Source organism: Chitinophaga sp. RAB17, assembly GCF_052114225.1.
GTDB lineage: Bacteria > Bacteroidota > Bacteroidia > Chitinophagales > Chitinophagaceae > Chitinophaga.
The window spans coordinates 692,059-749,729 of sequence record NZ_JBFREI010000001.1 but is presented as its reverse complement, the minus strand read 5'-3'; the positions used below and the strand labels follow the sequence as shown (position 1 = coordinate 749,729).

General features: G+C 44.9%; 53 protein-coding genes and 3 tRNA genes (2 of these 56 only partly in view). 29 read left to right on the top strand and 27 right to left on the bottom strand.

Features of this window, described 5'->3' with window-relative positions; genetic code table 11:
* The 3 genes in view from AB4Z08_RS02735 to AB4Z08_RS02725 are tightly spaced (at most 38 nt apart) and all read left to right on the top strand, a layout consistent with a single transcriptional unit that may run on beyond the window.
* Nucleotides 1-104, top strand: the end of a protein-coding gene (locus AB4Z08_RS02735; protein WP_441572238.1) for a hypothetical protein. Its footprint begins 1,270 nt before the window's first position; 104 of the gene's 1,374 nt are visible here — the last part of the coding sequence; its start codon lies beyond the left edge, outside the window; its stop codon occupies nucleotides 102-104.
* Nucleotides 105-142: 38 nt separating this feature from the next.
* Entirely contained in the window at nucleotides 143-4,492 is a 4,350-nt protein-coding gene (locus AB4Z08_RS02730) for a DUF6531 domain-containing protein (RefSeq protein WP_441572237.1), read from the top strand.
* An 11-nt stretch (nucleotides 4,493-4,503) separates the two neighbouring features.
* Complete coding sequence (locus tag AB4Z08_RS02725; RefSeq protein WP_441572236.1) at nucleotides 4,504-4,764, top strand: hypothetical protein; 261 nt, start codon at nucleotides 4,504-4,506, stop codon at nucleotides 4,762-4,764.
* Nucleotides 4,765-4,934: 170 nt separating this feature from the next.
* On the opposite strand, the gene AB4Z08_RS02720 is transcribed toward AB4Z08_RS02725, so the two are convergent.
* Nucleotides 4,935-5,825, bottom strand: coding sequence for a 3-hydroxyacyl-CoA dehydrogenase family protein (locus AB4Z08_RS02720; RefSeq protein WP_441572235.1), 891 nt, complete (start codon nucleotides 5,823-5,825; stop codon nucleotides 4,935-4,937).
* 59 nt (nucleotides 5,826-5,884) lie between these two features.
* Complete coding sequence (locus tag AB4Z08_RS02715) at nucleotides 5,885-6,550, bottom strand: carboxypeptidase-like regulatory domain-containing protein (RefSeq protein WP_441572234.1); 666 nt, start codon at nucleotides 6,548-6,550, stop codon at nucleotides 5,885-5,887.
* Nucleotides 6,551-6,676: 126 nt separating this feature from the next.
* Here AB4Z08_RS02715 and AB4Z08_RS02710 point away from each other — a divergent pair, with 126 nt between their 5' ends.
* The 3 genes from AB4Z08_RS02710 to pyrF all read left to right on the top strand — a co-directional run bounded on the left by AB4Z08_RS02710 (nucleotide 6,677) and on the right by pyrF (nucleotide 9,517).
* Nucleotides 6,677-7,774 carry an Mrp/NBP35 family ATP-binding protein gene (locus AB4Z08_RS02710; protein ID WP_441572233.1) on the top strand — a complete coding sequence of 366 codons (1,098 nt, stop codon included), beginning with the start codon at nucleotides 6,677-6,679 and terminating at the stop codon, nucleotides 7,772-7,774.
* 91 nt (nucleotides 7,775-7,865) lie between these two features.
* Nucleotides 7,866-8,492, top strand: coding sequence for an FMN-binding negative transcriptional regulator (locus AB4Z08_RS02705; RefSeq protein WP_441572232.1), 627 nt, complete (start codon nucleotides 7,866-7,868; stop codon nucleotides 8,490-8,492).
* Between the two features lie 203 nt (nucleotides 8,493-8,695).
* On the top strand, nucleotides 8,696-9,517 hold the full coding sequence (pyrF, locus tag AB4Z08_RS02700; protein WP_441572231.1) for an orotidine-5'-phosphate decarboxylase: 822 nt from the start codon (nucleotides 8,696-8,698) through the stop codon (nucleotides 9,515-9,517).
* A gap of 117 nt (nucleotides 9,518-9,634) precedes the next feature.
* Here the strand turns inward: pyrF and AB4Z08_RS02695 are convergent, their stop codons facing one another.
* Nucleotides 9,635-10,072 (bottom strand): YciI family protein, encoded by a 438-nt coding sequence (locus AB4Z08_RS02695; protein ID WP_441572230.1) that lies wholly within the window; start codon nucleotides 10,070-10,072, stop codon nucleotides 9,635-9,637.
* A 191-nt stretch (nucleotides 10,073-10,263) separates the two neighbouring features.
* On the opposite strand from AB4Z08_RS02695, the gene AB4Z08_RS02690 reads away from it, so the two are divergent.
* A complete protein-coding gene (locus AB4Z08_RS02690) occupies nucleotides 10,264-11,442 on the top strand; it encodes an acyl-CoA dehydrogenase family protein (protein ID WP_441572229.1) in 1,179 nt (392 codons plus the stop codon).
* A 129-nt stretch (nucleotides 11,443-11,571) separates the two neighbouring features.
* Nucleotides 11,572-12,588, top strand: coding sequence for an FAD:protein FMN transferase (locus tag AB4Z08_RS02685; protein ID WP_441572228.1), 1,017 nt, complete (start codon nucleotides 11,572-11,574; stop codon nucleotides 12,586-12,588).
* Nucleotides 12,589-12,668: 80 nt separating this feature from the next.
* Here AB4Z08_RS02685 and AB4Z08_RS02680 read toward each other — a convergent pair whose 3' ends face one another.
* From AB4Z08_RS02680 to AB4Z08_RS02655, 6 genes are all read right to left on the bottom strand, one after another.
* The gene (locus AB4Z08_RS02680) at nucleotides 12,669-13,289 is read right to left on the bottom strand and encodes an outer membrane beta-barrel protein (protein WP_441572227.1); all 621 of its coding nucleotides are present in this window, start codon (nucleotides 13,287-13,289) and stop codon (nucleotides 12,669-12,671) included.
* 31 nt (nucleotides 13,290-13,320) lie between these two features.
* The gene (locus AB4Z08_RS02675; protein WP_441572226.1) at nucleotides 13,321-13,959 is read right to left on the bottom strand and encodes a DUF4136 domain-containing protein; all 639 of its coding nucleotides are present in this window, start codon (nucleotides 13,957-13,959) and stop codon (nucleotides 13,321-13,323) included.
* A 210-nt stretch (nucleotides 13,960-14,169) separates the two neighbouring features.
* Nucleotides 14,170-14,787, bottom strand: a complete 618-nt coding sequence (locus AB4Z08_RS02670) for an HAD family hydrolase (RefSeq protein ID WP_441572225.1) — start codon at nucleotides 14,785-14,787, stop codon at nucleotides 14,170-14,172.
* A 28-nt stretch (nucleotides 14,788-14,815) separates the two neighbouring features.
* On the bottom strand, nucleotides 14,816-16,108 hold the full coding sequence (locus tag AB4Z08_RS02665; protein ID WP_441572224.1) for a DUF2130 domain-containing protein: 1,293 nt from the start codon (nucleotides 16,106-16,108) through the stop codon (nucleotides 14,816-14,818).
* Nucleotides 16,109-16,370: 262 nt separating this feature from the next.
* Nucleotides 16,371-16,454, bottom strand: a tRNA-Leu gene (locus AB4Z08_RS02660).
* Nucleotides 16,455-16,535: 81 nt separating this feature from the next.
* The gene (locus AB4Z08_RS02655) at nucleotides 16,536-17,684 is read right to left on the bottom strand and encodes a sensor histidine kinase (RefSeq protein WP_441572223.1); all 1,149 of its coding nucleotides are present in this window, start codon (nucleotides 17,682-17,684) and stop codon (nucleotides 16,536-16,538) included.
* A gap of 117 nt (nucleotides 17,685-17,801) precedes the next feature.
* On the opposite strand from AB4Z08_RS02655, the gene AB4Z08_RS02650 reads away from it, so the two are divergent.
* The 5 genes from AB4Z08_RS02650 (at nucleotide 17,802) to AB4Z08_RS02630 (ending at nucleotide 20,958) form a co-directional block, all read left to right on the top strand.
* On the top strand, nucleotides 17,802-18,821 hold the full coding sequence (locus AB4Z08_RS02650) for a glycosyltransferase family 2 protein (RefSeq protein WP_441572222.1): 1,020 nt from the start codon (nucleotides 17,802-17,804) through the stop codon (nucleotides 18,819-18,821).
* A gap of 82 nt (nucleotides 18,822-18,903) precedes the next feature.
* Nucleotides 18,904-19,104: a hypothetical protein gene (locus tag AB4Z08_RS02645; protein WP_441572221.1), complete on the top strand. Its 201-nt coding sequence runs from the start codon at nucleotides 18,904-18,906 to the stop codon at nucleotides 19,102-19,104.
* Between the two features lie 172 nt (nucleotides 19,105-19,276).
* A complete protein-coding gene (locus AB4Z08_RS02640; RefSeq protein WP_441572220.1) occupies nucleotides 19,277-20,503 on the top strand; it encodes a PepSY-associated TM helix domain-containing protein in 1,227 nt (408 codons plus the stop codon).
* Nucleotides 20,504-20,731: 228 nt separating this feature from the next.
* Nucleotides 20,732-20,807, top strand: a tRNA-Gly gene (locus AB4Z08_RS02635).
* A gap of 78 nt (nucleotides 20,808-20,885) precedes the next feature.
* Nucleotides 20,886-20,958 (top strand) — tRNA-Gly (locus AB4Z08_RS02630).
* A 577-nt stretch (nucleotides 20,959-21,535) separates the two neighbouring features.
* Here AB4Z08_RS02630 and AB4Z08_RS02625 read toward each other — a convergent pair.
* Together AB4Z08_RS02625 and AB4Z08_RS02620 are read right to left on the bottom strand one after the other, a co-directional pair.
* Nucleotides 21,536-22,705: a hypothetical protein gene (locus AB4Z08_RS02625; protein WP_441572219.1), complete on the bottom strand. Its 1,170-nt coding sequence runs from the start codon at nucleotides 22,703-22,705 to the stop codon at nucleotides 21,536-21,538.
* Nucleotides 22,692-23,672, bottom strand: a complete 981-nt coding sequence (locus AB4Z08_RS02620; protein ID WP_441572218.1) for a DUF2157 domain-containing protein — start codon at nucleotides 23,670-23,672, stop codon at nucleotides 22,692-22,694. The genes AB4Z08_RS02625 and AB4Z08_RS02620 overlap by 14 nt, the downstream gene beginning before the upstream one ends.
* 116 nt (nucleotides 23,673-23,788) lie before the next feature.
* Here AB4Z08_RS02620 and AB4Z08_RS02615 point away from each other — a divergent pair, with 116 nt between their 5' ends.
* Together AB4Z08_RS02615 and AB4Z08_RS02610 are read left to right on the top strand one after the other, a co-directional pair.
* A complete protein-coding gene (locus AB4Z08_RS02615) occupies nucleotides 23,789-24,661 on the top strand; it encodes an SMP-30/gluconolactonase/LRE family protein (RefSeq protein ID WP_441572217.1) in 873 nt (290 codons plus the stop codon).
* A gap of 185 nt (nucleotides 24,662-24,846) precedes the next feature.
* Nucleotides 24,847-25,140, top strand: a complete 294-nt coding sequence (locus AB4Z08_RS02610; protein WP_159454320.1) for a GNAT family N-acetyltransferase — start codon at nucleotides 24,847-24,849, stop codon at nucleotides 25,138-25,140.
* Between the two features lie 137 nt (nucleotides 25,141-25,277).
* Here AB4Z08_RS02610 and AB4Z08_RS02605 read toward each other — a convergent pair whose 3' ends face one another.
* Nucleotides 25,278-25,778, bottom strand: a complete 501-nt coding sequence (locus AB4Z08_RS02605; RefSeq protein ID WP_441572216.1) for an OmpH family outer membrane protein — start codon at nucleotides 25,776-25,778, stop codon at nucleotides 25,278-25,280.
* 416 nt (nucleotides 25,779-26,194) lie between these two features.
* On the opposite strand from AB4Z08_RS02605, the gene AB4Z08_RS02600 reads away from it, so the two are divergent.
* The 4 genes from AB4Z08_RS02600 (at nucleotide 26,195) to AB4Z08_RS02585 (ending at nucleotide 30,792) form a co-directional block, all read left to right on the top strand.
* Entirely contained in the window at nucleotides 26,195-26,767 is a 573-nt protein-coding gene (locus AB4Z08_RS02600; RefSeq protein WP_441572215.1) for an RNA polymerase sigma-70 factor, read from the top strand.
* A gap of 10 nt (nucleotides 26,768-26,777) precedes the next feature.
* Complete coding sequence (locus tag AB4Z08_RS02595; protein ID WP_441572214.1) at nucleotides 26,778-27,758, top strand: FecR family protein; 981 nt, start codon at nucleotides 26,778-26,780, stop codon at nucleotides 27,756-27,758.
* A 15-nt stretch (nucleotides 27,759-27,773) separates the two neighbouring features.
* Nucleotides 27,774-29,588 (top strand): LA_2272 family surface repeat-containing protein, encoded by a 1,815-nt coding sequence (locus tag AB4Z08_RS02590; RefSeq protein WP_441572213.1) that lies wholly within the window; start codon nucleotides 27,774-27,776, stop codon nucleotides 29,586-29,588.
* A 70-nt stretch (nucleotides 29,589-29,658) separates the two neighbouring features.
* Entirely contained in the window at nucleotides 29,659-30,792 is a 1,134-nt protein-coding gene (locus AB4Z08_RS02585; RefSeq protein ID WP_441572212.1) for a hypothetical protein, read from the top strand.
* Nucleotides 30,793-30,999: 207 nt separating this feature from the next.
* On the opposite strand, the gene AB4Z08_RS02580 is transcribed toward AB4Z08_RS02585, so the two are convergent.
* Both AB4Z08_RS02580 and AB4Z08_RS02575 read right to left on the bottom strand, forming a co-directional pair.
* Complete coding sequence (locus AB4Z08_RS02580) at nucleotides 31,000-31,878, bottom strand: hypothetical protein (protein WP_441572211.1); 879 nt, start codon at nucleotides 31,876-31,878, stop codon at nucleotides 31,000-31,002.
* A 61-nt stretch (nucleotides 31,879-31,939) separates the two neighbouring features.
* A complete protein-coding gene (locus AB4Z08_RS02575) occupies nucleotides 31,940-32,821 on the bottom strand; it encodes a helix-turn-helix transcriptional regulator (protein WP_441572210.1) in 882 nt (293 codons plus the stop codon).
* A 76-nt stretch (nucleotides 32,822-32,897) separates the two neighbouring features.
* On the opposite strand from AB4Z08_RS02575, the gene AB4Z08_RS02570 reads away from it, so the two are divergent.
* The 5 genes from AB4Z08_RS02570 (at nucleotide 32,898) to AB4Z08_RS02550 (ending at nucleotide 38,546) form a co-directional block, all read left to right on the top strand.
* Entirely contained in the window at nucleotides 32,898-33,320 is a 423-nt protein-coding gene (locus AB4Z08_RS02570; protein WP_441572209.1) for a hypothetical protein, read from the top strand.
* 185 nt (nucleotides 33,321-33,505) lie between these two features.
* Entirely contained in the window at nucleotides 33,506-36,046 is a 2,541-nt protein-coding gene (locus AB4Z08_RS02565; RefSeq protein WP_441572208.1) for a phosphocholine-specific phospholipase C, read from the top strand.
* A gap of 194 nt (nucleotides 36,047-36,240) precedes the next feature.
* A complete protein-coding gene (locus tag AB4Z08_RS02560) occupies nucleotides 36,241-36,813 on the top strand; it encodes a hypothetical protein (protein ID WP_441572207.1) in 573 nt (190 codons plus the stop codon).
* 18 nt (nucleotides 36,814-36,831) lie between these two features.
* Nucleotides 36,832-36,981, top strand: a complete 150-nt coding sequence (locus AB4Z08_RS02555) for a hypothetical protein (RefSeq protein ID WP_441572206.1) — start codon at nucleotides 36,832-36,834, stop codon at nucleotides 36,979-36,981.
* Nucleotides 36,978-38,546, top strand: coding sequence for a L,D-transpeptidase family protein (locus AB4Z08_RS02550; RefSeq protein WP_441572205.1), 1,569 nt, complete (start codon nucleotides 36,978-36,980; stop codon nucleotides 38,544-38,546). Before AB4Z08_RS02555 ends, AB4Z08_RS02550 begins: the two co-directional genes overlap by 4 nt.
* 1 nt (nucleotide 38,547) lies before the next feature.
* On the opposite strand, the gene AB4Z08_RS02545 is transcribed toward AB4Z08_RS02550, so the two are convergent.
* Complete coding sequence (locus AB4Z08_RS02545; protein ID WP_441572204.1) at nucleotides 38,548-39,300, bottom strand: murein L,D-transpeptidase catalytic domain family protein; 753 nt, start codon at nucleotides 39,298-39,300, stop codon at nucleotides 38,548-38,550.
* Between the two features lie 327 nt (nucleotides 39,301-39,627).
* Between AB4Z08_RS02545 and AB4Z08_RS02540 the strand changes: the two genes are divergently transcribed.
* Nucleotides 39,628-40,407, top strand: coding sequence for a DNA-formamidopyrimidine glycosylase family protein (locus AB4Z08_RS02540; RefSeq protein ID WP_441572203.1), 780 nt, complete (start codon nucleotides 39,628-39,630; stop codon nucleotides 40,405-40,407).
* Between the two features lie 78 nt (nucleotides 40,408-40,485).
* Here the strand turns inward: AB4Z08_RS02540 and AB4Z08_RS02535 are convergent, their stop codons facing one another.
* The 7 genes from AB4Z08_RS02535 to AB4Z08_RS02505 all read right to left on the bottom strand — a co-directional run bounded on the left by AB4Z08_RS02535 (nucleotide 40,486) and on the right by AB4Z08_RS02505 (nucleotide 48,150).
* Complete coding sequence (locus AB4Z08_RS02535) at nucleotides 40,486-41,298, bottom strand: SDR family NAD(P)-dependent oxidoreductase (RefSeq protein WP_441572202.1); 813 nt, start codon at nucleotides 41,296-41,298, stop codon at nucleotides 40,486-40,488.
* An 11-nt stretch (nucleotides 41,299-41,309) separates the two neighbouring features.
* A complete protein-coding gene (locus AB4Z08_RS02530; RefSeq protein WP_441572201.1) occupies nucleotides 41,310-42,203 on the bottom strand; it encodes a phytanoyl-CoA dioxygenase family protein in 894 nt (297 codons plus the stop codon).
* Between the two features lie 368 nt (nucleotides 42,204-42,571).
* Nucleotides 42,572-43,165 carry a nucleotidyltransferase family protein gene (locus AB4Z08_RS02525; RefSeq protein ID WP_441572200.1) on the bottom strand — a complete coding sequence of 198 codons (594 nt, stop codon included), beginning with the start codon at nucleotides 43,163-43,165 and terminating at the stop codon, nucleotides 42,572-42,574.
* Nucleotides 43,165-44,319 (bottom strand): XdhC family protein, encoded by a 1,155-nt coding sequence (locus tag AB4Z08_RS02520; RefSeq protein WP_441572199.1) that lies wholly within the window; start codon nucleotides 44,317-44,319, stop codon nucleotides 43,165-43,167. The genes AB4Z08_RS02525 and AB4Z08_RS02520 overlap by 1 nt, the downstream gene beginning before the upstream one ends.
* Before the next feature lie 17 nt (nucleotides 44,320-44,336).
* Nucleotides 44,337-46,544 (bottom strand): xanthine dehydrogenase family protein molybdopterin-binding subunit, encoded by a 2,208-nt coding sequence (locus AB4Z08_RS02515; protein WP_441572198.1) that lies wholly within the window; start codon nucleotides 46,542-46,544, stop codon nucleotides 44,337-44,339.
* Complete coding sequence (locus AB4Z08_RS02510; protein WP_441572197.1) at nucleotides 46,541-47,518, bottom strand: FAD binding domain-containing protein; 978 nt, start codon at nucleotides 47,516-47,518, stop codon at nucleotides 46,541-46,543. Before AB4Z08_RS02510 ends, AB4Z08_RS02515 begins: the two co-directional genes overlap by 4 nt.
* Nucleotides 47,515-48,150, bottom strand: coding sequence for a (2Fe-2S)-binding protein (locus AB4Z08_RS02505; protein ID WP_441572196.1), 636 nt, complete (start codon nucleotides 48,148-48,150; stop codon nucleotides 47,515-47,517). The genes AB4Z08_RS02510 and AB4Z08_RS02505 overlap by 4 nt, the downstream gene beginning before the upstream one ends.
* A 151-nt stretch (nucleotides 48,151-48,301) precedes the next feature.
* Between AB4Z08_RS02505 and AB4Z08_RS02500 the strand changes: the two genes are divergently transcribed.
* A complete protein-coding gene (locus tag AB4Z08_RS02500) occupies nucleotides 48,302-48,970 on the top strand; it encodes an ankyrin repeat domain-containing protein (protein ID WP_441572195.1) in 669 nt (222 codons plus the stop codon).
* A 12-nt stretch (nucleotides 48,971-48,982) separates the two neighbouring features.
* On the opposite strand, the gene AB4Z08_RS02495 is transcribed toward AB4Z08_RS02500, so the two are convergent.
* The 3 genes from AB4Z08_RS02495 to AB4Z08_RS02485 all read right to left on the bottom strand — a co-directional run bounded on the left by AB4Z08_RS02495 (nucleotide 48,983) and on the right by AB4Z08_RS02485 (nucleotide 51,947).
* A complete protein-coding gene (locus tag AB4Z08_RS02495) occupies nucleotides 48,983-49,549 on the bottom strand; it encodes an SMI1/KNR4 family protein (RefSeq protein WP_441572194.1) in 567 nt (188 codons plus the stop codon).
* Nucleotides 49,539-50,756: a tetratricopeptide repeat protein gene (locus tag AB4Z08_RS02490; RefSeq protein WP_441572193.1), complete on the bottom strand. Its 1,218-nt coding sequence runs from the start codon at nucleotides 50,754-50,756 to the stop codon at nucleotides 49,539-49,541. Before AB4Z08_RS02490 ends, AB4Z08_RS02495 begins: the two co-directional genes overlap by 11 nt.
* Nucleotides 50,757-50,969: 213 nt before the next feature.
* Nucleotides 50,970-51,947, bottom strand: a complete 978-nt coding sequence (locus AB4Z08_RS02485; RefSeq protein ID WP_441572192.1) for a sugar phosphate isomerase/epimerase family protein — start codon at nucleotides 51,945-51,947, stop codon at nucleotides 50,970-50,972.
* A gap of 334 nt (nucleotides 51,948-52,281) precedes the next feature.
* Between AB4Z08_RS02485 and lepB the strand changes: the two genes are divergently transcribed.
* A complete protein-coding gene (gene lepB / locus AB4Z08_RS02480) occupies nucleotides 52,282-53,469 on the top strand; it encodes a signal peptidase I (RefSeq protein ID WP_441572191.1) in 1,188 nt (395 codons plus the stop codon).
* Between the two features lie 211 nt (nucleotides 53,470-53,680).
* On the opposite strand, the gene AB4Z08_RS02475 is transcribed toward lepB, so the two are convergent.
* A complete protein-coding gene (locus AB4Z08_RS02475) occupies nucleotides 53,681-55,105 on the bottom strand; it encodes an amidohydrolase family protein (RefSeq protein WP_441572190.1) in 1,425 nt (474 codons plus the stop codon).
* Between the two features lie 63 nt (nucleotides 55,106-55,168).
* Nucleotides 55,169-55,990, bottom strand: coding sequence for a helix-turn-helix domain-containing protein (locus AB4Z08_RS02470; RefSeq protein ID WP_441572189.1), 822 nt, complete (start codon nucleotides 55,988-55,990; stop codon nucleotides 55,169-55,171).
* A gap of 103 nt (nucleotides 55,991-56,093) precedes the next feature.
* Here AB4Z08_RS02470 and AB4Z08_RS02465 point away from each other — a divergent pair, with 103 nt between their 5' ends.
* Nucleotides 56,094-56,999 (top strand): YheT family hydrolase, encoded by a 906-nt coding sequence (locus AB4Z08_RS02465; RefSeq protein WP_441572188.1) that lies wholly within the window; start codon nucleotides 56,094-56,096, stop codon nucleotides 56,997-56,999.
* Nucleotides 57,000-57,100: 101 nt separating this feature from the next.
* Nucleotides 57,101-57,671: the 5' portion of an RNA polymerase sigma factor gene (locus tag AB4Z08_RS02460; RefSeq protein ID WP_441572187.1), read on the top strand. It continues 20 nt past the right edge of the window; 571 of the gene's 591 nt are visible here — the first part of the coding sequence; it begins with the start codon at nucleotides 57,101-57,103; its stop codon lies beyond the right edge, outside the window.

Here is a 57,671-nt window from a genome sequence, read left to right as displayed (position 1 = left end):
AGTTACAGGAATTACTAGGTGACGACTGGGCCACCCTGCTTCAGTCTGAAGGCATGGATAAGGCCACTGTAAGACGTAAGTCCTCTCTTTTTGAATTTAACTAAATAGCCCACTCCCGACAGGGATCAAAGTAATTATAACCATGGCTGCAGAAAATAAAGGCTTCGGTGCATTGTTTGCAGAAAAGAAAAACTCGCTGGACCATATACAAAAAGGAATGGCGAGCATTTTACCTTCCTTCCCGGGCATGCCTGCCGCGAAGTATTTCGACCTGGGCATAGGTATTGATTTTCATGATTCCGTATTTCCTCCTTCTCCCTTGTTGCCGGTACCTCACATAGGAATGGTATTCGATATTATGGGCGCTATTATGGCGGCCATAGCCAGTGTGGTGCCACCACCACCCGAACCACCGGAACCGGAGGAAGGGAAAGAACCGGCGCCACAGCCGTTTTCCCTGGCGGCTACCGCGCAAATGCTGGTACATGCTTTAAGTCCTTCTGTAAAGGTGCATAACCAATGGATCGCCAACGCCGGTACTACCATTTTTCATTTGCCTGCATTCATTGCGCATCTGCCTTTTCCTATCATAAAGCCTAAAGCGGCATCGGAAATGTGGATGGGTAGTTCTACTGTACTGGCAGATGGTGGTCCTTTTTCCACGCAGTTTCATCCGGCGCTTTCCTGTAACCTGGTGGGACTACCATCACCACCCCGTATTAATAAAAAGAGCTCCGCCTTTGCATTGATGGCGCCCACTTCTGTGTTGCTGATTATGACTTCCGCCGGCAAACCTGTGCTGGTAGGCGGCCCCCCAACGATAGACCTGTTTCAGCTGATGTTTAAACTTGGCTTGAAAGGCTTGTCAAAAGCAGCAGGCAAGATATTGCAAAAAGTGATTGATAAGATAGAAAGCCGCTTTCCACGGCTGGCAGCCATTCTGCAGGACTTCAAATGCAAACATTTTGGAGAGCCGGTAGATGCAGCCAGCGGAAGAGTATTTTCTTCCAACATAGATTTTGAATTGCCCGGACCCATTCCACTGGTATGGGAACGTACCTATTATAGTGATGCAGCAGTAAAAGGCTCATTGGGTTATAACTGGCATCACAACTATAACATGCATGTGTATGACCTTCAAAACGGCTATTTCAGCATACGACTGCGGGATGGCCGTGAAACCGTGATGCCGGTATTGGCAGCGGGAGGTAGTTATTATAACAGAGGGGAAAAGTTATGGTGGCATCGTGACAACAGTGGCTATTACCTGGAGGACATTGCAAAGCAAACTTACAGATTTGCATCCAAACCTGCACCGGACGGAAGTTACCAGCTTTCTGAAGTAAGGAGCGTAGCCGGATTTTGTATCCTGTTCCGTTATAACGGTAACGGCTATCTGCAACAGATCATTGACAGCAGTAACCGGGTGTTGCAGGTAACTACAGATGAGCAGGGGCGAATTGAAAGAATTCATACCAGCAATGGCGCAGAGATCATCAACCTCGTACGCTATACGTATGATGAAGATGGTAATTTAAGCAGTACTACCAATGCGCTGGATGTAAGTAAATACTTTTTTTACAAGGGACACTTATTAGTACAATTAACCAATCAGAGCGGCCTGAATTTTTATTGGGAATATGATGGCACAGGCGAAGATGCCCGCTGCATACATACCTGGGGAGATGGTGGTGTGTTGGAGTATCATACATCTTATGAAGTAGGTAAAACCACTGCTACCAATAGCCTCGGGCATAGTACGGAATATTATTTTGATGAACAGCATCTTATCTATAAAATCATTGATGGCAACGGTGGCGTCACCATGCAGCAGTATAACAGCTACCAGGAACTGGAAGTAATAGTGGATCCGGTGGGGAATACTACGAAGAATAGCTATGATGAATTTGGCTATCTCATGGAGCAGGTGAACGGTAACGGAGAGGCGACTTTATTTTCGTATGATGAAAAACAGCGCCTGATTGCAGTCAAAAGTCCAGGTGGCCGCCGGTTGAAATGGAGCTACAACGAACAGGGATTACTGGAGAAGAAAACCTTTGTGAATGGCAATTCATTGCGATATGAATACAGTGGGGCCGAAATAGTGAGGGTGGTACACAACAGCGGCCGCGCGTTTGAACTGGCATATGATGCACAACATAATCTTTCAATACTTACTATACCGGAAGGTCTGAAACTGCATTGGATCTACGATGAGCTGGGACGACTGGTAAGAGAAATCAACGCTACCGGTTACTGGTATACTTATCAATATGATGCTGCGGGAAACGCGCTACGGATGGAGGAAGCTGATGGTACTATTAATAACTTCACCTATGATGCGGCGGATAATCTGATCAGCGCTAAGGATGGACAACGGGAAGTGAACTTTACATATGGTCCGTTAGGTACATTAACAGGGAGAAGTCAGCATGGAGTGAATGTTCGATTTACTTATGACCAGGAATTACAGTTACGGAGTATTGCCAATGAAGGAGGAGAGATATACCGGCTGGAGCCGGATGCAATTGGAAATATTATTCATGAATCAGGATTTGATGGTGTCCAGCGCCGTTATGAGCGGGATGGTGCAGGAAGGGTGAAAAAAGTATGGCGTCCCGGAAATCGTTGGACGGTATATGATTATGACGGTGTAGGTAAAGTCGTGCGGGAAGAACATCATGATGGCAGCACAGCGGCATACGGCTATAGTAAAGACGGTCAGCTGACGGGCGCATTCAATGAAGATGGTGTCGTGACAATACAGCGGGATGAATGTGGTCGGATCATCAAAGAGGTGCAGGGAGCATACGAGGTGACACGGGAGTATAATGATTTTGGTGATAATAGTTTTATTGGTAGCAGTCTTGGTGCTGCCATTACGCTGCAATATGATGCGGTTGGTTTCGTAGAAAAAATGCAGGCTTCCAATGGTATATCAGCAAACTGGGAAGCAGCATGGGAGCGTAACTATAAAGGGCTGGAGCTGCAAAGAATACTCCCGGGTGGTGTGAATGTTCAAACTCTGCGGGACAAAACAGGCCGGGTTATAAATCAGTCTATTGGTGTACATAAAGTAGAACAGCACCGTACACGTTATGAATGGGGGCGCCTATCGCAATTGCGCCGTATTATTCATGAATTGTCTGATACGCAGACGCAATTTGCCTATGACGAGTTTGACAACCTGATAAGTGCCACTTATGCTCAATCTGGTGGCTCGGCCATCACCACCATTTACCGGATACCGGATAAATTGGGTAATCTGTTTCGTACTACGGGACGGAAAGATCGTATATATGGTAAAGGTGGCCGCTTGCTGGAGTGTCCGGATTACTATTATCATTATGATGGAGAAGGAAATCTGGTGTTTAAGGAATTTAAGCTCAATAACCAGGCTACTGCAGAAGATAAGCAGGACTACCTTCAGAGGTATAGAATAGCACCAAAAGGAAGTCGCAGAGGTTGGTGTTATGAGTGGAAGGGAAATGGCTTACTTCATAAAGTTGTAACACCAGGTGGTGGTGAAATTGTATACAGTTATGATCCTTTAGGACGTCGCATTGCCCTGGTGAATAAACGCAAGCAGCTGGTAACACGCTGGTTGTGGAAGGGGGATACCCCCTTGCACGAATGGCGGTATATGGGGGACTTTCCTCCGCATCTTCGTGCAGCCGCGGATGGTGATTTACAACCGCAGTCTGAACCTGTGGAAAACCTGGTTACCTGGGTATTTGAAGGCGATTCGCTGATTCCTTGTGCCAAACTTGTACCGGAAAATTCTTACAGTATTATTTCAGATCACCTGGGTACCCCCACACACGCTTATGACACATCTGGAAATAAAGTATGGGAGCGGGAGTTGGACTGTTATGGTAAAGTGAGACGGCTATATGGAGATAAAACATTTTGTAATTATCTTTATTTAGGTCAATATGAGGACGACGAAACAGGATTGGCGTATAACCGGTTCCGTTACTATTCACCCGATGGAGGCATGTACCTGAGTCAGGATCCGATCAGACTGTCTGGGGGAATGAGATTATATGGATATGTGAAAGATCCGAATGGATGGGTGGACGTTTTTGGACTGGCAGGAGATGGAGGATATTTATTCAGGGGGGATGATGGATATACTGGTGGTAACGTTGGTACGCCGCTGGGACAGGAAGCTGATATTGAAACACCCTGGGAGCACGTAAGAAGAGAAAGCAGAGGAGAAACAAGTAAATACACGTCTTTTACGGAGAAACAAGGCATTGCGAAGGATTTTGGAAAAGTAAGAAAAGTATCAAAAGCGGATTTAGAAGCAATGGAAGCAGAAGGCACCATAAAAATACATACGCCTGAATCTGTTGCTGAAATGATGAAAAATAGCGGAAACAAAAAATTAGCGCGGGACGCCAATAACGTAAAACAGATCATGGAAAAGAATAAGGAAATTTTGATCGAAGGAGAAATTGATGGAAGCAAAATTAAAAGCAGTCACTAATACTATATATTATGAAACTGGCAGAAGCAATGAATACCTACAATGTAGCGTTGTTTATGATTACTCAGAAAGGGTATAAAGTAACGGCTACGTTGAGCGATGATAAAGAAGACGTGATTGGTTGGAGAGCGAAAAAGGATGAGCATGAAATTTCTGCTTTTACCCCGCTTTCTCTATTGTCGCTGGTGGCTATAGCGGAAGAATACGGCGAAGGATGGAGGGCAGTTGATCACGGAAATTTATATGATAAAATACTGGACGAAATTGATTAAACGTCTGAAGTAATATTGATCATGTGATGTTATCAGGAAGCTTCTTTGCATTAAATGGAATAACGAATTAACCGGTTATTACAAGGGCATCTGTAGTATAACGAAGACGAATAAACTATTAGCGGGTAGTATATGTAGCTAAATCAGCTGCATATACTACCCGTTGTTTATTATCTGCTAAATCTTTCACTTACCACGAGGTCTTTGCTACCCGCAGTATATTTATAAAATCCTTCTCCGCTTTTCACGCCTAAATAGCCTGCAGTTACCATGTTCACAAGCAGCGGGCAGGGGGCGTATTTAGGATTACCGAAGCCATCATGGAGCACCTGCAGGATGGAAAGACAAACATCCAGTCCTATGAAATCGGCCAGTTGCAATGGTCCCATTGGGTGAGCCATCCCTAGTTTCATGACGGTATCAATTTCTGCTACTTCAGCTACGCCTTCAAACAGGGAGCAGATCGCTTCGTTGATCATGGGCATCAGAATGCGGTTAGCAATAAAGCCTGGATAATCATTTACCACGCAGGGAACTTTATCCAGTTTTTCAGAGAGTGCCACAATGGTATTGGTCACGTCTTTATCAGTAGCATAGCCATTGATGATTTCTACCAGTTTCATGACTGGCACAGGATTCATAAAGTGCATGCCTATTACTTTAGCAGGGCGTTTGGTGGCTGCTGCAATTTTTGTAATAGAAATAGAGGACGTGTTGGTGGCCAGGATCGCGTCGGCAGGAGCATGTTGATCCAGTTCCTGGAATATTTTCAGCTTCAGCGAAATATTTTCGGTAGCAGCTTCCACTACCAGGGAAACGTCTTTTACGCCGGTAGCGAGATCTGTTTGCAGGGAGATGTTGGCAATCGTTTGAGTTTTAACGGCTTCTGTAATAGTTCCCTTGGTCACCTGCCTGTCGAGGTTCCGGGTAATGGTTTGTAGTGCCTTATCAAGTGCCGGGGCAGAAACATCTATTAAAGTAACGGCATAGCCGTGTTGAGCAAAGACATGCGCAATACCATTTCCCATGGTACCAGCGCCGATTACCGCAATTTTTTGCATGGTGTAGTGATTTGTCAGAATTGAATAAGCCACTAATTTAAAGAATTACCCGTTACAAACTAGTTGCTGTAACTATCGTCTTTCCTTTTAAAGTCACCGCGCTTCCAGGCCTGAATAAACTGGGCCCATGCCAGCGGGTTAAAGATATTCTGTGGTGGTGGCTGACCTGCGTAGTAGAGGCTCTGTGCCTGTTTGTTGAGGTATTGGTTTACGCCTTCACGTCCATCGACAGGGGTGTAGCGGGCCATGGCACGGAGCCTGGCGTTATTGGTATTTTTTCTGGCCACCTCATAGGCATCATCGGGGATGTCCATATTAGCGAAGGCACGTTCAAATTCTTCTTTTGAGAGATAGGGCTTGATGATGGTGACCGGCAGATAGGTGGTATCTTCTACCATCAGCTGTATCAGGGAGAAACTGTTTCCTTTGATATCTGGCGGTACCCGGTAGTTTTTATGTTTAAAGCCTACTGCACTGAATGACAGGGTATCACCTTTAAACACTACGATGGAGAATATACCGGATCTGTTGGAGATGGTACCTCTGCCCTGACCTCTTACCAGTACGCTTACTGCAGGGATGGCCCGGAGGCTGTCTGCCGTCATGGTAATACCTGAAATCTGAATGACGCTGTCTCTGAATTCCGCAATCTGTGCTTTCAATAGGAAAGGAGACAAAAGGAAAACAATTATGAGTGACAGTATGTAGGATCTTTTCTGATGCATGCCGGCCCTAAGATATAAAAATTTAATTACGTGTTTCTATGCAGTTGATCAGCTGCCCAGAGAAATTGTAAATTAAATCCCAATTGGGTTAACTTTGCTGTCTGGATTCAAAATTAACAACAATTTATGATCACGAAAGAGCAGGTTTTAAAGGCCCTGAGCAACGTAGAGGAGCCAGATCTGGGGAAAGATCTCGTTACGCTGAACATGGTAAAAGATATAGAGATTGACGGCAACAAAGTAAAATTTACAGTCATACTTACCACGCCGGCATGTCCGTTAAAGGACCTGATCCGGAATGCCTGTGTGAATGCTATTCACATGATAGTGAGCAGGGATGCGGAAGTGGAAGTAGTGATGACCGCCAATGTGAGTACCAAAAGAACAAGTGGACAAGGTGTACTGTCTAATGTGAAGAATATTATAGTGGTGGCTTCCGGTAAAGGAGGTGTAGGTAAATCCACTGTGGCGGCGAATCTGGCCCTGGCATTGGGTAGAGATGGTGCCAAAGTAGGGTTGATGGACGCTGATATTTATGGTCCTTCCGTTCCTATCATGTTCGGTGTACGTGGAGAAAGGCCACTGATGGTGAATGTAGACGGTAAAGGCATGATTCAGCCGATTGAGAAATTCGGTATCAAGGTAATGTCTATTGGTTTGCTGATCGATGAAAGACAAGCAGTTGTGTGGCGTGGGCCTATGGCTAGCAGTGCATTAAAACAGTTTATTACCGATGTATACTGGGATGAACTGGATTACCTGGTAATCGATATGCCTCCCGGTACCGGTGATATTCACCTGACCCTGGTACAAACCGTACCTGTTACCGGTGCGGTGATTGTTACCACTCCACAGGATGTAGCGCTGGCAGATGCTAAAAAAGGAATTTCCATGTTCCAGGGATCACAGATTAATGTGCCAATCATTGGTTTAGTGGAAAATATGGCCTATTTCACACCAGCAGAGTTGCCGGATAACAAATATTATATTTTTGGTAAAGAAGGTGGTAAACGTCTGGCAGAAGAACTGGAAATACCTTTCCTCGGGCAAATACCACTGGTACAAAGCATCCGCGAAGGTGGTGATGCCGGCGTACCTGCTATGGCCGGGGATGAGAAAATTATCCGTAAAGCATTCCTGGATGTTGCAGGCGCCGCCGCCCGTAGTATAGCCATGCGTAATGCCAACATAGCACCTACCAAGATCGTTGATATTATCGTTTAGAAAATTACGAATTATGAATTACGAATTACGGCGTTTCACAACCAAACGTAATTCGTAATTTGTAATTCGTAATTTGTAATTCTTTCTTCAGATGTATACTCCAAAACTCACCAGGGAAACCAACTGGGATACTATTGCCGCTTTTATCAAAGAGAATGGTTTTGGTTTGCTGATTAATGTGGATGATGCCGGTGTACCACACGCCACTCATATTCCCATGACCCTGGTAGAAAAAACACCCGGAAATTTCGTGCTACATGGACATATTGCCAGGATTAATCCGCAATGGGAGTATTTCAGCAAGGGCGATACATTGGCTGTTTTTTCAGGACATCATGCCTATATTTCTTCTTCCTGGTATGAAAAAGAGAAAATCCCCACCTGGAATTATATGGCCGTGCATATTCACGGGCAGATCAGGATACAGGATGAGGCAGAAGTAATTGCTGCACTGGGTTCCCTGATGGACCACTACGAAGCCGCATCTGCCTGCCCGGTGCATATTACAGATATTGATGATAAAACACTCGGGAATAATGTAAAGGCGATTGTTGGATTTGAACTTACTGTGAGAGACGTGAATGCCAACTATAAGCTCAGCCAGAATAAAAAAGATACGGATTATTTCAGCGTAATTGCCCATTTACGGGCGTTGGGGGATGAAAATTCCCTGCGTGTGGCTGCTGAAATGGAAGCCCGCCGGGCAGCAGAAAAATAGAAGAATTATTTTATTTTTTGTTGATGCGCGTATTCGCAAAAAGGAATATCTTTAATTTATCTTCCTCATAAAAATTATGTTGGTAAACCACAACTACCACAGTGAATATTTAGAGTTGTTTTCAATTACAGGTAATCATAATATGTTTAAAGAAGCGTCAATACTTAAGTTTTACTTAACTTTGCGCCCCAAATTAACCGACTATGAATCGACAGGAATTGGTGAATCTGATTAAGGAAAAGCAGTCATACCTCTGTGTAGGGCTGGATACAGACATACAAAAGATTCCAAAACACCTGCTTTCTCATGCAGATCCGGTGTTTGCCTTTAACAAGGCGATTATTGATGCTACCAAAGATCTTTGTGTAGCTTACAAGATTAATACGGCCTTTTACGAAAGTATGGGAATCCGTGGCTGGGAAAGTTTACAACGTACTGTAGAGTATATCCCTGACGGTATATTTACGATTGCTGATGCCAAACGTGGTGATATAGGCAATACATCTACCCAGTATGCCAAAACATTCTTCGAAACCTATAAGTTCGACTCCGTTACGGTGGCGCCTTATATGGGAAAAGACAGTGTGGAACCTTTCCTGCAGTTTTCTGAAAAATGGGCTATCCTGCTTGGACTTACTTCCAATGAAGGCAGCCAGGATTTTCAGATGCAACAGATAGGCGATGAATTTCTGTTTGAAAAAGTACTGAAAGCCGGTGTGGAATGGGGTACGCCCGACAACCTGATGTTTGTTGTAGGCGCTACACAATCTACCCAACTGGGATATATCCGTAAGCTGGTTCCAGATCATTTCTTCCTGGTACCAGGTGTAGGTGCACAGGGAGGCAGTCTGGAAGAAATTTCCACACAGGCCATGAATAAGGATTGCGGGTTACTGGTAAACGCCAGCCGTGCTATTATTTATGCCGGTAATGGAGAAGATTTCGCAACAGATGCCAGAAATGTAGCCATCAAATATCAGCAGGAAATGGCAGGATACCTGAATAAGATTGCTGCGACAGTATAATGAATTACGAATTTCAAATTACGAATTACGGATTTGTGAGTAGATATAAGTGAAGATGGTTTCACATCTTTCAGCTACTCACAAATCCGTAATTCGTAATTTGAAATTCGTAATTCATTACTTAAACACCGTGTTCTTTACTGTCCACCACGGCTTTACATCAAATACCAGTCTGCCTGCCACCACTGCAGGATCCCTGTTAACCAGAGATACTACTTCGAGACTGTCTTTACAATTCATAATTAAAATACCGCGCAGATCTTCATCGTTTCCAAAAGGGCCTGCCACAATAATTTTGCCGGCATCGGCCAGTTGGTGGATGTTAGCGAGATGATCACATTGGATTTTTGCTGCAACCGCGGTATCCTGGTTGCGTCTGGAACCTTTCCGTAAAAAGACCATCCAGTACCTTTTTAACTCAGGGTTAGCGCCTGATTTGACTTTTGGGGGTAGCACCTTAAGTGCAACAGATTGTAATGGTGTGGGGTGAAATGATAACATCACAACGACTAAGAATCCCAATAGCAAAAGCGCAGGTATAACTTTGCTTGCCATAGCTCTCTAATTTGATTGAAAGGTACTAACTTGTCTCGAATTAACACGTTTATAACAGCGAAGATTTTGCAGGAGACTGCATTATTTATGCAGCCGCTATAGCCCCTGACAGCATTTTTTCATTACACCTGCCTGCTTCCCGCAACTCCGTAATTCGTAATTTCTTATATTGGGTATTAAACCTGTAGTTAATGCAACAAGATCTGTTTCAGTCACCCGATTACTTTGCCATAGATGCTTTGCTGAAAGAAGAACACCTGTTGACCCGTGATGCGGTCAGACAATGGGTGAAGAAAGAAATATCGCCTATCATTGAAGACTATTGCCAGCGGGCCACTTTTCCCACGCAAATTATAGATGGACTCGGAGAACTGGGCTGTTTTGGTCCTACCATTCCGACAGAATACGGGGGAGGAGGAATGGATCACATCTCCTATGGGCTCATGATGCAGGAGCTGGAGCGTGGTGACAGTGGTATCCGTTCTACCGCTTCGGTGCAGGGATCGCTGGTGATGTATCCTATTTTTACTTTTGGCAGTGAAGCACAGAAACGAAAATATCTTCCTAAACTGGCTACCGGAGCATTCATGGGCTGCTTTGGGCTCACCGAACCTGACCACGGATCCAATCCGGCCGGTATGATCACCAATTTCACGAGTGATGGCGATCATGTGATACTGAATGGTGCCAAAATGTGGATATCCAATGCTCCCTTTGCAGACATCGCAGTAGTATGGGCAAAAGATGAAGCCGGTATTATCCGCGGCATTATTGTGGAAAGAGGCATGGAAGGATTTACCACACCTGAAACCAAAGGGAAGTGGAGCTTACGTGCCAGTGCCACCGGTGAGCTGGTTTTTGATAATGTAAGAGTACCTAAAGAAAATATATTGCCAGATGCCAAAGGATTAAAAGGGCCATTATCCTGCCTTTCTTCCGCCCGTTATGGTATCGCGTGGGGAGCAATAGGCGCGGCAATGGATTGTTACGATACGGCCCTCCGTTATGCGAAAGAACGCATCCAGTTCGGTCGCCCCATTGGCGGTTTCCAGCTGACGCAGAAAAAGCTGGCAGAAATGATCACCGAAATCACCAAAGCACAATTACTCAACTGGCGCCTGGGGGTATTGAAAAATGAAGGCAAAGCTACCCCTGCACAAATTTCCATGGCCAAACGCAATTCCTGCGAGGTAGCCGCTAATATTGCCCGCAACGCCCGCACCATTTTAGGTGGTATGGGTATTACCGGTGAATTTTCTGTGATGCGGCATATGATGAACCTGGAAAGCGTGATGACCTACGAAGGCACACATGAAATACATTTACTGATAACCGGTATGGATGTAACCGGATTTGATGCATTTAAATAGCTTTTAGCTATTAGCAGTTAGCTTTTAGAAATGCAGCGAATAGAAATGCAGCGAAGATAGCGAATAGAAATGCAGCGAAGATTACTTTGCAGCCTGATTTGTTTAGTAGTGCCAACAGTTGAATTAAAAATGAACAAATTATTATTTGCAGGTATCCTGCTATGGGCCACCGCGGCTAAAGCGCAGCAGGAGCCTGTCTTGAAACTGGTGGCATGTGAAGGCAAAGCACAAGGCACCTATTATATTGTGAAATATTTGTCTGCAGATACGACTTCTCTGCAACCGCGCATAGATTCCATCTTCCGCGTGATTGATCAATCACTTTCGTTGTATAAGCCCGGTTCTGTCATTAATCGTTTCAATGAAACCGGCCGTGTACAAATGGATGAACATATGCAGGCGGTTATAAAAAAAGCCCTGTTTACCAATAAAGCCACGGCAGGTCTGTTTGATATCACCGTTAAACCCCTGGTGTATCTGTGGGGATTCGGGGTGAGCAAACCATCCTTTAAAGGTGTGCCACCGCCGGATAGTATCAAGGCGGCGATGTCGTATATAGGTTCGCGTTATCTCCGGGTAAAAGGGAATGAGCTGTATACTACAAAAAAAGGGGTGCAAATTGATTGTAATGGCATTGCACAGGGATATACCGTAGATGTGCTGGGTAATTTTCTGGCTGCGCAGGGCATAAATAATTACCTGGTAGATGTGGGCGGGGAGCTGTGCGCCAAAGGCCACAATCATCAGCATAAAGTCTGGAGTGTGGGAATAGAAAGACCATCGCCGGGTGATACCACTTATGAGCCCGTGCAGGGGCTGGTACGGCTTCCCGATAAAGGCATTGCTACCAGTGGTAATTACCGCCGCTTTTTTGATCAGGGACGTACCCGTTTTGCACATACTATTCATCCGTTAACAGGGGTGGCATTGCACAATAATATTATCAGTGTAACGGTGATTGCAAAAGATTGTTTTACAGCAGATGCATTTGATAATCCGCTCATCTTGATGGGTGTAGAAAAGGGACTGGCTTACATTGCAGCACATGCAGAGTACGGACTGGAAGCTATTTACATCTATAAAGATAAAGAGGGTACTATTAAAGAGGCGTTTAGCAAAGGCTTTCAACAATATATGGAATTCTGAAAAAAAATATCCCATCCGCTGGTTTAACGGATGGGATCCACTCTCACTTTTCTTTCTTAGAATATGGACAAAAGTGAGTCTTAGTTCAAATGGAACTTCAACCCAATATTTCCCTGGAGGGTATTGTAGCTGGTAATGTCGCCGTATTTATACGGTGCATAATTGTAGCGTACATTAGCATTAAACATTACTGGTGAAGCCTTGCCAAAAGGAACGTTGATGCCTATTTCGGGGCTTACGAGAAACTGCCAGCTGTTATTTTTTTCAACAAATTCACCCCAATATTTTTCATAATTCATATTTGCTGTACCTACACCTACTGTTGCGTATGGAATGACTGCTGATCCTGGTTTGGTAAATGCATAACTCACGGTGGCCTGAATAGGGATCACCTGGAGTGTACGTGTTTGTACGGCGGATACGTCACCTTGTTTATCGGGATAAACAGCACGAGGGAGCTTCTGATAAAAGTCCTGGAATCCGGAACGGAGCCCCACTGACCATTGATCATTCAGCATATATTGTAATCCTGCACTCCAGCCACGGAAGCTGGTTTTGTCGGTATAATCTTTCAGTGAGCCAAATGGCTGTGCGATGGAATAGTTGATATCCACTGATAATGGTGGACGAACCTGTGCAGATACTGTCTGCGCTGCAAAACATCCTGCAAAAATCAATATCCAGTTTATAATCTTTTTCATCTTCCTGTCAATTTAAAAGTTCAAGTCAACATTATTTTTTACTCAGGTAGGTGGATTGGGCAAAAGATGCCTGTACCATAGGGTCTATATTGCCGGTAGTCCATACACCTGATCCACGCCACAGTGCATTCCATACAGCTGTCAGCTTGTTTCCTTTCGGGTTTTTCAGGTCGAAAAGATCGATCGCCACTTGTTTTTCATTTACCTGGTATACAGTGTAGTAAGAAGGCCAATACCAGCCACCACCGGGATATCCCCAGTAACCCGGATCCCAGTAGCCACCACCGCCCCACCATCCCGGATTCCAGGAGATGTTGGTGTAGGAATTATCTATACGGGTAAGATTCACTGCCAGATCGGGTTTGGCGGCTTTGTTCACCAGCGTATATCCTCGTTGTTGCATCGCAGCAGTAACAGAGGCAATCAGTTTTTTATCATAGTCCGTTAATGCTTTTTTAGCGGTATCCGCGCTACGCGTTAATACAGCTACCGAATCTACTATGCTGAATGTTGAATAGGATGTAAAATTTGCGGTGCTATCGTGATTCGTAATGTAGATCCTTGACTCTTCATTAGTCATATCTTTCAAAGGATCCTTACGACAGCTGCTGAATGAAACCATCGCTACCAATGCGGCAGCGGCACTGAATAAAAACAAAGTTTTTTTCATGTCCTAGCGTATTAATTTAAAAAATAATTTCCTTACAGGCTAACAATGATGAACCAAAACAGGTTGGTATTCCTGACAATCATGTTTTCCGTGTTTCCTCTCTCTTGAACGGATTAGATAGTTGATTGTTACAGAAAGTTTAGCTGTGGAGTGTTAAGGAAATCCTAAAGTGAAAGAAGGGTTAACAGGTTCAATTACTAACGAAGTGGATTAAATAATAATAGATCTATTTTCTAATTCAATTTTTAACTGATGTGGATGTTCGAATAAAATACTATCGATACCAAATGCTCTTGCAGCAATCACATTTCTTTCATTATCATCAATGAATAAAGCGTTGGCAGCAGCTACCTGGTACCTGTTCAATAACAGCTGATAGAAGGCAGCGGCGGGCTTACGCATTTTTTCACGACCAGATACCACCACGCCATCAAACCAGTGAAGGGAAGGATACATGGCCTGCGCTATAGGAAATGTTTCATCAGACCAATTGGTGAGTGCATATAATTTATATCGTCCACTTTCCTTCAATTGCTGTAATATATTTTTGGTGCCTTCAATTTCTCCGGCCAGCATTTCGGACCATCTGCCGTAGTAGGCGCGGATGTTTTCTTCGTGGTGTGGGAAGCTGGCTACGAGCAAGTCGGTACCTGCTGCGAGTGTTCTGCCTTCATCCTGTGCTTCATTCCAGTCGGATGTGCAAACATCGCGCAGAAATGTTTCCATTTCTTCTTCAGAAGAAAAAAGTTTACGATACAGATGCCTGGGATTCCAATCAATTAATACTGCTCCGAGGTCAAAAATAATGGTATTGATAGATGACTGCATAGGTATATATAAATAAAAAAAATAAAAATTAATCCAGTATTTCATCTGCTGCATCCTCCAGCAGTTGCAGGTCTACAGAGTCGCTGCCGGCAATGCCTTCAATCGAACCTCTGATATGTGCTGCATTCAGTAATACTTTTTCCAGTTGTTTTTCGCGTGATTTCCAGAGTTTTTCCATGGCATCTCTTTCCCGTTGTATCGATAATTTCATGGACATGAATCCTTCGCGGATAGCTTTCCATTGTTCTGCAAACTCTCCACCGGTAAGGTATTCGTAGAGCATATGCATTTTATCGCCTTTGTTTTCCTGGGTGCGGAGCTTACTGGAAATTTTTATGATACCATCGCGCAATACATAGGCGAGTGCTTTTACTTCTGCGAAAGTACAGATCCAGATACCATCTTTTTCACCGAAGCGTTCCATGTCTTTAGGCATGGTCTGGGTAACGAGAATGGCTACATCAACGCCCTGGCTGCGCATATCTGCTTTGAGTTTTTCTACCCAGTCTTTAATAAATTCTTTGGTGCGTTTGCTTTCGTAAATGATCCGGCCGCATTCCTGTCCGAACTGATTGCGGATCAATTGTACGCAATCGGCACCACGTACGCCTTTTCCTACCGGTGTGACTTCATCAAATGGAAAATTGGCGCGCAGCATTTCTTCCAGCACGAGTTCCTGCGCTTCTCCCTGCAACTGCGTAGAACCCTGTTCAACCCTGCGTTTCATCTCTTCTGCGAGTCGGCGTTGGTCTTCCAGCTGCTTTTCCAGTTCTTTTAAACGCATCTGGTGTTCTGTATCCCGGAGACTGTTTCGTTCAGATTCTTCTTTACGTATTTTATCTGCCAGCTCGGAACGGGCTTCCAGTAATTTCTTTTGCAGGTTAATTTCCAGTTCCTGTTCTTTGGTATTCAGTTCCTGTTCTTTGCGCAGAAATTCCAGTTCCTGTTTACGGGCTTCCCTGAGTTTTTCTTCCTGTTCCTGGTTAGCTTCTCTTAACACCGCCATTTGGTTGTTGAGGTCGGCAGTAATGGATTTACGCAGTTCTCCTTCCATCGTTTCCTGGAGTTGTTTTTTCTCCACCAGGACACGTTTATTCACTTCTTCTTCCTGCTGTTGTTTCAGGGTTTCTATCTGACGGCGTTCCAGTGCCATCTTGTTTTTTTCTGAGAGGAGTGTATCTTTCTCGTCCTGGAGAGACTTGAGGCGGCGGCGCCATTCATCTTCCATTTTACTCCTCATTTCTTTTTCTATATCCGCTGCAAAGGCATCCTCCATGACAAACTGGTGCTTGCAACTGGGACAGGTGATTGATGTTCCCATAGTATTCAGTAAAAAAATTAAGTAAAGATAGGGGATTGGTTGCCTTAATAAAAAAAGGAAGGAGTTTCCACATCCTTCCTTAGTTATCAACGTTAGTAGAAACAAACAACAGGTAAAGGGTTTTCGGGGAGAGTAATACGGTTGGGGTGTGCATGTAAATTGGAAATTTATTATTAGGTGAGTGTTAAGGAGGGGTTAGGTAATTGTTAAGGATGGGTTGAAATGAAAAAAGACCTGCTGATTCAGCAAGTCTTTTTTTGTGTGCGAAGGAGGAGATTCGAACTCCCAAGCCCTTTCAGGCACTACCACCTCAAAGTAGCGCGTCTACCAATTTCGCCACCTTCGCATCTGGTAGAATGGGGTGCAAAAATAATGGCTTTTTTAAAATAAGCAAATTTATTTATTCATATTTTGCTGAAACGGGTCATTATTTTCGCAGTACGATCCTGAAAGTGGTCCCTTTGTTGATTTCAGACGACCTTACATAGAGCCTGCCGCGGTGGTATTCTTCTATGATCCGTTTGGCCAGGGAAAGCCCAAGGCCCCATCCCCGCTTTTTGGTGCTGAAACCGGGTTTGAACACTTTTTCGAAGCTCATTTTCGGAATCCCTTTTCCGGAATCCGACACGTCTACTGTGATAAAAGTAGGGTGATTTTCTATGGTAATATCGATCTTCCCTTTGCCTTCCATGGCGTCCAAAGCATTTTTTAATAAGTTTTCCACAACCCAGTCAAAAAGCGGGGGAGAGATCATAGCGGGCAGCTCTTCTTCTGCACTATGCACGGCTAATTGCACTTTTTGTGGTGCTCTTTTACGGATATAGCTGGTCATATTCCGGATCTGCTCCACGATGTCTTTTTCTTCCAGTTTGGGGATGCTCCCTATTTTCGAAAAGCGGTCCGTGATAAGTTTCAGGCGGTCTACGTCTTTCGATAGCTCCGTTACCAGGGTGGAATTGGCTTCATTTTCCCGGAGGATTTCCAGCCAGGCTTCCATGGAGGATAGTGGCGTACCGAGTTGATGGGCCGTTTCTTTGGCCAGTCCTACCCATACCTGGTTTTGGGTGGCGCGGTTGGTACTGGATAAGGCAAAAAGTACGATGGCGATAAAAAGGGTGACTACTATGAGTTGTATGTAGGGGTAGTAGCGGATTTGCCGGAGAATAAGCGAGTCGCCGTAATAGATGTAATTATATTTTTTTTGCCTGGCATCTACCTCCATGATAAAGGGGGGATGTTGCTTTTTGAAGGCCAGCAGTTCATCGGGGAGGTACCTGGGATCCTGCATAATGCGCATGGAGTCGAGGTTTCGGCTATCCATTATTTTCCCATCTTCATTGGTCTGTATCAGGGGGATGGTGGTGTTGTTGGTCACAATGCTGATGGCCAGATTGAGGTTGGCATCAGTATCCGTCCGCAGCAATTCGCGGTTGGCTTCCACCCAGATAGCTACTTTTTTCCTTTCTTCTTCCTGGATATTCTTTGATAAATTACTTACAAACCATATAGTGGTCCCAATGATGAGCACTGCTATGGAGGCCAGTACAAACTTCCATCCGATATACTGTTTAAACATACTTCTAATTTAAGCCATATTTGGCTTGTCTGATTCTGTAATGATTAGCGAATATTAAAATCCTTTGTTGCATATTTGCATCTCAAAAATAATTGTTCACGCTAAACGTAATATCAGTTGCCCGTATTGCCATCAGTAGCAGTTGTTATTTTAAATTGGAACGGAAAATCTTTTCTGGAGAAGTTCCTGCCGTCTGTTTGCCGTTCTACTTACGGCAACCTACAGCTGGTGATGGCAGATAATGCCTCATCGGACGACAGTGTGGCTTTTGTGGAGCAACATTACCCGCAGATCCGGATTATCCGTAATGCCAGTAATGACGGTTTTGCCGGCGGTTATAATGACGCCTTGCAGCAGGTAGAAGCAGATATTTATGTGTTGCTGAACCAGGACGTGGAAGTGGAAGCTGGCTGGATAGAGCCGGTGGTGGCATTAATGCAGGAAGATCCCCGTATTGCTGCCTGTCAGCCTAAAATGAGGGCTTATCTGCAGCCGGACGAGTTTGAGTATGCCGGTGCAGCCGGAGGCTGGATGGATATCCTGGGTTATACTTTCTGCCGGGGACGTATCCTGTATACTACAGAAAAGGACCTTGGACAGTATAACGATGTGCAGGATGTTTTCTGGGCTACGGGAGCGGCGTTGTTTATACGTTCGGCCTGTTTTCACCAGGTAAATGGTTTTGATCGCGACTTTTTTGCACATATGGAAGAAGTGGACCTTTGCTGGCGTTTACAGCGGGCTGGGTACCGTATTTGTTATTGCCCTGACTCCACAGTGTTTCATGTGGGAGGGGGAAGTTTGCCCCAGGGAAATCCCCGTAAGTTGTATCTGAACTTCCGGAATAACCTGATGATGTTGTGGAAAAACCTGCATAGTGAAGATCGGTGGATAGTACTGGTACAACGGTTTTTCCTGGATATCCTGGCGGGTGTTAAAAGCCTGGTGGCTGGTAAGCCCAAAGATATGGCTGCTATTTACCGTGCTTATAAGGATTACTACCGCTGGCGCCGCAAATATGTGAGAAACGATGATTTACCGGAAATGAAGCTGATGAAAATGAAGGGCGTGTTTCATGGTATCATGATCTGGAGGTATTATTTTTTAAAACATAAGAAATTCTCCGAGCTGATTTAGCAGGCAAAAGTTTTCGTTAGCGGGCAAATAACTTCGAAAATTTCAAAATATTATGTAGGTTTGCATCGGAAATAAACTGATTATGGAACAGAATACAGTAGAAAATAAATACGATATTACCTTAGATAAGGTTTCCCGCTCCCGCTGGTTATTTTACGTGCAGTTGTTTTGCCTGGTGGCCTTTATCCTGGGGCTTAGCTACGGTCTTTATGCACATAGATATGCCGGAAAACCTGAAGTAAAAGTACAGGGAAGCTCGCTGTATAATCCAAAATATAAGTAAGCAACGGCTTTAACATAATTATCCAGGCCTCCTCCGGTTTTTCCGGGGGAGGTTTTTTTTATGCCTCATCTTTCCCTTTTGCGTAAATGAAATTCCGGATCCGAGTAGTGAAAATGGCTTTTTACAAGGATTTTTGTATCTCGGGAATAATAGCTACCCACGGTATTGATCTATGTTTAAACGGACGGATAAATTAAAAAAGAAGCAACATAAGTCGCTTTTCAGGATAGTAGTGGAAAAATTGCACCTCTGGTTAGGCCTGGGAGCAGGGATGATAGTGCTGATTGTAAGTATTACAGGATGTTTGTTTGTTTTTCAGAAAGAAGTGAATGATATCTATTACCGTAAACAACTGATTGTTACCCCCGAAGCACATGGCGTACGCCCGTTAAGCGAGCTGAAGAAAGCAGCAGAGGCCGCGTTGGGCCCCGATAAGCCGATTAGCAATATTACTACCTATACTGCCCCTGACCAGGCATGGGAATTTATGACCTACAAAGGGAATGATACCGCGCTGACCTATTTCGGTTCAATGGAATACTATGAATCCGCGATGGTGAACCCTTATACAGGACAGGTTACGGGCATCATTGATTATAAGCACAATTTCTTTTCTGTTGTAAAAGCTATTCACTGGAGTTTACTGTTAAGTAATGCAATCGGGCAGCCGATTGTAGGTTGGAGCGTTTTCATTTTTGTGATCCTGTTAATCACCGGATTGATTATGTGGTGGCCTAAAAAGTGGACTAAAGGCAATCGTGATAAGAGTTTTAAAATTAAGTGGAAAGCTGGTTTTAAAAGGGTGAACTACGACCTGCACAATGTGCTGGGCTTTTATGCCCTTATCCTTGCACTGGTGCTGGCACTGACGGGCATGGTGTGGGCATTTACCTGGTTTGAGACCACCGTGTACGTGGTGGCTTCCCGAAGCATTACGCCTCCTGACAGATCATTGCACGAGTCTGTAAAGGGAACTGCATCATTGACTGGTGACCCGTTGGATCTCGCTTTTGAGAAAGCGTTGCCTATCCTGAAAGGTAATGACCGCGTTTTCATTTATCCTGCCAGTGGTGAAAAAGGTGTGAACGTAATTGGTGGCTATAAAGGAAAGGAAATCTACTATGGATCCGATCAGCTTCAGTTTGATCAATACAGCGCAAAGCTGCTGGGCAGGCGTAATGATGCACACAAAAATGCGGGTGAACGGTTAATAGAAATGAACTATGATATTCATGTAGGTGCTATTGGTGGGATAGCCGGAAAGATTATTGCATTTATTGTCAGCTTAATATGCGCTTCCTTGCCTGTAACGGGTTTCCTGGTATGGTGGGGTAAGCGTAAAAAGTCTAAGAAGAAGCCTTTAGTCATTCGTGGTGTAGCGGTAACGGACACAATGTAAATAAAAAGTATTACTAAATTTTCTCTTGGAATGCTTTACAGGTCTGTGTTTCAGCAAGTTGATGCATATATCCGTGCAAATTTTTTTTAGAAAAGTTCGAAAAAAAATTTTGTGTTTTCAGTCCGTTTCCTATCTTTGCAATCCCAACAAAAACGCCACAGGGCAAAGCAAACGAAAGAATGCACATTGAAGGGAGAAGTTCTTAAAATAACGAAGTTTTTAATACCTGCGAAAGTAGCTCATTTGGTAGAGCACGACCTTGCCAAGGTCGGGGTGGCCGGTTCGAGCCCGGTCTTTCGCTCCAAATACTTGTTGGGGATAACAAGTAACGCATGAAGCTCATTGCTAATGCGAAGCCAATCCCGAAGTTCTTAATACATCTGCGAAAGTAGCTCATTTGGTAGAGCACGACCTTGCCAAGGTCGGGGTGGCCGGTTCGAGCCCGGTCTTTCGCTCTTTAAGCCTGACTGATTATTTCAGTCAGGCTTTTTTTATGCCCCCTGCGAATGCTGCAGATCTAACCCTGGCAGCTGCCCGAAAGCCTGCATCACGGATATCGATGCTATGCCAGACACCCGCTAAATACATATAGCAGTACCGCAGTAAAGGTGGACTTGATGCGTGGATGACTTGCGGATGTATAGCCTAACACCCGCTAAATACCTATAGTAACATTGCAGCAGAGGTGGACTTGATGTGGGGATAACTTGCTGATGTATAACCTGATACACGCTAAGTACCTATAGTAGCATTGCAGTAAAGGTGGACTTGATGCGTGGATGACTTGCGGATATATAACCAGGCAAAGGCTAAGTACCTATAGTAACATTGCAGCAGAGGTGGACTTGATGCGGCGATAACTTGCTGATGTATAACCTGATACACGCTAAGTACCTATAGTAGCATTGGAGTAAAGGTGGACTTGATGCGGGGATGACTTGTGGATGTATCACCCCGATAAAATTGCATCAGCAGATAGATGGAGGTCAGAATTGGCCATAGCAACGCTGCTATGGCCAGGCTGTAACCGCTTTAATAATCTCCGCTGGCGCCGCCACCACCACCGGTGCCCCCACCAAAATCCATATCGGGAGTATGTGCGCCAGGTACATAAGTTTGGGCAATAATCAGTGATTCCAGTTTTAGTTTATCGGCCAGGGAAGGCTCATCTGCTTCTACATAAGTGAAGCCGTGACGAGGTACCTGCAGGTAGCGTATCAGTGCCCACGCACCGAAAGTTAATACCAGGCCACCAACCACCATCGCGGTTTCCAGCGGCATTACACTGTGGTAATACCGGACGGTAAATACAATGGCTGCTAACAGGAGCATACCGGTGCGTAACAGGATCGCGTCTTTTTTACGGATGCCGAGATAGAGGTATATGAAAGGTATAATGGTTGTGTATATCCAGAAGAATAAAGCGCCGGGTATAGACTGTCCGTCCTGTAGTTGAAGGTCAAACATGGCGTTGCTGACTTCTCTTACTACAAAGTAATTGCCGGCCAGGTAAAGCGTGAGTAAAGAGAGTACCGATATTACCGTTAAACAATGTTTGTAGTGCCGGAAAGCCACCTGTTTCATCCATCTTCTTACTATAAAATAAACGGCCAGCGAAAGCGCCATTACCACAAAAGGAGTGACGGTTTTAGCAACAGGGCCCAGTTTGATCAGCTGACTGAAAACAAGCCCCAGAAATGCCAGGAAGGCGGCTCCTGCCATCACCATATCTGCGAAGCGCAACGTGGCCAATAGCGTTACTATAAAAGTAACCAGGCACCAGCTAGTCATGGAAACATGGTCAAAATCATAAGCAACAAGACTACTGATAAACAGTAATACGGCCCCCCATAACAACGCATCATCTACACCAGCACGGAACAATTTTTTTTCACGTATGAATAATTCCAGCGCCACATAACAGGCTATTCCGGCGAAAATGCAAAGACCTGCAAATCCTTTCTCACTGCGTAATGCATCGAGTGTCATTAAAGTCAGCAGCCCGAGTGAAAAGCAAACGATAATAACGGTGAGTATAAACAGCCCGATCTTGATGACGGGGTTAGGCGTATAAAAATTTACGGGATGTGCTGCTTCAATGGCTTTATATGTAGCCACGTCAATACAATCCTTTCTCAGCGCTATTTCCGCTTCTTCTTTTATTTCCAGGTTATCGAGTGTATTAGAATTATACGCGAGCATTTTTAATTTTTTTGTTGAGGTTAATCAATAACAGGATAACGCCGATAGCAGAGCTGATCACATAGAAAAATCCCAGGTACAGCGCCCCGATATCCGCCATCTTGAACAGCACCCGGAAGAATACAATCGTGAACCCCAGATAAAGATATAGGACAGTGATCAGCACAAAGTAAAAAGAGCGTTCCCGGAATGCCTGCAGGTAGATGTAAGTGCCTATGCCCGCCATAAAGAGGAGCCATAGGAAGTGAGCGTCATCAAACATGCATATCCCTGCTATGCACGAAATGAAGATAATATGCGCGCCGAAGTTTTGATAGGTAAAGGCGAAATGTTTCTTTAGATTTTTTTGGGTAGATAGCATGGCCAGTAACAACAGGATCACACCTAATAATGTGCCGGTGTAAATGAGTTGCCGGCTGCTGAAATCATTGGCAGATAGTAACTGAAATGGTGTGACAGCAATACCCATCCAGGCAGCCAGATTGGTGATAGCCATGGACAGCACACCGAGGTGATCAAAGTAATAAGCGCTGATGGCTAGTACTGCCAAAGGAATAAAAGTAGCGAGTCCGTAAGCGGTACCGAAAGCGGTATATTGAAACTGCAGGTATCCGATAAAAGTAACGAACGTGAGACAACCTAACAGTAACGCATAATCGAAAAAGGTATTCGGTGATTTCACCTGCTCCCATGAAAAGGGCAGTTTTTGCCGGATACAATAACTGAAACAACCGGCGCAGATTACCCCGATGATCAGCAGTATGACCTGGTGGCCAATGGTGTCAATATTTTTATAGATCAGTATACCTAAACCGCCGCTCAGTAGTAATACGCCGAGATACAGGAGGGTTTTAATTTCCCAGTGCAGGGAAAATAAACGATTCTCTTCAGTTGTTTTTACGGATGCCAGGGAGTTGTCATTTATCAACCCCTCCTTATGGAGTTTTTCAAATACTTTTACGTTCATAGACGGAATTAAAGAACTGGAAATTAACAATCATTATAGCATGCAATATACAATATCAACGCGCAATAGTATATATTGGATGTTTACCGACATGGTTGTTTATTAAAATAAGAAGTATGAAGTTATACCAACCGGAGCTATTATCGCAGTTAACGAGTGAGCTGGGCGAAGGCCCCTGCTGGTGGCCGGAAAGAAAGAGCTGGTGCTGGGTAGATATACTCGGACATATTATTTACATAAGAGATGAAAACGGGCATCAGCAAGCTTTTGATGTGGGCACCTATGTTACTACGCTGGTACCGGTGGCTGGGCAGAATGCCTTAGTAGCGGGACTGAAAGACGGTATTGCCTTTTTTTCTCCGGAGCAGGGATTGGGTAAACTGCTGACAATACTGGATGAAAGGGACAACATGCGATGTAACGATGGTAAGTGCGATCCGGCCGGAAGACTATGGATAGGTACCATGCAGATGCCGGCCGAAGAAGGCACAGGGACATTGTATTGTATCACGGGCAAAGCCGCGCCGGTAGTGAAGTTGGAAGGTGTTACTATTTCGAACGGCCTGGTGTGGAAAGGAGATAAGATGTACTATAACGATACAGATACAGGTACAGTGCAGGAATTTAGTTATGACGAAGCCACTGGTGCTATAGCCTTTACGCGCGTAGCGATTCGTATTCCTGTAGCGCTGGGACATCCGGATGGTATGGCGATGGATAACAATGGCATGTTATGGATTGCTCAGTGGGGAGGTTCGGGTGTGTATTGTTGGAATCCTGAAACGGGGGAGTTGCTGGGTAAGGTAGAAGTGCCTGCGCCGCATGTTTCTTCCTGTGCCTTTGGAGGTGCCGATATGGATGAAATGCTGATTACGACCGCCCGGGAGCATATGACAGAAGATCAAATAAAGGAATATCCCCTTAGTGGTAGTGTGTTTCACGTAAGACTTCCCGTTAAAGGCTTACCTGCCAATTACTTTAAGTATTAATTATTTTTACATATTAATGTTTCACGGTTTTCTACTAAAATATTAGTATATTTGCAGACGGAATGAGCTTTTTCAGGGTATTTTAATACCAATCGTGCTATCTTATATCAACTTCCCTTTTGCATAAGATACTTTCCCTTTAGTACGCTACCGCTAGAAACATCGTGTAAAAAATAATTATGATCATGAAGGATTTTAAAATTATTGACAACAAGGAAGCCAGGCAGTTTGAAGCGCATATCGCTGGACAAATGGCTAAAGTAATTTACGAAAGAAATGGAAGCCGTATTTTCCTGACTGGTGCAGAAGTGCCTCCGGTGTTGGAAAAGCAGGGTGTATTACCAATGATGCTGGGAAAAGTAATGGAGGAGATTTCTGCACAGAATATCCGTATGGTACCTTCCAGCAAAAAAGTGGCAGAATTTGTACGTAGCAATCCGCAGTGGAAAACATTGCTGGCGCACGGTTTACACATATAGTTCTTTACAAGTTACATTTGACATTTAGTTATTTAATTATTTGCCGGTAATAAACATTGCAGAATATAAGAATGGCGGAAGACGACAAGCATTTATACCAGTCAAATAACTAAATAACTAAATACCCAAATGCCCTCTTACTTGATGCCCATCTTCACTTTCACAGCTGGCATCAAATCATCGGTTTCTGCGGATACCAATACCGCATCTCTGGAGTTATCAATCACCAGCGTATAGCCTTTTTCGTTAGCCACCGCCTTCAAAATCTTTTTAGCTTTATCTAATATAGGTGTAAGTAATTCCTGTTCCCTGGTAGACATGGTTTGCTCTGACATTTGTTTATACTGCTGTAAGTTAGCCTGCATACTTTTAATCTCAGATACCTTTACTTCCTGCATGGCAGGCGTTAGTTTGTTTTGAATACTGTCGAACTCCGTTACCTTTTTGGTATACTCCGCCAGCAGTTGCTGTCCATCCTGATTTAATTTTTCCTGCAATACATTTAATGTATCAGTTGCCTGTTTGCTCTCAGGCATTAAACCAATCATTTGTTGAAAATTAATATAGCCCGTTTTAGATTGGGCAAAAAGAACAGTGCTTCCTAAGAGCAGCAGACAAAGTGTACAGATAAATTTCATCGGGATAATTTTCACAATATTAGTGGTCCAGTTGTGAAATATTCTTTAAGATGAATATAATGTATTGTTAAAGTGACTGGAAAAGTTAACCTATTTCCATGGACCTGTATCCCTCTTTCTCTGGCCTTTGACGGAAGTGTTACCGCCTGTATGCGCTACTTTTAGTTTCCTTTTTACCTTTTGGGAGATGGATACCTGATGGTGAGCACCTCATATAAATACTTTTATAATATTTCATATTTAACAGATAACCAATTAGATATGAAATAGCACGCTGACTTCCTCCTAAAAAGGATGTTTCCACAAGGAAATTTTACCTCACGGCGTAGGGGTATGATCTCCTCAGCGTGTCGTATAATAAATCAGTTCAATTGGCAGAAGGAATTATATTTGACGTTAGATATCAAACCCTAAGCATGGAATTTAGAAGTCCGGGTACTGCAGTGCCGGAGATAGAAAACTCATTAACATTTGAACAGGTTTTTAAAACACATTTTAAAGGCTTGCATTCCTATGCCTGTACCTTGTTAAAAGACGAAATAATGGGGGAGGAAATGGTGCAGAACGTCTTTTGCAAACTGTGGGAGAAATCCGGCGATATAAAAATAAAGCAATCCATTTCAGGATACCTTTACCGGGCAGTATACCACGAATGCATTAACTATCTGCGACATGAAAAAGTAAAAGCTACCCACCAGGCACATACCAAATACCAGATGAACAACGATCAGAGCACCGGAAACGCTTCCGGTAAAGTAATGTTACGGGAGCTGGAAGAGAAGCTGGAACTGGCTTTACAGGAATTGCCAGAGAAATGCCGGACTGTTTTTCAGTTGAGCCGGTTTGAAGAATTAAAATACCAGGAAATAGCAGATCGCCTGGATATCTCTATAAAAACTGTGGAAAACCAGATGGGCAAAGCTTTGCGCTTATTACGACTCAACCTGGTAGATTTTCTACCCTTGTTATTAATTTTGCTCCACCTGTAAAAGTGCATAAGTGAAAAGACAATCCGATCATATAAACGATGACCTCCTGGTAAAATATCTGCTGGATATTGCCACTCCTATGGAGAAAGCAGCAGTGGCCGAATGGCTGACGGAAAAAGAGGAGCACCAACGTTATTTTGAACATTTCCGCCTCATATGGACAGAAAGCAAAAAACTCGCTGCTGTTAGTACTGTTAATGAAAATGATGCCTGGAGCCGCTTCCAGCAACGGGTAGGCACCAACGAAAATACTGCACGTATTGTACAACTGGATACCGGCATAAACTGGAAACCTTTACTTCGTATCGCTGCCGTACTTATTGTACTCCTGGGTGCCGCAGGATTCTGGTACCTGTCCAAAACAATTGGGCAGCCCATGATCGTGAGCTCCGGTCAACAAATAAAAAGCGAAACCTTGCCCGATGGTTCACAGGTAACACTTAACAAACAATCTACCATTGAGTATGCCGCTTCCTTTAAAAAAGAGCGGAGTGTAAAACTGGAAGGAGAAGCATTTTTTAATGTGGCACAGGATCCCGGAAAACCTTTCATATTAAAGGTAAACGATGTAACCGTAAGAGTATTGGGTACTTCTTTCAACGTAAAAAGTGTAAATGGTAAAACAGAAGTGATTGTAGAAACAGGTGCAGTGGAAGTAAGCAAAAACAGTAACAGCGTGCAGCTGAAACAACATGAGAAAGCAGTTGTTACCAGCGACCAGTCAGCCCCCAGCAAACAAAGCAATAACGATGAGCTGTATAACTATTACCGCACACAAACCTTTGTATGTAATAATACACCGCTGTGGAAACTGGTAGAGATCCTGAATGAAGCATATGGTGTGAACATTGTTATTGCGGATAATAATAAACGTGATTTGCAGATAAATTCTACCTTTACCAACAGTTCGCTGGATAGTACTTTGCAAGTAATCGGGCTTACTTATGAGATTGAAGTGGAGAAAAAAGGATCACAAATCATATTGAAATAATAGCCTTCGTACTGTATGTTACTATCTAAGCAATTGCTGACTTTATTTTTAGGATGTATTTTCTCCATGTCGGTTGCCGCACAAAATCTGTTGAATAAAACAGTGAGCATAGAGGCAAGGCAGCGGCCACTTTCAGAGGTACTTACTTTGATCAGCAAACAAGGCGGTTTTTATTTCTCCTATTTAACTACGATGCTTCCGCAGGATAGTCTGGTAAGCATCTCGGAAAAGAATAAAAGTGTAAAACATATACTGGATATGTTGCTCTCCGATTACCAGTACAAAGAATCGGGGAATTATATTATTCTGCTAAAAAAATCTTCAGGGCAATCGCAGGTATATTATCTGATCAGCGGGGTCGTCACGGATAAAAAAACAGGACAGCGGCTACCCAATGCCAGTGTCTATGAACGACAGCAACTCATTTCTACATTAACAAACAACGACGGTTACTTCAGGCTGCGGTTAAAGGATAAATATCCTACCGCAGCCATCAGCGTTAGTAAAGACCTGTATGCAGATACTTCTCTGTTCCTCACTACGGGCTATGATCAGGAAGTAGCGGTGAGTATTTCACCTACTACTTATCAACTGAAGACGGTAGATATTACGGGGCATTCACGGGTAGAAAAAACATGGTTTGCCAAAGTATTTTTATCCTCCCGTCAGAAATTAACCAGCTTGAATATTGGGGCCTTCCTGGCGGATAAGCCTTACCAGGTATCACTTACGCCTGGATTAGGTACACATGGCCGTATGAGTGGACAGGTAGTGAATAAATTTTCGGTAAACGTGTTGGGTGGTTATACTGCCGGCGTGGATGGTGTGGAAATAGGTACTGCATTCAACATTGTGAAAAATGATATGAAGGATGTACAGATAGCGGGTTTGGTGAATGTGGTAGGTGGAAAAACCAGGGGCGTACAATTAGCGGGTTTCCATAACAATGTGCTGGATTCCATGATTGGTTTGCAGGCATCCGGTTTCAGTAATATCACAGAAAGCAGTCTGCGGGGCGTGCAGATCACCGGCGCTGTAGGCCAGGTATATGGTAATATGAATGGTGCGCAAATACAGGGGCTGGTAGGTATCACACGTGGTAATACCATTGGCTGGCAGGTGTCTGGTGCATTAAATTATACGAAAGGTAATCTTGAAGGACTGCAACTGAGTGGTATTGCCAATTACAGCGAGAAAGATGCGAATGGGGTGCAACTGGCAGGCGCGGGCAATATTAGCCGGGGTATCATGAAAGGCGTACAGATATCCGGCATTTTTAATTATGCGCGGCAAATGGATGGGGTGCAGATAGGCCTGGTGAATATTGCAGATAGCGTGAATGGTTATAGCATCGGCATCATTAACATTGTACGCCGGGGATATAAAAAAGTGGTATTGTTTTCCACAGATGTGTTGCCTTACAATATCGCCTGGAAGGCTGGCCGCAGTGAGTTATACAGTATTTTGCTGGGAGGTTTTGGTACCGGTGAAAACAATAATGGGTGGTCTATCGGATATGGTATTGGAAAAAATATTCCTTTAAATAAAGTACTCTCTCTTGCTGCGGAAGTCACAGCGCAAAACACCTGGCAGGGTAGCTGGAATCATAATACACAGATATACCGGATGCAACCTTCACTGAATGTAAAGCTCAGCAAACGTATCTCTTTATTTGCAGGACCTGCACTGTCTATTGCTGTAGCCGATGACGAGAATAAAATAGATCCCACACGTCACTACATTAATTTCGGTGAACACTATCCTTCTTTTAATATGGGCAGTTCAGCGAAGGGCTGGCTGGGCTGGCAGGCAGGGATCAGTCTTTTTTAATTTTTCATTTATTGCATAGGGGTAGATGTTCCTCAACGTGTCGTTATACTATACGAAATAATTACACAACATGAGAACATTTAACTTTAGCAACCGGATCGTAATAATTGTAGTTTCAATTTTATCCCTCGCCAGCAGTGCGTTTGCGCAGACACCACTTACAAGTCCCGCACATATAGGATTCGTTTATCCGTTGAGCAGTAATGGTAAAAATGCTGCGGCTTATACGAACCATTTTTCATTACATATTATTGCAGGTTTATCCAAAGCAGAAACTGGTGCGGCGATTGCCGGTATCTCCAATATCATCAAAGATAGCGCTACCGGCGTGCAGATAGCAGGCTTCTCTAATCATATTGGTCGCACTTCCCGTAGTGTACAGGTAGCAGGATTTATGAACCAGGTAAAGAATGATGCCAATGGAGCGCAGTTAGCCGCGTTCATGAATCTGGATGGTAGCCTGAAAGGCTTTCAGGCAGCCGGTTTTGCGAATATTGTATCCAAAGATGTGGACGGTACGCAGGTGGGTGGTTTCATGAATATGGCCCGCAATAATTCACAGGCACAGATCTCCGGATTCACGAATATTACCAACAAAGGAAATGTACAGGTAACTGGTTTTATGAATAAAGCAGATGATGTGGATGTACAGGTAGCCGGGTTCTTAAATATAGCGAAGAAAGTAAAAGGTGTGCAGATAGGTTTCATCAATATTGCAGATAGCAGCGAGTGTCCTATCGGAGCTATTAACATTATAAAAGGCGGAGAAAAGCAGGTGAGTGTAAGCATAGATGAAACGACGACTATCATGGCGGCTTTTAAGTCTGGTGGCCGGATACTGTATGGTATTCTGGGCGTGGGATATAACGCGAAAAACAGTACTTCTTTATACGCCCTGCAGGCAGGTATCGGTGCACATCTGCCTTTACTCTCTCATTTCAGAATTAATACGGAAGCTACCGCTACGTTCATGACAGCTTTTAAAGGAGGTGAGTTTCATCGTCAAACATTAGGGATTTATCCAGCGTATCGTTTTGGCAGCAGAGTGGAAGTATTTGCGGGGCCTACGTTTAACTATGTTGAAAGCAAACATGACCTGGGAGTAGACCTGGTGAATCATTATATCTGGTCTGAAGATGTTAGGAATAACCGTTTTAACGGAGCTTACATCGGCGCAGCAGGTGGTGTACAGGTAAGGTTATAAGCGGATATTGTCTTATTCAGGATTATACTGATTCAGATGATTTTCCAGATTTTTCTTTCGGGTTTTATAAGATTAAAAAGAGATTGGCGAAGACCAATGTGGATATCCACATGAGTCTTCGCTAATCTCTTTTAATCCTTTGTAACAAAATCTGGAAAATCATCTAAATCAGTATAATCCTGCCCAAAGACAAAAAAATGGATCAGACTATTTAGAGATTTTATACTTCAGGATATTTCCCTCCAACATCGCCGGCGTAATTACATCTCCCTTACTATCTAGTATAAAGTCGGCCGGGCCGGCAATCAATACCTGGTTTAATGTACTTACTTTTCCACTTGCCAGATCCAGCTCCAACAGCACTCCTTTCTTTTCAAATGCTATCCAATCGGATATGATCAGTTTCGTGTTATGCTGCGTGAGTGCAATGCCATCATAGTAACCGAGGCGGTCTGTTAATGGTACAAACTCTTTCTTTGCTGCTGCCATATCAATATAACCGATTTGTCCGTCCGGTTTTCCCGCGTCACCAAATCCACACACGTATAGCCGTTTACGTTTGCTATCATATACAAGTCCGTTAGTGCCTCTTACCGGCGTTGTATAGAGCAGTTCTTCCGCACGGGGATGATTGCCCAGGTGTACGAGGAAAAGCTTGTTTACATCTGTTGCAGATGCGATCAGGGTTGAATCATTGATAGCTACCATGTCATTTAAAAAGTTGGTAGCCGGCGCCACATCTATATTAAAACGTAGGGCACCATCTTTGAGGTCATAGCCTTTTATTTTGTCTACATCTGCCACAAAGAGTTGGTGGTGCAACAGGAAGGCTCCTTTGGGGGCATCCAGTCCTTTGGCAAAGATGCTGCTGTGACCTTGCTGATCCATTTTAAAGATAATGCCGTTTCCATCTTTTTTAGTAGGATCGCCACCTTCGCCAACATCTGCGATATAAAAGCTTTTTCCATCCGTAGCCACGCTTTCAGGAGCATGCATAAATGCGGTACTGTTGAGTTGTTGTGCAAAGGTATGGCCTCCTGTGAGTAAGGCGGTAGCTATCAGCCCTGCCTTGGTGATACTTTTCATAGTTTGAATTTATTTCAGCAAAGGTATAGGTGCCAGGCGGCAGGCGGGTAACAGGAATCGTTCAAAAAATAGCACTTTTGGTTCGTTGGGCATTTTTAGGAGTGGTCCCGTATTGTAGTCTGTATTGTTTGATAAAGTAAGACACATTTTCAAAGCCGCACTCGTCCGCGATTTCATTGACATTTTTTCGGGTCTGCAACAACAGTTGCTGAGCATGTTTCAATCGTTCCTCATTTATCCACTTTTTGGGTGGTGCATTATACAACCTGGAGAACTCGCGTTTAAAACCAGAGAGACTTAATCCGCACATTTTTGCATATTCTTCCAGGGTAAACGGTTGCAACAGGTTGTGGCGAATGGTGAGGATAATGCTTTCTGCACTGCTGTCGAACATATGAAACAGGAAGGATAATACGCTCTGCTGATGCGGACCTGATAGCAGTAATAATAATACTTCACGGATCTTTAGTTCCAGCAGTTTATCGGTATTGTTATTGGGGTGCTGAAGGTAATCCAGGATACTATTACGCACCTGCAGGACTTCCGGGGAGCAGTGGATGACCATAGGGGCGGAGGGGATACGGTGACGTACCTGGTCGGCAGCGTTGAAGCCCGCATCTTCACTGATAAAGGAACGCAGCAGTGTGTCATCCGTACAGAGCATGAGCGACTGGTAGTCGCTGCCATCTGTGGTGAAATCGGTCATGAAATAGGCGCCCCGTTTCAGAAGAATAAGGTCGCCCGCATGGGCCACGATATCTTCCTCGCCGAGATGAATATGTTTCACCCCTTTGAGCAAAAACACCAGGGTGTTTTCTGTGAGGAAGCCTTCTTCTTTGTCGTGTTTGTCCATAAGCCTGAACCAGGCCACCACGGACCTGCCGGCGTGGTGTAACCTTACTGTCGGAATGCCTTCAAATGCCTTCGGATAACGTTGTAACATACCGTGAAATTACGGATTACGGATCAGTTTTCTTTTATGGCATTGTATTTGGTTATTTCTGAGAAAAGAGTCTCATATGAAAACATGGTTTTACCTTCCGCTGCTACTGTTGGTGTTCGTTTTTTCGGGGTGCACCAAAACAACAAATGAGGTAGTGATTCCGAATAAAACAATATTACAGCCAGTAAATCCCAATGACTGGGGATTTGATGCTGTTAACCAGCTTTACTTTTATTCAGTTCCGGTTCCGGAGCTCAATAATGTAAATCAGTCAGATGGTGTCATCGTATCTATAGGCAGATATGAAGTGAATAGCAGTGCCGACCCGCAATCATTTGAGTTGTTACCGCAGGTATATGGTGGGCAGTCTTATTTCGTGATTCATAATGGAAATGCCGTAGAAGTAGATATTAAGGGAGTTAACGGTGCTGCCAGTCAGAAACCAACTACCAAGGTGTGGATTAAAATTGTACTGGTACCTTCAGAAATACAGCCATAGGCTTTACCATTTCTCAACATATATATACAGGGCTTCCGTGAAAACGGGGGCCTTTTTTATTTGACCATAACAATAACATAACTACCATTCCTCACAGTTAGTTGTGAGTAGCTTGTAGATTTTTATTATTTTCCGCCTTTCACGTGAATCCCATTTACCAGTGTAGATGAAAAAATTAATCATTAATGGATAACAGAAGAGATTTTATTAAAAAGGCAGCGTTGCTATCCGGGGCTGCCGGAGTATTTAGTGCCCTGCCAGCTTCCATTCAGCGGGCTATGGCCATAGATCCCAAGCCTGGTACTACTTTCCTGGATGCGGAGCACATTGTGATCCTGATGCAGGAAAACCGTTCTTTTGACCACTGTTATGGCTCTTTGCGGGGTGTGCGTGGTTACAATGATCCACGTGCCATTCAACTGCCCAACAAAAACCTGGTTTGGCTGCAAAGCAACGCCAAAGGCGAAACGTATGCACCTTTCCGTTTGAACCTGAAAGATACCAAAGCCACCTGGATGAGCAGTTTGCCACATTCGTGGGGCAACCAGGTAGATGCCCGTAACAATGGTAAATATGATAAATGGCTGCTCGTGAAACAATCCGGTAACAAGGATTGGTCGCCAATGCCACTCACGCTGGGGTATTACAACCGGGAAGATATTCCTTTCTATTATTCACTGGCAGATGCTTTCACCGTATGCGATCAGAATTTCTGTTCTTCCCTGACCGGCACCACGCCTAACCGGCTTTATCTGTGGACGGGCACCCTTCGGGACGAACAAAAAGCTTCCGCCAAAGCCAACGTATGGAATGAAGATGTGGACTACGGACGGGAAGCCCATTGGACCAGTTTCCCTGAGCGACTGGAAGATAACGGCGTTTCCTGGAAAATATACCAGAATGAAATCAGTGCAGCCGGATTAGAGGGCGAGAAAGATGGTATGCTGGCCAACTTCACCGATAACCCGATAGAATGGTTTGCGGCCTTTAACGTACGTTTTGCTGCTGGGCATATTGGTTACCTGCAAAGAAGAATCAAAGAACTCCCAGCAGAAATAACTGACCTGGAAGCAGTGTTGGCTGCCACTTCCACCGCCAACGAAAAAACAAAGGTGCAAAAGAAGCTGGAGCAGCGGAAAGCAGAGCTGGAGAAAACCAAAAGTGATGCAGAAAAGTTCACGGCCGCTAATTTTGCGAAACTGCCTCAGCGTGCACAAAACCTCCATAAAAAAGCATTTACCACCAATATAAGCGATCCTGATTATCATGAACTGGAAACGCTGACCTATAAGGACGGGGATACCGAAAGAACAGTGCAGGTGCCTAAAGGCGATATCCTGCATCAGTTCAGAACAGATGTAAATGAGGGCAAACTGCCTACCGTATCCTGGCTGGTGGCACCGGGTGAGTTTTCAGATCACCCGGGTTCCCCCTGGTATGGCGCCTGGTATGTATCTGAAGTACTGGACATATTAACCCGTAAGGAAGAGGTATGGAAGAACACCATTTTCATTCTTTGCTATGATGAAAATGATGGTTACTTTGACCACGTACCTCCTTTCACGGCGCCACATAAACCAGGCACAGGAAAGGTTTCCGAAGGAATTGATACCGGTCTTGAATACGTAACGAAGGAAGAAGAGCAGGCGAAACCATACCTGGGTGCGGATGAAATCCGTGAAAGTCCGATAGGATTGGGATACCGGGTCCCCTTGGTGATAGCGTCTCCATGGAGCAGAGGTGGGTATGTGAACTCACAGGTATGTGATCATACTTCTATTATACGGCTGATGGAAAATTTCCTGCAGCATAAAACGGGTAAGGCTATTAAGGAAACGAATATCTCTGAGTGGCGTCGTACAGTATGCAGTGATTTAACCTCTGTATTCCGGCCGTTTAACGGGGAAAAAGTGACGGTACCTTTCCCGGAAAGGAACGAGTTTATAGAAATGGTGTACAACGCAAAATTCAAGAAGCTGCCGGATGGATTTAAACTGCTGGCAGCAGATGAAATTGCGAAGATCAATACAGATCCTGCCGGATCAGAATGGATGGCTCATCAGGAAAAAGGAGTGCGTATTTCGAATGCACTGCCCTATGAGCTGTATGTAGGAGGTAAGCTGAGTGCAGATAAAAAATCCTTTGAGATCAGTTTTGAAGCAGGTAACAAAGTATTTGGCAAACAGGCGGCAGGCGCGCCTTTTAACGTGTATGCTCCCGGTAAATATCTGCAGGAAGATACACAGATAATGGAACCGGTAAGAACCTGGTCCTACGCGGTGAAGCCGGCAGATAAGCTGAAAGATACGTGGCCTTTGGCTTCCTTTGAAGACGCGCATTATCACTTAAGGGTGTATGGTCCTAACGGATTTTACCGTGAATTTGCCGGAGATGCCAATGATCCTCAGATAGAGGTACAGTGCAGCTATCAGCGTAGTTTGACCAATAGCAGGAAGCTCACCGGCAACGTGGAACTGAAGCTGATCAATCACGGTAGCGGGGCGGCCAATATCGCCATCAACGATTTGGGTTATCATAAAGGGGAGTTGAAAAAAACAGTGGCTGCCCGTACAACCGCAACACTGATGATAGACTTATCTAAAAGTCATGGCTGGTACGACTTTTCAGTGAAAGTGGCTGGCAGCGCGTCTTTTGAGCAGCGGTATGCCGGCAGAGTAGAAACAGGCAAAGAAAGTTTCAGTGACCCGGTAATGGGCAGGGTATAATACCAGAAGAATTGAAAATATAAAGCCGCTCTCCGTTAGGGGGAGCGGCTTTTTTATGAATAGATGTTTGAACTAAATTATCGTTTTTTTGTTATTTGTTTTTTTGTATATTGACTATTGTGTTAATGATCCCATTTTACCTCGTATTACCTCAACCAATTAATCATATTTAAATCATCCAAAATCGGTCCTTTATGAAACGTATTCACTGTCACCTGCCTTACCTTTTCTTATTAGCCGCTATTCTGGCTTTTGCTGCATGTTCTAAAGATGGCTCCGCCGGTCCTGCTGGTCCTGCCGGCCCTGCCGGTCCCGCTGGTCCTGGTGGCCCTGCCGGAGGGAAAGGCGATGCCGGCACTGCCAATGTTATTTATTCCGAGTGGCTGGATGTTGCTTTTGATACGCTGAAAGATAACTCCGGTGCGGTTGTTGGATTCGGAGGAGATATTGACGCCCCAAAGGTGACAGCGGATATTATATCAAAGGGACTCGTGTATGTGTATGTAAATCTTAGTACACTGGCAGATCCCACCGTAGTGTCTATCCCTTATGTGGACGGGCAGGTATACCTTAATTATGCGCTGCTGACCGGAGATATTTCTATCAATTCAAATCTTAAATTATCTACCGGGCTTAACGCTGCCAACGCCAAGGTTTTTCAATACCGTTATGTTCTGATTCCGGGCGGAGTGGCTGCGCGTAGCAGCAGTGCGGTAGACTGGAAGAACTATAAATCTGTACAGAAATACCTGGGTCTGAAAGATTAATACCATAATATCACAACGATGGAAAAAGTCCTTCTGCCGGTGGCAGGGGGACTTTTTGTTGCAGTATGTGCACAGTTTGTTCCCGGGCAGCCACGTACCACGGGCGTTACAACTGCCATCAGAGGGACTCTGGTAACCGGCTTTTCTTTTGATATACATATCATATGAAAAGGCTACTACTGATTGCATTGTTTGCATACATTATCTTGAATGGCTGCGGCTCCCCCTCCGCTCCAGTCAACTCCAACAACAAAAGTGATATAAGTCCCCGTAATACCGGGATTACGCGGGAGAATGCGTACAACGACCTGTTCCTTGATAGTGCCGTGGTAGAAAAATTTATTACATCGCAAAAGCTGGATGATACCATTGCTACGCGGCTGCGCAGTTTTTATAATGCCCGCAATTTTGAATTTGCCTGGCTCGACAGCCGGGGACCGGTAGAACAGGCGGCAGCTTTCCGTAGCTTATATAATTATAGTAAAGACAGTACCAGCAACAAAACCCTGGACAGACGCCTGGATGCCTTAATGGACGAGGACAGCCTGGAAATCAGCGCTACCGATCCCCAGATGGTCAATACTGAATTGCAGCTTACCTGGCGACTGATTAATTACTTCCAGGAAAAGAGCGCCAGTATTGCGCAACTGGAGCATATGGTGCCGATACAACGTTATCCTGTAATGGTACTGGCTGATTCCATGCTGCAAACCAACGATAAGATGTTTCCGGCCGTAGCGGTTATGAAAGGGCCGCTCAAAGCCTATAGGGAGTATGTCAGCAAAGGTGGCTGGCAGCCTGTGCCCGCCGTGAAAAAGGGGTTAAAGATAGGTCAGTCTTCTCCCGAAATAATACCCATCAAAAAACGGCTTTTCATAACCGGTGAGCTTAAAAATAACGATAGCAGCGAGGTATTCACAACCGAACTGGAAGCTGCAGTAAACAGCTTTCGCAGCAGTAATGGCTATACGCAAAATGGGGTGTTAAATGATACCGTGACGAATGCACTGAACATACCGGCAGAAGAGCGTTTGCAGCAGTTGCTGGTGAATATAGAACGCATGAAATGGATGCCGGAAACGCCTGCCGGAAAATTAATATTGGTAAATATACCGGCTTTTGTGCTGCATGTAACTGATGGGTCCAGGCGCTTGTTTGATATGGATATTGTGGTCGGAAAAGAAGGGCATAGCACTACTATGTTTTCGGGCGTGCTGAACCAGGTAGTATTTAGTCCTTACTGGAATATTCCCCGCAGCATAGTGAGAAAGGAAATACTGCCAGCTATCGGGCGAAATAAAAGATACCTGGCTTCCAAACATATGGAGGTGACCGGAACAGCCAACGGGCTGCCGGTAATACGGCAATTACCCGGTGCACATAATGCGCTTGGAAAGGTAAAATTCCTGTTCCCCAACAGTTATAACATCTACTTCCACGATACGCCGGAAAAGGGCCTTTTTAATCGCGATAACCGTGCTTACAGCCACGGCTGTATAAGATTGAAAGATCCGGTGAAAATGGCGCAGTTTGTACTGGAGAACTCACCTCAATGGACCAACGAAAAAATTGATAGCGCTATGAATAGTGGCAAGGAGAAGTTTGTGGCGGTAAAAGATCCGGTGCCCGTGATCATTACTTATTTTACCGCCTGGAGTGATAATGGGATGTTACATTTTGCATCCGATGTATATGGACACGATATTATTTTCAGAAAGAAATTGTTTCAATAAATCAGGACGCGGTACTATCTCTGCCCAGGATTTTTGTATGAGCGGAATAGTATTTATCCGGACTGTATAAAAACAGGCAGGTACCGTTTCTGATACGTTCAATTACTTTACGGTGAATGTTTTCCGGAATAGCAGGACATCCCAAGCTGCGGCCTATGTATCCCTGGATTTTACCCAGGCTTTCATTTACATAGTTCGCACTGTGCATAACAATGCCTCTGCTGAGCGCGTTGTCGTTGATGCCGGCTTCTTCTCCTTCCAAACGGAGAGAGTAACCATGTTCGCCGGTATAAGTATCGCCGGTGATATAAAAGCCCAGACTGCTTTTGAAGCTGTTCATCTGGTTAGAGAAAGTACTGGCAATGTCTTTACCGGAATTTCTGCCATGAGATACCAGGGTGTTGAAAAGTAATAGCTTGTTTTTGAGATCTATTACGAATAAACGCTTTTTGGTACTGGGCAGGGAAAAGTCTATAATGGAAATTACGTCCGGATTTTTTATCCGTCCGGTTTCTTCCAGGTGTTGATACCCTCTTAATGCATTTTCAAAAGCCTCCCTTGACAGACCAGCTGAGTCCAGTCTCATGTTATCATATAGACTTTCCTGTTTGGAAGAATCTGTTTTTATAACAGCAACAGCCGGTTCATGAGCTGCCGTGGCATTTTCTGCTGTAGTAAGAGTAGTAATGAGAAATGCAAAAAGGCCAATAGTAAGAATAAAAATTAACGGTTTAACTAATCGCTTCAATTTCATGTTCACGCCGTAGTATTTTAGTTGGTTATAAAAATGGCATAGGCAGCGAAGATAACGATTTTTGCAGTGGGAAAGGATGCTGAATGCCCGTCAGAGGCCGCTGTGGAGGTATTTTTAACAGGTTGTTCACATACATGGAAAATGTATATAAGTGGCAAACATCTGTTAATGAATGGACAATTTCGGCATAACACGCTACGCTGGGGGATTTATCTTTGAAGTATTGTTTCGTAAGAAGAGAAAACTGCCATAAAAAAGGGGTCGGTTTCCGTTACCGGCCCTTTATTATTTGCCCCATTATCTTTAATTTTTCATAAAATTTAAGTCATGCCTGAACTACCCGACCTGCAGGCTTTTCGCCATAACCTGGAAAAAGCGTTGCTGCATAAAAAATTAAAGTCACTGACGGTTAAGAATGCAAAGAAACTGCACACCACACCAGAAGCACTGCAATCGGCCCTGGAAGGTCAAACGTTGGAGCATATACTCAGGGTGGGAAAGGAATTACATTTTGTATTTAAGAATGGTCATGTATTAGGTATGCATTTAATGCTCCATGGTAAATTATATCTCTTCCAGAAAAAAAATGAAGAGAAATACACCATTGTAGAATTGTTATTTGGAGATGGTACAGGCCTGGCCCTGACGGATTTCCAGGGCGCCGCCAACATTTTCCTTGATCCGGAAGAGAAGACCGCGCCGGATGCATTATCCAAAGAGTTTAACGAAAGCTACCTGGAAGAACAGTTAGGGAAGAAAAAAATCACGATAAAGAAGTACCTGCTTGATCAGCACAATGTATTGGGTATAGGTAATGCTTATGCAGATGATATTTTGTGGGACGCAAAGATTTCTCCTTTTTCTGTTTGTAATAAAATTCCTGCAGCACAGATAAAAGTATTGCTGAAGTCTATCAAGAAAATTCTACAGGAGGCGGAAAAGAAAATATTGAAGAGTAAGCCTGATATCATTAACGGAGAAGTGAGGGATTTTATGCTGGTGCATAATTCCAAACTAACTGAGAGCCCCGGTGGTGCAGAGATTAAGAAGGATACCGGTGGTGGCAGGAAAACGTATTATACGGATGAACAGGTGTTGTTCGAATAAACGCTGAAAGTACACATAGGAAACCCGGCATCGTTCTGGACGATGCCGGGTTTTTCTTAAAAGACAGGCGATGTGATATTATGTTGTCAGCACTACTTCAGTAGTGGTTTTTTCTTTAGGTTCGTATATACCAGCTGCGATTTTTTCCACAAATGCTTTCGGGAAAAATTTAGGCAGCCAGGCATTCAGCTTGTTGGTGAAGCCGGGGATGATTTCTGCTTTTCCTTTAAAAAGCCCATCTACCGCAATTTTCGCCACGCTTTCAGGTGTCATGTTAAACCGGTTGGCCACGTTGCGGGTATAGTCGCCCATACGGGCTCTGTTCACAAAGTCGGTGTCAGTACTGCCAGGGCTCAGGGCGCTGACAGAGATAGGGGAATGCCTTAGTTCATGCCTTAATCCGCGTGTAAACGAGAGCGCAAAAGCTTTCGTAGCTGCATAGATATTCAGGTAAGGAACCGTTTGATAAGCAGTGGTACTGGCAAGATTCAGCAGGTATGCTTTCGGAAATTTCCGCAGTACCGGTATATAGGCGTACGATAAGCCCACCTGCGCTTTGATGTTTACATCAATAATATTGAATTGTTCTGCCAGGGACAGTTCTTCAAATGCACCATTGATGCCATAACCGGCGTTGTTCACTACTACAGAAAGTACATCATGATAAGTACTGGTCCAGGCGGTCACCTTCAGTAAGGCATCAGGTTGTGATAAATCCTGATGTAACGTATGTGCGTGTACGTGATACTGAGCAGATAATTCTTCTGCTGTGGTAGCCAGTGTTTCAGCGTCTATATCTACCAGGAGCAAATGATAATTTCTTTCTGCGAGTTGTGCAGCGATGGCTTTTCCTATTCCTTTGGCTGCGCCGGTTATTAATGCGTATGACATACTTGTTATTTTTAGAGAGATGGTGAGTTTACTTCAGCGAGACTTTCAGTTCTGGCTTTTACGTTCACCCACTGCGGTCTGCCACCGTAGAGATGTTGTTTGATATGTGCCAGCTTATGATAAAAAGGAGTAGGGCTATTGGCCGTTTTAGGCTGATAGGCGCCAGTAATGATTGGGATATACATCACTCTTCTGCGGCTCTTTTCGCCGGTGTAGGGTGATTGTTGTACACGGTGCCAGAGGCGGCCATCATGTACGGTCAGATCTCCTGCTTCAATATCAAAGCCTACTTCTTTTTCATCAGGATTGTTATCTATGAAATATTTTTTTCTGAATAATAGTTTTAGTAATCCCTGCTCATGTGTGCCGGGGAGCACGCGCAGGCCGCCGTTGTGGAGCGGGCAATCATCGAGGTGAATGCCCACATTCAGCATGGGGAGAATGCGTGATCCTAGGAAGAGGTCCCGTGGACTGTCTGTATGCCAGCCGAGTTGCTTAAACTGGCTCTCTGCCGCGTTTACATAATGGTTGATGACCAAACCATCTTTTTCATTTTCACCGATCCTGCCAGCATAGGAGCCTAGTAAGGAGGTGAGTGATTGCAGCCTTTTGTCTTTTAGTAATTCGCGCAATGTGTTGCTGTAGTGCGATGCAAAGGCAATACGTTGTATAAGGGGGCTGCCATCCACATCAGTACCGAATTTCAGCGGTATACCGTTGACTTTCTGGATGTTGTTGCGGATCAGTAATTCCTGTACCTGCTGCACTTCCGTATGGATATGCGTTAAAGCAGATTTGTCCAGGAAGTTTTTAAACTGGATGATGCCATATTTTTGGAAGTATGCGAGATGCGCATCTGTTACCCCCTCGTCGAGGCGGAATAAAGGTTGGTTGTTCGTTTTCATGACGAAGTACTTTTAGCTGACAGTGATAAAACAGTTGTTGAAATAGAAAATGCTATAGCGGCAATTGGTGGGGTGACCGCAGGCAGGAGTGGGGAATTAACAACAACAATAGGAAGCTGCTACATTTTGATGTTTGGCTGTTGCACCTATTTGGTGCGGATGTCGATATTGATGATCTGTATTCATGGTGAATATGATTTTTTATTAGTCTACCATTCTTGTAGACAAATATAGGAATATCATTTTATTTACAAAAAATATTTTTTTGTGTGCGGTGTTACACGGATGTTAATGGTTTGATAACCTGCTGACAAACAGGTGGGTAAGTCTCCCTGAGAGGAAGGAATGGATACGGGATTCCCGGTAATTTATATTTTGGTCAGTAGTTGTTCATAATCGCCGTTGGTGTCAATATCTACAGCGCCTTGAGGAAAGTCGATGGAAGCCACTTGTTCGGGATGTTGCAGTAATATTTTTTTTGCACCTTCCTGTCCGTTCAATGCGAGCAGTTGAGAGAAGAGTGATTTGTCGAACAGGGCAGGGGTGCCAATGGTATTACCGTAGGAGCAGGCTATTATAGCTTTGCCGGAAGTAGTTTTCAGTGCATACATTTCTTCCAGGAGTGGTGTGGTAATGAATGGCTGATCGCAGAGCAGTAATAAAGCGCTGTTCACACCTGGTGAAAGGTGGAGCAGATGCTGTAAGCCTGTTTTGATGGAGCCGCCCATACCGGTGGGCCAGCCGGGGTTTACCACTGTGTTTACTTTTTCATCGATCAGTTGTTGTTTGATCTGTGTGGCGAAAGCGCCGAGTACTACTACCACGGGCATATTGCCTGATTGTGTGGCGGTGTGTACTACATTTTGTAACAGGCTTTTATTCTGAAAGGGCAATTGTTGTTTGGGAGTACCCAGTCTTTTTGAGGCGCCTGCGGCCAGGATGATGATACCGGTTGTTTCCATTATAGTTGTTGTTGAAGGATGATTTGTTGTTCACGTGGGTGGATGGTGGTTGTTTTTTCCCGCAGAGAGGTGGCGGCAGCTGCGGACAATACGGATTTTATTTCGCTGATAACGGATAATGCTATTTCTTCGGCTGTTTCTGCGCCGAGATCAAGTCCTGCAGGTCCGTGTATGCGTGCGCGTTGTTGCCTGGAAATAGGAATACCATTTTCAGACAGTTCTTCCAGCATACGCTGTAATTTCTTTGCGGGGCCTAATACACCTATGTATGGTAATGGCAATGGCAGCAGTTGTGCCAGCAGTGCCAGGTCATAATTGTAGTTATGCGTCATGAGTACCACGGCAGTATGCTGGTCGGTAGCTACCTGTGCAAGTGCCTGCGCAGGTTTGGCTGTGAGTAGTTGTGTCGCCTCCGGGAAACGGGTGGTAGTGGCGTATCCCGGGCGTCCGTCTACAACAATGGTATGCCATCCCAGCAGGCAGGCCATTTTCACGAGTGGGATTACATCATTACCGGCGCCGGCGATCAGTAATTGAGGTGCCGGTGGCAGGTAGGCGGTATGTGCCGTATAGTCGTTGCCGGTAGAGAGGTATGTTTTTGTGAAAGTGGTTTGTGTCTGGAGTGCCAGGTGTGCATCAGCGGTGATGGCATTTTGTAGGTGACAGTCCGGGATGTGGTGCTGCATTTGTCCGTTGGCCGTGAGTACCAGGCAGGTGCCGGGTTGTGGCGCTTTGCGGTTATGCAGGGTAAAAATGGTGACGAGTACTGCGGGGGTACGGTGATTGGTTACTTCCTGCAGCAGCGCTACCGGGTTATGTGGATCGTTGGTATTGACAGGTTCCAGGAGTATATGTATGATGCCATTGCATCCCAGTCCTACGCCCAGCTTGGCGTCGTCTTCATCATTGGTGTCGTAGGTCACCAGCATGGGTTGTTGCTGTAGCATGACCAGTTGTGCCTTACGCAGGGCATCTCCTTCCAGGCATCCACCGCTGATGGCGCCGGTGAGGAGACCATTTTCAGTTACCAGCATACGTGCACCGGGTTGCCGGTAGGCAGAGCCTTCCACATGCACGACGGTGGCCAGTGCTGTTCTGAGTCCCTGCCTGCAGGCAGTATGGTACGCTTTCACGATATCTTCCAGTTCTTTCATGTAGTCATTTTAATGCACTAAACAGATGCGGCGGTATTCAATACCTTATCAGGTGTAATGGGTAAATCTCGTACGCGTTTACCGGTGGCATTGAATACGGCATTGGAAACGGCGGCAGCAAAGCCTATCAGCGCTATTTCTCCCATGCCTTTGGAGCCCATGGGATTAATGTAAGGATCTTTTTTATTGATGAAATATACATCTGTGGGTGGCGTGTCTGCATTGACGGCTACGTGGTAATCTGCAAAGTTATTATTTACAAATCTTCCGAAGCGGTGATCCAGTATAGCCTCTTCCGTTAGTGCCATTCCTATGCCGCCAACAACGCCGCCAATCATCTGGCTGCGCGCGGTTTTGGCATTAACGATGGTGCCAGCGTCGGCCACGCTCACAATATGCTGGATCCGTACTACGCCGGTATCCGGATGCACATGCACTTTAGCGAAGTGTACAGAAAAAGAATACATGGAGTATTTTTTTCTTTCCGGGCCACCCTGTGAGGTCGTCATTACTTTTACTTCCGGCAGCTGTTGCTGCTGTAAGAGCGCTTCGTAACTAATTTTTGTTTCCTGGTTGGCGGTCATCAGTTGTCCATCTTCATAAATAACAGTTTCCGGTGTAGCTGTTTTAAAAGCGGGGATATTACTGATGGCGATGGTAGCCAGTTGCTGCTGTAATGCTTTACAGGCATCCGATACCGCGCTGCCTACAGTGGATACGGTAGAAGAACCTCCTTGTTCAGGTGCAAAAGGATAGATTGATTCTCCCAGCATGAACTTTATTTTTTCCGGTGCAATGCCGGTAACATCTGCGGCAATTTGTACCATAGCAGTGGCGGTGCCGGGGCCAATGTCGCTGGCGGCGCTTTGCAGTATCAGGGAGCCATCTGCTTTCAGTGTAGCCGACACCGTAGCCTTGCCACGGTAAGCACCGAAAGTACCACTACTCATGCCATAGCCTACCAGCATCCCATTTTCTTCCATGCTGCGGGGCTGTGGGTTCCTGGCGGACCATCCTATTTTTTCTGCACCCAGTGCATATGCTTCTTTCAAATATTTACTGGAAAACGGAAGATTTCTTTCCGGATCGGTATCTGCGTGGTTGAGGATTCTCAGTTGCAGCGGATCCATTTTCAGCTTATATGCCAGTTCATCGATGCCCGATTCAAGGGCAAAGGCGCCCGTAGCTTCACCGGGGCCACGCATCCATACGGGTGTACTCATATTGAGTGGCACCAGCTGGTATTTCGTATTCACGTTCGGACAGGCGTACATGAATTTGCTCATAGCTACAATGCCCTCTGTAAAGTCTTCGTAGGGAGAGGTGATGGCTACTGCTTCGTGGGTGATGCCGGTCAGTTTACCTTCCGCAGTAGCACCCAGGCTTAATTTCTGGGTAGCATTAGGGCGGTAGCCTACCAGCGTAAACATCTGGTCGCGGGTGATTACCAGTTTTACTGGTTTGCGTATTTTTTTAGCGGCGAGTATAGTAGCTACTTCCAGTGGCCATATGCGCAGGGCCATTCCAAAACCGCCGCCTACAAATTGCGAATGTACGGTGATGTTTTGTTCCGGTATCTGGAACAGGTCTTTGATGGTTTCCTGTACGCTTTTTACGCCCTGTGTTTTGGCGTAGAGTGTCAGCGTGTCCGGTGTTGTCCAGTGAGCGATGATGCCTGCCAGCTCCATTGGATTGTGTACTTCCAGTGGAATGGTATATTCAGCGCTGTGTGTGACTGCAGCTTTTTCCCAGGCATTGGCTTCTCCGCGGAGATAGTCTTTCATACGACTATTCTGAAAGGCTTTGCCGATGCTGGCGGTCATGTCGGTATAATGTGTTTCCTGGTTGTATTGTACGTCTACCAGTGTGGCCGCATATACCGCACGTTCCAGGGTATTGGCTACTACGATGGCTACGGGTTGTCCATTGGAGTAGATACGGTCATCTTTGAATATCTGCAATCCATTTTTTTCGCCGGGTTTGGATTGCTGATAGCCTGCTACTCTGGGGGCATTGAGGTGAGATACAACATCTGCCACACCGGGAGCGCGCAGGGCTTTGGTGGTGTTAATACTTCTGATGGTGCCGTGGCTGATAGGGCTGCATACCAGTGCGGCGTACAGCAAATCATCGACGTGATAGTCTGCGAAATATTTTGCACCGCCGGTTACTTTCAGGCGGCCATCTACACGGTCCATGGACTGTCCTGTTTGTTGTTTTTTCATACGGTGGCGGCTTTTTGTAATGCGGTTTGAATACTGTTGAGTGCCAGGGCTGGTTTAAACATATTATGTTTATACGCTTTGGCGGATTGCATAGCGATGTTGGCGGCTATACGAAAGTTTTCTGTGGTAGGTGCTTTGCCGGTGAGTGCTTTTTCTGCATCGGGTAAGCGCCAGGGTTTATGTGCCACACCACCCATCGCGAGACGGGCGCCCTGAATAACACCATCACGGATATCCAGTGCAGCAGCTACTGATACCAGCGCAAATGCGTAGGAAGCGCGGTCGCGTACTTTCAGGTAGTATATATTTTTAGTGAATGTATTGGCAGGGATTTCTATGGCAGTAATCAGTTCTCCTTTACCGAGATTATTATCCAGCTGCGGCGTATTGCCGGGCAGCCGGTGGAAGTCGGTGAACGGAATGCGGCGGTTGCCTTTAGGGCCGGTTACCAGCACCGTTGCATCCAATGCAGCCAGGGCCACACACATATCGCTGGGGTGTACGGCAATGCAGCTGTCGCTTGCGCCGAAGATGGCGTGCATGCGGTTGATGCCGCCGATAGCGCCGCAGCCGCTGTTGGGGTTACGTTTGTTGCAGGGCATGGTGGTATCGTAGAAATAAGAACAGCGTGTACGCTGCATGATATTGCCACCCACGGTAGCCATATTGCGGAGCTGTTGTGAGGCGCCTGCCAGCAGGGCCTGGGACAGCAACGGATGATGTGTTTTTATGAGTTCATGCGCGGCCAGATCACTGTTGAGCACCAGGGAGCCTATATGCAGGGTACCCTCATTTAATTGAATATCTTTTAGTGGCAGGCGGTTAATGTCTACCAGTTTTTCTGGTATAACTACACCGCTTTTCATCAGGTCCAGCAGGTTGGTACCACCGGCAATGAAGCGGGCGTTGTCTTTGGCAACGGCGTCAATAGCGGCTTTCAGGTTGGTGGGCCTTACATAGGAGAATTGGTTCATACTGTTTTCCCTCCTTTTTTTACATCGGTGATGGCATTTACAATATTGTCGTATGCGCCACAGCGGCAGATATTGCCACTCATGAATTCACGTATTTCTTCCGGAGAGCCAGCATGTCCTTCACGTATACAGGCTACTGCGGACATGATCTGACCGGGTGTACAATAACCACACTGGAAGCCATCGTGTTTAATAAAAGCTTCCTGTACGGGATGCAGCTGATCGCCATTGGCCAGTCCTTCGATAGTAGTGATTTGTTTGCCTTCCTGCATCACTGCGAGGGTGAGACAGGAATTAATGCGGTGGCCGTTTACATGTACCGTACAGGCGCCACATTGTCCGTGATCGCAGCCTTTTTTGGTACCGGTCATGGCCAATTGTTCCCGCAGGAGATCCAGCAAGGTGGTGCGTGGCTCCACAGACAGCTGCATTTTTTTTCCATTTATTTCCATACTCACTGGCATCTTTTCAAAGATACCTGCAATGGCTTCATCGTGTTGAGCGGCTTTCATCACCAATGGCGGAGTGAGTGCCAGTGCCATCATTGCGGAGGACTGCTTCAGAAAGTCACGGCGTGCTTCCTGTTTATCCTTTCTGTGAGAGGAGGGTTGTTGGTCGTTTTCAGCAGACATTTTGCATCAGTATTTTTCACTAATAAGATAGGGAAAAATATTGGTATTCTGATACGGGGAGGATTGTTTTAATTAATCCTGTTTTATCCCGGATGAACACCATTACGGGCAGCAGTGGTTGCTTATTTTTGTAAACAGCAACTAACTATTTATGCGGACTATCTTATTACTGGCGATGCTCTGGATGAGCAGTCCGGCATGTGCCCAAAAAAAAGAAGTTACCATGACCGAAAATAATATTTTAAAGGCAGCGGCAGACAATGATACTGCTGCTATTCAACGGGCATTATCCAACCCTGCATTACTGGAAACGAAAGATGCAGAAGGACGTACACCATTGATGGTGGCAACTTACCATCATCATGCGGCGGCAGCACAGGTATTGATTACAGCGGGGGCAAATGTAAATGCGCAGGATAAAATGCTGAATTCTCCTTTCCTGTATGCCGGTGCAGAAGGGTATGCGGATATTTTGAAAATGTGTATGTCTGCCGGGGCGGATTACAAAGTGTATAATCGTTATGGTGGCTCTGCATTGATACCCGCATGTGAGCGTGGTCATATTGACGTGATTGCGCTTTTACTGGCAGATAAAACTTTTCCGGTGAATCATATTAACCGTCTGGGTTGGACTGCATTGCTGGAAGCGGTGATATTAGGTTCCGGAGGAGCTACACATCAGCAGGTAGTGAAGATGTTGATAGCGGCCGGCGCGGATGTGAACATCGGAGATAAGGAAGGTGTTACCGCATTGCAGCACGCAAAGAGCAGGGGATATAAAGCCATCGTGGATATGTTGGTGGAGGCCGGTGCGAAGTAATGTGCGATTTATTTATACCCGGTATTTTTTGCCGGCATGCTGTATTTCAAAATCTTTTATCTGTTGTTGTAAAGCACGTTTTTGTGTAAGATATGTTTTGAGGTCCATTCCAGTTGCTTTTGCTTTTTCCAGTTGAGTGAGGGCACGATGAATCTCCTGGTAAGCTGTTCTCAGCTGATAGGTTTCAGATGCCCGGAATGCCAGCACATCCGGTGCTTCGCGGAGAACTTCCAATGGGTATCCTTCCTGTGACCAGGTAGAAAAGCTGTTACCTATAACTTCCATGCTGCCGGTATCCAGTGCACCATAGCCGGTGAGGTATACTTTTTCATCGCTGTCGTTACAATGCAGGAGGATGGCTTGTCCGCCACTGTCATCGCCAATACTGATATATGCAGGGAGGTAATGTTGTACCTGGTAGGTAGTGTTACGTTCTAATAGGCTGTCGGTGCCATAAAGGGTGAGGAGGTCATTTATGAAGTGATCTCCTGGCAGCTGTTCCTGTAACAGGAAACTGCTATAAGCACCCGGCAATATTACGCCGAGTGCTTCTTCTATATCTCTGATATTATTGTTCATTACCTTTCAGATGAGCGAGCCATTGTTGTGCAAATTCGTTGCCTGGATCCAGCTGAAGCAGTCTTTCGAAGGAGGCGATGGACGCAGGGACTTGTTCCATATGATAAAAGAGTACCGCACGGTTCAAATGTACATAAGGATTTTCGGGGGCAATAGCGAGCGCCTGATCATAGGTGGCGAGGGCCAGGTCGTATTGTTCCAGCAACATCAGGATAGAGCCTTTATTCATCAGCAGCCCCGGTTCGCCGGGCGACAGTTCCAATCCTTTGTCAGCGTATTGCAGTCCCAGTTGGAGACGGTTGAAAATGTGCTGTCGGGTAGCTTCATCGGCGCCCTGTTCCTCTATCTGACTGATGGCTTCATTGGCTTCCTGCAGAATTTGTACCACCTGTTGTTCATACCAGGCAGCGCTTTTTTCTACATTTTCTGTAAATGGAATGGCTTCCAGATCGATGGCTTCTTCCGGTTCAGCGGTTGCTTTCATTTTGTCGGCTGCCGGCGCATACCACCACTGGCAGAATTTACCCAATTCACCACCTACGGGCAGTTCATCGGCAGGAGGCAGCCCTTCTTCTTTAATGGCATCATTGGCGATGATTAAATCCTGGATAGCTTCCAATGCTTTGTAGTGAATAGTTTCGCCTTCCTGTTCCGCCTGCATCACCATGTATGGAATGAGCTGATACCAGAGGGCGAGCAGGTCTTTGTCTTTTTGCTCGCCGGCAATTTCCGCAATTTCATGCGCCATTGAAAAGGTATCTATGGCAACAGGAGCTTCCGCATCCCCGCCGGTAATGGTGCCATTGGCTACCATGTTGGCCCAGAGTGCAGATCCTGCATCACAGTATAAAATATATGTTTTGGAGGGGAAGTCATAATTGGCGTAGCCGGTAACCGGGTTGCTTTCTTCGTCCCATACTTCTGTTGGCTGTTGGTAGATAAAGCTGAATTTCTGACTGGCAGCCAATGCATCAAACCATGCCTGATGCGATGTATACGCCGGATGGGCGCTAACAGGAAAGGTGTATACGAAATGATGTTTGATTAACAGATCCATTACCCTGAAATGGGTAAAGCCAGTGTCAAACTGGTTTTGTAATTTATATAGATTGTAAAAGAGGCTCCTGCGATCCAGTCCTTCTTCCTGACTTTTGTCCAGACAATAAACGGATAGCTCCACCAATGATTCTACTTCATGCATCGCCATATGTAACTCGCTTTTCTGCGAAATTACGCGAATTTTGTCTTCTCCAGGATTATACTGATTTAGATGATTTTCAGGATCCTGTTTTACAGGATTAAAAAAGGTTGGCGTGGATATAGGGGATCCGCTTACATCTACACCGATTTTTATAATCAAAAAGTAAAAAACCTGAAAATCATCTAAATCAGTATAATCCTGGAGAAGACAAAATTCGCGTTATTTCAGCAGTACATTTTTCACATACTTATAACTGGTCGTTACACTCTGGAATGGATCGATGGTAATTTTGTCCTGTTCTACAAACAGGTGTTTCACGCCGGCAAGTTTTGCCTGGGCAAATATTTTACGGAAGTCGATGCTGCCTGTACCTACTTCTGCAAAGGTGACACCGGAGAGGAGGTCCATGGAAGTTTTGTTTTCTGTGCCGGCGGCAGTAAGACTGGCAGTATTGTTTTTATCCATGTCTTTCACATGCCAGGCCACAAATCTGCCGGGTGCTTCTTTAAAAAGTGTGATAGGATCGCGACCTGATTTCACGGCCCAGAAGAGGTCGAGTTCAAAGGAAACGAGGGCCGGATCTGTTTCTTTTAACATAATATCGTAGCCGGTACTGTCTGTATCTGCCAGTTTTTTAAACTCCCAGTAGTGGTTATGATAGCCGATATGCAGGTTTGATTTTTTACATATTTCGCCGGCTTTATTCAGTTGTGCTGCCATGAATTTGTAATCATCTGCCACCAGTTTTTTATCCCAGAGGGAGAGGGGCAATACCGGTACGATGAAGTATTGCTGACCGAGTGCTGCTGCCAGTTCTATTTGTGGCTGCAGTGCGTCCGCGTTGCCATTGCCGCGGGTCAGGTAATCGTTTAGCTGATAGTGTCCGCTGGGGGTATTGAGGTGGTATTGTTTTAGGAGTGCACTGAGTGCTTTTGGTTTTAATCCCCAGAATTCGCCTTTGTCGCCCGCGCCCTGGTAGCCATAAAAAGTTTCAACTTCATTGTAGCCGATACCGGCTACTTTGGCCAGCGTGCCTTTGACGTCTTTGGCCAGCTCCTCACGGAGGGTATATAATTGTAATCCTATTTTTTTGGGAAGCGCTTTATTGCCTGTCATGGCAAAGATGCTGCCGGGTAACATCATGCCAGCAGCCATGAGTCCTGTTTGCTGAATGAATGAACGTCTTGAAGTATGCATGCGGGTATTGTTTTTAACGTGGATAAATGTGTAACTACTGAAGCAGTTATGCACAGCAATTTAATAAAACGATTTTAACTTGTTGAAATTTTTTAAAAAGAGAATGCCGGGCAGCTACTTTTTTGCAAAAAACGACTGGCATAATATCATCTTTCTAACGTAACCGCGTATACGTGTATACCACTTATTTTATGTGTATGCTTTATCTGTGGCGGTTTTTGTAGCATGCGTACTGCATCATAACAGCAGCCTTTTTCGTTTATATAAATTTTGAAAAGATGTGGGTTTAATTAATTAAATTGTTAGTAGTTACTTATCCAAAACCGCGTCCAAAATGAGTTTTTTTTTCAGCAATGTAAGTCAGGCAGAAGAAGGCGTCAGGAAGAAATCTAAAGTAAGGGAATGGATAGAGGCGGCTCTTTTTGCGGTGGTTGCTGCTACTCTCATCCGCACTTTCATTTTTGAAGCTTTTGTTATCCCTAGTGCTTCGATGGAGAAAACCCTGCTGGTGAATGACTTTATTTTTGTCAGCAAAATCAGTTATGGGCCCAGAATCCCTAATACGCCGCTGGCATGGCCATTTACGCATCATACGCTTCCATTTACGAAAAATATACAACCTTTTACCACAGCTATAGAATGGCCATACAAAAGACTGCCGGGTTTCAGCAGTGTAAAGCGGAATGATGTCATTGTATTCAATTACCCCTGCGGTGATAGTGTGCTGAAGAACCTGGCAGGGGAAGACGAGGACTACTATTCCATGTACCGGTCACTCGGCGATGAGTATATCCGCAAAAATTATCCGCCGATAGTTACCCGGCCTGTGGATAAACGGGAGAACTGGATTAAACGATGTGTGGCTGTCAGTGGCGATACCTTGCAGATTATTGATGGCATCGTATATATCAATGGTCAGCCGGGTAAAGTACCCCTTCATTTTGAGGCACGGTATTTTGTAACAATGCCGGATCATAAGCCTATAGACAGTCAATTGCTGGATCAACTGGAATCAGATCATATTTCCAGACCTACGATAGATTCTACCATGTTTATTTATAATCTTAGTAGTGCTAATGTAGATACACTCCGTGCCAGAGGGGCTATTGTGAAACGTAAAACGTATGATGCATTCGGTGATTCCAGGGTATTTCCTTTTGATGTAAAACATTATGAATGGAATGAAGATTGTTTTGGCCCGCTATACATTCCCCAAAAAGGTGCAACAGTAAAGCTGGATACCCTTACCCTACCTTTTTATCAGCGTATTATTGATACCTATGAGCATAATACCCTGAGAAGAGATGGGGACAAAATTTATATCAATGGGCAGGAAACCACTACCTATACTTTTAAGATGAATTATTACTGGATGATGGGAGATAACCGGAATGAATCTACTGATTCCCGCTTCTGGGGCTTTGTTCCGGAAGATCATATAGTAGGGAAAGCATGGATTATCTGGTTAAGCTATCATAAGAACCGTATCAGGTGGGGGCGGTTGTTTTCTTCGATACAATAAACGGAGTTTGTCTTTGTCCAGGATTATACTGATTTTGATGATTTTCCGGATTTTTGTTTTTATGATTTTAGAAGATTAAAAAAGATATCGGGAGATAGTAGCTAATATATCCGTTGCTATCTCCCCAAATTTTTTAAAATCACAAAGTAAAAATCCAGAAAATCATCAAAATCAGTATAATCCTGAACAAAGACAAACTCCGCGGCATTTATTATTTAGTGCTTGCTGTCTTTTCTCTTACTTCCTGCAGTAGCTGATCCAGTGCTGCTCTGTCCAGCAGTTTACCTTTTACTACCAGTGCATTAATTTTCTGCGTGTTGTGGATGTCCGCTACCGGGTTGGCATCGAGCAACAGGATATCTGCTTTTTTACCAGCGGCAATAGCGCCATAATTGGTTTTGTGCAGGTAAGCCGGTGAGTTGATGACAGATGCCTGTAATGCCTGCAATGGTGTAAGACCAAATTTTACCATCAGCGCTAATTCCTGGTGTAAGCCGATGCCCGGGAAGTCAAATGAATTGAGGTATCCGGCATCTGTTCCTGCCAAGATTTTTACACCTGCTTTTTGGAGCAGGGGAAGAATAGAAGATGATGTTTCGTAGATCATCTTGCGGCGTACAATAGCGGCGCTATCGTCTGATGCGGCTCTTTTTACACGCCATTGGTAGGTACGTTGTAATCCCTTACCGATATATTGCAGATATGGATCGTGTGCGTGGTTGTCCTGATCAAAATAGGCCATTACATGTCCCAGGGTGAGTGTAGGTGTCAGGTACATTCCTTTTTCCGCCATGTAGCGATACGTTTTCATCGCGGCAGCGGTGTCGAAATTCTGAAGAATGTACTTATTGATATCTGCGCCTTTTATTTCGCCGCTTGCAATACCGCGGGATAAAGCTGCATCATCTTTTACACCTGATTTCCATGCATAAGTGAGGTGTTCTACTGAGCTGAGACCGGCGTCAGCTACCTGTTTCATAGTGAGTACATACGGAACGTGGCCGGAGATCGCCATGCCTCTTTTCCTGGCTTCACGTAATGCTTCCAGGTAGATCTCAGGCTTAATTGTGTTCTCTGTAATTTTTACGAAATCTACTTTCAGTTTTTGGAGGGAATCGAGGGCCTGTTGTAGCTCTGTGGAAGTGCCTATTTCCAGGTCGCCCAGCCATATGGACTTATAGCCTTCCAGTTTTGGGCCGGAAGTAAAGATGGTGGGGCCTTGTAGCTGTCCTTTGTTTATTTCATCGCGCCATTGTAATACATCCGGGCTGATGTCTGCAGCACAGTCGCGGATGGTAGTAATGCCGTTGGCGAGATACAAAGGCAGGAAGTTTTTATTTTCTTCACTCAGGGTATCGCCGCCGCCGAAGTGCATGTGCATATCCCATAATCCGGGCATGGCGTATTTACCGCTGCCATCCACTGTTTGGGTGGCCTTGTATTGTTTTGCCAGTTGGTTATCCATCACCTGTATGATACTGTCGTTGCGCACTGCGATGGTCTGGTTGGCAGTGATCCTGCCGGTTTTTATATCAATGATGCGAACGGACTTAATCAGCAGGTCCGCTTTTTTTTGCTGGCTGAATGCAGTGATACCGCAAAGAATTGCCAGAGAAGAGAGCCAGATTTTTTTCATCTCCTAAAGGTACCCCGGGCCCCTGGCGGAAAATGGTACTGATTATAAGAAAGCGGGTACTTTTTATAACTGACGGCGAAAATCCAGTGGTGTGCGGGTGGTATATTTTTTAAAGAAGCGGGAGAAGTAAGAAGTGTCATTAAAGCCCAGGGCGTAGGCAGCTCCCTTTACATCCATATCGGTAAGTGTGAGCATCCGTTTGGCTTCCAGCAGCAGGCGTTCACGGATATATTCCCCGGCGGTTTTGCCGGATTCTTTTTTGCATACCTGGTTCAGATAGCTGGCAGTGACGTGCAGCTGGGCGGCGTAGTAGCTTACTTCATGATATTGTGCATAATGTTTTTCCAGCAGGAGGAGAAAGCGGTTGATGAGATGATTGGAGGCTGCCGCTACTTCTTCCGGGTGCGTAGCAGCATACCAGCGTTGCAGCAACAGTAACACAATCTGCAGCCGGTGCTGTATGATATTGGCTGCGGGTTCTTTTTCCATGAGCTGTAATTCATGGATCAGCTGTTCGTATTGTCCTGCATCCAGTTTGAGTGCCGGCACGGCAGCAGGGGTAAAGAATGACCACAGCGGCCCTTTTTGTAACATGAATGCGGCAGAAAACATCACCTGGTAACCGGCCGTGTTTTTGGACATATGCCATTGGTGTGCCTGGCCGGGGGCGAGAAAGAAAACAGTCCGGTTGCTGACCTTATAATCTTCAAAATCAATCGTATGTGTGCCGCTGCCCTGGCTGATCATCATCAACATAAAAAAATCATGTTTATGTGCCTCGGGTATGACAGGCATATTTAAAGGCGCATGATGTACGATTTTGAAATCTTCCTTTTTGTAAGGAAGATTAAAGATTTTTTCAATACCGAAGGTAGGCAGCGACATGTGGCGAAATTACGAATTAAGGGATATGAATTCGTAATTTTGCGCCATGCCGGTGTTACACAACTCAGATTATCAAGCGCCTTTTTTATTACAGAATCGTCATATGCTGACGATTTATCCTTCTTTGTTTCGCAGTATTAAACCCGCTGACTATCGCCGGGAGCGGATTGTTACACCTGATAATGACTTCCTGGATCTGGATTTCAGTGAGCGGGGGAATAAAAGCATTGTAGTGATTTTGCATGGTCTTGAGGGGAACTCCACCCGCAAGTATGTGTTTGGGATGGTACATATTTTCAATGGCGCCGGATTTGATACTGTGTCTATGAATTTCCGGGGATGTAGCGGCGAGCCTAACAGGAATCTTCGTTTTTATCATAGTGGCGAAACGGATGATCTGCGTGCCGTAATCACCTACCTGGTATCGCTGAAAAAATATACGGCCATACACCTGGTAGGTTTTTCGCTGGGAGGGAATGTTACGTTGAAGTACCTGGGAGAGCAGGGGGCGGACGCGGTGGGGGTGATTAAGTCGGCAGTAGCTATATCGGTACCCTGTGATCTGAAGAGTGGGTCTGCTGAGCTGGAGAAAAGGCATAACATTATATATATGCAACGGTTTATCCGGGATCTGGGTCATAAGTTGCGGTTAAAAGAGCAGCAATTCCCGGGCAGCATCAGCCTGGACCACTATGGGGAGGTGAAGTCCTTCCGGCAGTTCGATGATCGTTATACGGCGCCTATGCATGGCTTTAAAGATGCGTTGACTTATTGGGAGCAATGCAGTTCCCGTTTCTACCTGCATAATATTCGTATACCCGTCCTGGTCATTAATGCGCAGGATGATCCGTTTCTGGGCAAAGAATGCTATCCATATGAGATAGCTGCTGATAGTCAGTATGTTTACCTGGAAACACCGCATCAGGGAGGGCATGTGGGTTTTGTAAGATTTGGGAAGGACTTCTACTGGTCTGAAAAAAGGGCATTGGCGTTTCTGCAGGAAGTGTAGCAGGGACCTTTAATCTCACGCTATAGTGTTATTGGTATTATTCATGCTTTTTTATAATTTACATCCGAACGGTGTGCATCATTTAAAAATTGTTATACTCAATGGAGCGAATGCCATCAGAAGAGGAAGTGTTGTTGAGGATGATAGGAGGCGATGAATTGGCTTTTTCCAGTATTTACCGGCACTACCATTCTTCACTCTATATCTACCTGTTACGCTTTTGCAAAGTGCCTTCCCTGGCGGAGGACCTTGTTCATGATGTATTTCTGAAGGTTTGGGAAATCAGGGCACGTATTAACCCACAGCTCTCTTTCAGTGGTTATCTTTACCGGATTGCCCGTAATCACGTTTTCAAAACTATTGCCAAATTGTCGACTGATGAACAGATGCGGGAGCAATTGTTCCAGCAGCTGGTGCATCAGGATGCGGGATTAACAGACCTGGCTGTGAGAGCGCGGGAGTATGATCGTCTTTTTCAGGAAGCATTGAGTCAGATGACCAGTCAGCGTTTGAATGTATTCCGTCTTTGCCGGCAGGAAGGTAAAACATATGATGAAGCCGCCGCCATATTGGGTATCTCCCGTGATACTGTCAAAAAACATATGGTACTCAGTATGCGGTTTATACAGGATTATATTTTCCGTCATGGGGATATCCTGGTAGCGGTATTGC

Coding starts and splice junctions, on each gene's coding strand:
- AB4Z08_RS02730 (WP_441572237.1), top strand. CDS start 143: ATGGCTGCAGAAAATAAAGGCTTCGGTGCATTGTTTGCAGAAAAGAAA.
- AB4Z08_RS02725 (WP_441572236.1), top strand. CDS start 4,504: ATGAAACTGGCAGAAGCAATGAATACCTACAATGTAGCGTTGTTTATG.
- AB4Z08_RS02720 (WP_441572235.1), bottom strand. CDS start 5,825: ATGCAAAAAATTGCGGTAATCGGCGCTGGTACCATGGGAAATGGTATT.
- AB4Z08_RS02715 (WP_441572234.1), bottom strand. CDS start 6,550: ATGCATCAGAAAAGATCCTACATACTGTCACTCATAATTGTTTTCCTT.
- AB4Z08_RS02710 (WP_441572233.1), top strand. CDS start 6,677: ATGATCACGAAAGAGCAGGTTTTAAAGGCCCTGAGCAACGTAGAGGAG.
- AB4Z08_RS02705 (WP_441572232.1), top strand. CDS start 7,866: ATGTATACTCCAAAACTCACCAGGGAAACCAACTGGGATACTATTGCC.
- pyrF (WP_441572231.1), top strand. CDS start 8,696: ATGAATCGACAGGAATTGGTGAATCTGATTAAGGAAAAGCAGTCATAC.
- AB4Z08_RS02695 (WP_441572230.1), bottom strand. CDS start 10,072: ATGGCAAGCAAAGTTATACCTGCGCTTTTGCTATTGGGATTCTTAGTC.
- AB4Z08_RS02690 (WP_441572229.1), top strand. CDS start 10,264: ATGCAACAAGATCTGTTTCAGTCACCCGATTACTTTGCCATAGATGCT.
- AB4Z08_RS02685 (WP_441572228.1), top strand. CDS start 11,572: ATGAACAAATTATTATTTGCAGGTATCCTGCTATGGGCCACCGCGGCT.
- AB4Z08_RS02680 (WP_441572227.1), bottom strand. CDS start 13,289: ATGAAAAAGATTATAAACTGGATATTGATTTTTGCAGGATGTTTTGCA.
- AB4Z08_RS02675 (WP_441572226.1), bottom strand. CDS start 13,959: ATGAAAAAAACTTTGTTTTTATTCAGTGCCGCTGCCGCATTGGTAGCG.
- AB4Z08_RS02670 (WP_441572225.1), bottom strand. CDS start 14,787: ATGCAGTCATCTATCAATACCATTATTTTTGACCTCGGAGCAGTATTA.
- AB4Z08_RS02665 (WP_441572224.1), bottom strand. CDS start 16,108: ATGGGAACATCAATCACCTGTCCCAGTTGCAAGCACCAGTTTGTCATG.
- AB4Z08_RS02655 (WP_441572223.1), bottom strand. CDS start 17,684: ATGTTTAAACAGTATATCGGATGGAAGTTTGTACTGGCCTCCATAGCA.
- AB4Z08_RS02645 (WP_441572221.1), top strand. CDS start 18,904: ATGGAACAGAATACAGTAGAAAATAAATACGATATTACCTTAGATAAG.
- AB4Z08_RS02640 (WP_441572220.1), top strand. CDS start 19,277: ATGTTTAAACGGACGGATAAATTAAAAAAGAAGCAACATAAGTCGCTT.
- AB4Z08_RS02625 (WP_441572219.1), bottom strand. CDS start 22,705: ATGCTCGCGTATAATTCTAATACACTCGATAACCTGGAAATAAAAGAA.
- AB4Z08_RS02620 (WP_441572218.1), bottom strand. CDS start 23,672: ATGAACGTAAAAGTATTTGAAAAACTCCATAAGGAGGGGTTGATAAAT.
- AB4Z08_RS02615 (WP_441572217.1), top strand. CDS start 23,789: ATGAAGTTATACCAACCGGAGCTATTATCGCAGTTAACGAGTGAGCTG.
- AB4Z08_RS02610 (WP_159454320.1), top strand. CDS start 24,847: ATGAAGGATTTTAAAATTATTGACAACAAGGAAGCCAGGCAGTTTGAA.
- AB4Z08_RS02605 (WP_441572216.1), bottom strand. CDS start 25,778: ATGAAATTTATCTGTACACTTTGTCTGCTGCTCTTAGGAAGCACTGTT.
- AB4Z08_RS02600 (WP_441572215.1), top strand. CDS start 26,195: ATGGAATTTAGAAGTCCGGGTACTGCAGTGCCGGAGATAGAAAACTCA.
- AB4Z08_RS02590 (WP_441572213.1), top strand. CDS start 27,774: ATGTTACTATCTAAGCAATTGCTGACTTTATTTTTAGGATGTATTTTC.
- AB4Z08_RS02585 (WP_441572212.1), top strand. CDS start 29,659: ATGAGAACATTTAACTTTAGCAACCGGATCGTAATAATTGTAGTTTCA.
- AB4Z08_RS02580 (WP_441572211.1), bottom strand. CDS start 31,878: ATGAAAAGTATCACCAAGGCAGGGCTGATAGCTACCGCCTTACTCACA.
- AB4Z08_RS02575 (WP_441572210.1), bottom strand. CDS start 32,821: ATGTTACAACGTTATCCGAAGGCATTTGAAGGCATTCCGACAGTAAGG.
- AB4Z08_RS02570 (WP_441572209.1), top strand. CDS start 32,898: ATGAAAACATGGTTTTACCTTCCGCTGCTACTGTTGGTGTTCGTTTTT.
- AB4Z08_RS02565 (WP_441572208.1), top strand. CDS start 33,506: ATGGATAACAGAAGAGATTTTATTAAAAAGGCAGCGTTGCTATCCGGG.
- AB4Z08_RS02560 (WP_441572207.1), top strand. CDS start 36,241: ATGAAACGTATTCACTGTCACCTGCCTTACCTTTTCTTATTAGCCGCT.
- AB4Z08_RS02555 (WP_441572206.1), top strand. CDS start 36,832: ATGGAAAAAGTCCTTCTGCCGGTGGCAGGGGGACTTTTTGTTGCAGTA.
- AB4Z08_RS02550 (WP_441572205.1), top strand. CDS start 36,978: ATGAAAAGGCTACTACTGATTGCATTGTTTGCATACATTATCTTGAAT.
- AB4Z08_RS02545 (WP_441572204.1), bottom strand. CDS start 39,300: ATGAAATTGAAGCGATTAGTTAAACCGTTAATTTTTATTCTTACTATT.
- AB4Z08_RS02540 (WP_441572203.1), top strand. CDS start 39,628: ATGCCTGAACTACCCGACCTGCAGGCTTTTCGCCATAACCTGGAAAAA.
- AB4Z08_RS02535 (WP_441572202.1), bottom strand. CDS start 41,298: ATGTCATACGCATTAATAACCGGCGCAGCCAAAGGAATAGGAAAAGCC.
- AB4Z08_RS02530 (WP_441572201.1), bottom strand. CDS start 42,203: ATGAAAACGAACAACCAACCTTTATTCCGCCTCGACGAGGGGGTAACA.
- AB4Z08_RS02525 (WP_441572200.1), bottom strand. CDS start 43,165: ATGGAAACAACCGGTATCATCATCCTGGCCGCAGGCGCCTCAAAAAGA.
- AB4Z08_RS02520 (WP_441572199.1), bottom strand. CDS start 44,319: ATGAAAGAACTGGAAGATATCGTGAAAGCGTACCATACTGCCTGCAGG.
- AB4Z08_RS02515 (WP_441572198.1), bottom strand. CDS start 46,544: ATGAAAAAACAACAAACAGGACAGTCCATGGACCGTGTAGATGGCCGC.
- AB4Z08_RS02510 (WP_441572197.1), bottom strand. CDS start 47,518: ATGAACCAATTCTCCTATGTAAGGCCCACCAACCTGAAAGCCGCTATT.
- AB4Z08_RS02505 (WP_441572196.1), bottom strand. CDS start 48,150: ATGTCTGCTGAAAACGACCAACAACCCTCCTCTCACAGAAAGGATAAA.
- AB4Z08_RS02500 (WP_441572195.1), top strand. CDS start 48,302: ATGCGGACTATCTTATTACTGGCGATGCTCTGGATGAGCAGTCCGGCA.
- AB4Z08_RS02495 (WP_441572194.1), bottom strand. CDS start 49,549: ATGAACAATAATATCAGAGATATAGAAGAAGCACTCGGCGTAATATTG.
- AB4Z08_RS02490 (WP_441572193.1), bottom strand. CDS start 50,756: ATGGCGATGCATGAAGTAGAATCATTGGTGGAGCTATCCGTTTATTGT.
- AB4Z08_RS02485 (WP_441572192.1), bottom strand. CDS start 51,947: ATGCATACTTCAAGACGTTCATTCATTCAGCAAACAGGACTCATGGCT.
- lepB (WP_441572191.1), top strand. CDS start 52,282: ATGAGTTTTTTTTTCAGCAATGTAAGTCAGGCAGAAGAAGGCGTCAGG.
- AB4Z08_RS02475 (WP_441572190.1), bottom strand. CDS start 55,105: ATGAAAAAAATCTGGCTCTCTTCTCTGGCAATTCTTTGCGGTATCACT.
- AB4Z08_RS02470 (WP_441572189.1), bottom strand. CDS start 55,990: ATGTCGCTGCCTACCTTCGGTATTGAAAAAATCTTTAATCTTCCTTAC.
- AB4Z08_RS02465 (WP_441572188.1), top strand. CDS start 56,094: ATGCTGACGATTTATCCTTCTTTGTTTCGCAGTATTAAACCCGCTGAC.